Genomic DNA, 57,671 nt, shown 5'->3' on the forward strand with positions numbered 1-57,671 from the left:
AACACCAAGCCATCCAATTTAAGTTGGCAGATATGGCTACCCGTATTGATGCGGCAAGATTATTGTGTTTAAAAGCTGCATGGGAAAAAGACCATGGAATGAATTACGATTTAAGTAGTTCTATGGCTAAGGTATATGCCAGCGAAACAGCTATGTGGGTTACTGTTGAAGCCGTACAAATACATGGCGGTTATGGATATGTAAAAGAATACCATGTTGAACGGTTAATGCGTGATGCCAAAATTACTCAAATCTATGAAGGAACCAGTGAGGTACAACGTATTGTGATAAGCCGGAATATTTTAAAATAAAACTTTTAAAGCCGGCAGTTGTTGTTGTTTATTTTTTATAACTGCCATGCCATTCAAAAAGTTAGTATTTATTTTGTTTTTATGCAGCCATTTTTCTTACAGATTAATGGCTGCTTCTGTTGATACAATTTCCGTTAATACTTTATTGCAAATACTGGCACAGCAACAAGTATTCACCAATAATGAATTTACTAAAGGTACATTTCCAAGTTTTAGAACTTATCATTTTAATGCTGCTAAACCTGATGATAATATATTTTTTACTGCACTTATAGTTTTTACGTTAAGAGAACTTTATCCAAATTTTAATGCTGATGATAAAGTTTTGGTCGATTCAATCATTCAAAATGCTTTGCCTGCTTTTAAAAAATTTAAAAATGCAACTGGTAGAAATACTTATAATTTCTGGTCCACAAATCCAACTATTGTTTTTCCAAATGGCGGTTGGCTTAATTTAATGAATACTTCCATGGCATTACCGGATGATATGGATGATACAGCTATTAGTTTAATGGCTTTGAATACCGATAGTGCAGATGTACAAAAGGTACATTTATTAATGCAACAGTATGTTAACTTAAGAAACGGTAAGAAAAATCGTTCAGCACCAAAAATATTGCGTAGTTATCCCACCTATTCAACTTGGTTTGGTGATAAAATGCCAATTGATTTTGATATATGTGTACTAAGTAACATTCTATACCTGACGTATAAGTATAATTTGCCTGTTTCAAAAGCTGATACTGCTGCAATTAATTTAATTAAAGCTTGTATTGCCCATCACTATTTGCAAACCAAATCTGCAATGATTGCCCCACATTATCAACGATTACCCATCATATTATACCACTTATCTCGTTTAATGTCATTACCAAATTTTCATGGGTTAGATAATGAACGAAAGGTGTTAATTAATATGACGCATCAATTGTTGAATCAGTCTTCCACCCAATATTTCGATAAAATAATTTTATCGACAGCTTTATTAAAATGGCATGAATATCCTTTGAATAATACAATAATTCATACTCAAAGCTTTTCTGATTTCTTTTTCAATAATGATTTTGTTTTTTTCAAAGCTACCATGGGTTCAATTTTGCCCAGTGTATTTAAGAATTTATTTACTTCATTGCAAATTGGTGTGTTTAATTATTATTCGTCAAGCTATAATATTGTATTGTTAATGGAATACTTGCTTTTGCATCAGCAGAATACAATTTCCGCTCCTTAATTTTGTACTATGGCAGTTGATATCAATACCTATCATTTAATTCAACAAGCATTACAACCAACTCATACAACCTTAGTTGCAGTTAGTAAAACCAAACCTATTGAAGATATTTTGACGCTGTACCGGTTGGGGCAAAGAGATTTTGGTGAAAATTATGTGCAAGAATTAATGGAAAAACAACCCCAATTACCCACTGATATACGTTGGCATTTTATAGGGCATTTGCAAAAAAATAAAGTGAAATATATTGCCCCGTTTGTACACTTAATACATAGTGTGGACAGTTTAACATTGTTGGCAGAAATTAATAAACATGCCCAAAAAAATAATCGGAAAATAGATTGTTTATTGGAAGTGTTTATTGCCAATGAAACAACCAAGTTTGGATTAAATGATGAAGAATTATTTGAAATTATGTCGGTTATTAATGATAATGCTGACTATCAATACATACAAATTCGCGGTTTAATGGGTATGGCTAGTTTTACCAATGATGAAAAACAGATACAAAAGGAGTTTCAATATTTACACCAACTGTATGAAACCTGCCAAATTCAATTTCCTTACTTCACTCAATTTAATATTCTATCAATGGGTATGAGTAGTGATTATCGTTTAGCCATTGCTAATGGTAGCAATATGGTACGCATAGGCAGTTTATTGTTTGGGGCTCGTTCATAAATAATGCTATTTATAAAACAACGGTTCAAAGTTTTTTCTTTGAACCGTTGTTCATTACTTATAAAGTTTTAATGGGATGCATTTTGGCGTATTGAAATACTATTTGGCAAAATGCTTTTACACCAACAGTTAGCATACTATCATCTATATAAAAATCAGGTGTATGATGAGGGGGGGCTTTGGCCGGATCCATTCCTTTGGGCATACCGCCTAAAAAGAAAAAGAATGCAGGTGCTTTATCGCCATAAAATGAAAAATCTTCCGCACCTGTAGTCCAATCCATTGTAGATACATTATCTTTTCCTGCAGCCAACTCTAGAGCAGGTAAAGTTTCTTTAACCAATTCGGGATTGTTGTAAGTAACTTCAGTTTTCGTATCTATGCTAACCGTAGCATTAGCACCGGAAGCTTCTGCAATTTTTTCGGCAGTGCGCTTCATTCTTTCATGCACATCTTGTTGCATCTTACTATCTAAAGTTCTGATAGTTCCTTCCATAGTAAGCGTTTCAGGAATAATATTACTGCGAACACCGCTGTTTATTTTTCCAACGGTAATTACAACGGGGGCCTTGGTTAATTCTTCCTGACGGCTAACAATAGTTTGAAAGCCTTGAATGATTTGTGCAGCAATTACAATAGGGTCAATACCACTCCACGGTTGAGAGCCATGTGATGATTTACCGTTTACTTTAACCGTAAACCAGTCGCTTGATGCCATGGTTGCACCGGATTTGTATTTTATTTTTCCAATTTCTGTTTGTGAATTAATGTGCAAACCAAAAATGGCATCTACTTTTGGATTGTTCATTACACCGTCTTTTATCATTAAAGGAGCGCCACCTTCCTCATTATCAGGGGTACCTTCTTCAGCAGGTTGAAAAATAAATTTAACGGTACCGGGTAGTACATTTTTCATTTTTGATAATACGGTAGCAGTACCCATTAAAATAGCAATATGTGAGTCGTGCCCACAAGCATGCATTACCCCTACTTTTTTCCCTTCATATTCGCCGGTAACTTTACTGGCAAAAGGTAATTGTACACGTTCAACTACCGGCAGTGCATCAATATCGGCTCTTAACGCAACAACGGGACCGGGCTTACTTCCTTTTAATATTGCTACAACACCTGTTTTTGCCACGGGATATTGAACTTCTAAACCTAATTTTTTTAAATAGGCTGCTATATAAGCCCCGGTATTGTACTCACGGTTTGACAATTCGGGAAATTGATGAAAATGTCTTCTCCAGGCAATTACCGAATCGTTTACCGCATTGCTGTAGGTATTAATAATGTTGGTTTCATTTTGTGCAAATAGCCATGATGGCAGTAGCAGCAATAATAAAAATTTAGTCCATCTCATAGTTTGCAGTTTTGGTTTATTGGTAAAAAAAATAATCATTTACTTCCTTGTAAATAAATATGGATCATATTCAACAAAATCGCTCGCTTTAATAGAAATACCGGTTACCATATTGTTTTTTGTTAAAAATGATGTTGTAAAAATGCCAAATGCCGGATTTGAATAGGTTAACAACCATTCATCATTATCTAAATATTGTAAGGTTGCAGTTAAATTGTTATGGCTATTGAATTGTACGTGTAAAGTGCCTTGTGTATTGGGTTGGGCAGTTATGGTAATGGTACCGTATAATTTATTTTCAAAGGTGCCTGTGTACATTTTTATAGGTAACGGTGGTGCATTGTCTTTGAATCTTTCTTTCCAGGCAGTAATTTTCTTAATTTCATATTCTTGTTCATCTTTAAAACCGGGTAAAGCTATATTGCTTAGGTTTTCATAGGGCACATTTAAATAGGCATTTAATATTTGATACCGTAATAATTCATAAAACTCTTGGTTATCCTGATTGGTTAATATAGTAATGCCTAAATTTAATTCAGGTACAAAGCAAGTATTGGTAACAAATCCAAATGCGCCACCCGTATGCCAGAACACTTGTTTACCATGATAATCGGTTTCAAAAATACCCAGGCCGTAGCCACTAAAATGGGAATCACCTCTTTTGCTACTTGAAATAATAGTAGCCATTTCTCTTGTAGTACGCAATACTTCCCAAGGTACAATTTGTTTACCCTGGTATTTGCCACTGTCTAATTGCATGGTGAGCCATTTTGCTAAATCGGCAACACAACTTACCAAACTTCCCGCAGGTGCTAAATTATCCACCTGATCAAAGGGAATGGCAGTTAATTTTCCTGTAAATGCCGTAGTATAAGGTGTAGCAACATTAGGCATACTAGACATATTGTACCCTAATGTATGGGTATGTGTCATTCCTAAGGGTTGAATGAGGCTATCATACACATAAACTTCCCAAGGTTTTCCGGTAACTTTTGGAATAATTTCGCCGGCTGTTAAAAAACAACTATTGCAATACCCGTAATCTTGTCTAAATGTGCCGCTCGGTTTAAGATAGCGCATTTTGTACATAATTTGTTGGCGAGAATTTTTACTGTCCCAAAATGAAAAATCACCCTGAAAAGTTTTAGTACCCAAATGATGCGATAGCATATCGCGAATAGTGACCATTTTTGTTACGGCAGTGTCATACAATTGAAAATCGGGGAAATATTTAATGATTTTATCGTTTAATGAAAGTTTATGATCATATGCCAATTGTGATAATGCGGTTGCAGTAAATAATTTTGAGTTACTGGCAATCATAAATAAGGTATTTTCATTTACGGGTTCATTGGTAGTTGTATTTGCTACTCCATAACCCTTCATTACCACAGTTTTCCCATCTTTTATTATGGCAATGGATAATCCCGGAATATTCCAGTTATGCATTCCGTTTATAATATAATTGTTTAAGCTATCTTTTATGAATGTGGGTTGTGCCTGAAGAATGGATAAACTAAAAACTAATACACATCCTGACAAAATCAATTTCAATTGGTGCATAAATCACTTTTATTGTTGAAAGTTACTACAATGTGCTTATAAAGCAGTGATTGAAAAACAAATAAATTTTTCTTAAAAGCTTAGTGTTTTAAAAAAGAATTGGTGTTACAGTATAGCCAGCCCGGCGTAACAAATTAATAAGTCCTTCTGCACCTCCTAAATGGCCCGCACCAACTGCAACAAAGCAAGCAGTGTTTTTCATTCTATTCATTAATATTTGCAGCCAGTTTTTATTGCGTTGTATAACCAAATCATTTTCATATTGCAATAAATTATCTTCACTTTTTAAACTTTGTTGCAGGCTGTCGATATTCATTCGTTGGTACATTTCAACCATTTTTTTTAATTCGTTTTGTGATTGATTGAAATGCAGCAAAGTTGTTTGAAGCATTTTTGCTTGTTGCTCGTAAGGAATTTTATCTAATATTTTGAATTGATAATCGGCTGTTTCTAAACCCGATATGGGTTTTTTAAATTTTTCTGCAATATTTTGAAGCATGGTTTCAAGTGAAATTGGATTACAACCCATTAATGAAGGATATAAGAAAGAGGTAACTAAAATGGGTTTGTAGTATTGAAAGAAATTCAGGTTCATTTTGGTTTTTTCTAGGAATATAGTATTCATGGAGTCATAGGCAGTTGGTGCAATAAATTGCTGCAGTGATTGATGGTTTTGCATGGTCATTTGTTGCAGCATATTATTAAATAGGGAAGGATCATTGAGTTTAATTTCAAAATAAACGGTATCTACTTGTTGTATTAAGGAATTAATGGTATCGGGAATTTGAAATTGATTAGGGCACAATAAATGAAATGTACCAAAAATATAAGTGTTGTTTTTTATTTTATTACCTGAAACTCGCCATAATAAAGATGATGTTTGTTGAGCTTCAATAAAATTAAAGTTTAAAAAAAGTAATGAAACAATTATATTGATTTTATACAATAATCGCATTTTTCAAAAAAATATTATTCATAATAAAAAGCCGCTTCATGAAGATAAGAAGCGGCTTTTACATTTTAGCTATTTAATGTGAATGATTATTGGTTTTCATTCTTTTGTGATTCATCATGGTTTGCTGATCGATGTTTCTTATCTACATTTCTATAAGCCCAGCCGAATATAAGTGGGAATACCCATAATGAGAAAATCATGGCACATAAAATACCGCCAATAACAACCCTCGCCAGTGGTCTTGAACTTTCAGAACCAATACCATGCGAAATGGCTGCAGGCAACAAACCTATGGCAGCCATTAAGGCCGTCATCATTACCGGACGAATACGTGAGTTTACGCCCAATTTAATAGAGGTATATAAAGTATTAGATGCCCCCTTAATGGTTTCAAGATTATGTTTGAATACGGTTATAAGCAATACACCATCTTGGATACATATACCGAACAAAGCTATGAAGCCAATACCGGCTGAAATACTGAAGTTAGTGCCTGTTATAAATAAGGCAGCTATACCACCAACTATGGCAAAGGGTACATTTAAGAATACAAGTGCTGCATCTTTTAGGTTACCAAACATAGTAAACAGTAACAAGAAAATTAAAGCTAAGCTTATTGGCACTACTTGTGCTAGACGATTTTCTGCTCTCTTCTGATTTTCAAAATCGCCTTGCCATGCCATTGTATAGCCGCGTTTTAAGTGTACAACGGCATCCACTTTACGTTGAGCTTCTGCAATGGTACTACCCATATCTCTTCCGCGAATTGAAAATTTTAATGCCGAGTAACGTTGGTTATCATCACGGAAAATTAAACACGGACCTGTTTTTTGAGTAATGGTGGCAATTTCCTTTATTGGAACTTTAGAACCACTTTGTGTAGGAACCAACAAATTACCAATGTCTTCGGGTGTTTTTCTAAAATCTTCGGGAAGGCGAATTCTAATATCAAAAGTTTTAATGCCTTCATATAGTGTGGATGCTGCAACGCCGCCAATAGCCATGGCAACAACTGCATTTGCATCGGCAGTAGCTACACCATACATAGCCATTTTGTCCTGATTTAAATTTACATCTAATTCAGGTTGACCAATATTGTGTATAACCCCTAAATCAGTTATACCGCGTACGTCTTTTAAAATGTTGTACACTTCTTGAATTTTGCCTTCCATGTAATTCAATGAATCGCCATATACTTTAACACTAATGGAACCTTTCACGCCCGAAACAGCTTCTTCCACGTTATCCATGATAGGCTGGGAAAAGTTTAGATCAACACCCGGAATATTTTCGAGTGCTTTATTCATTTTCTCTATTAATTCTTCTTTACTAATACGAGGTTTCCAGGAATCTTCGGGGTATAACATTACCGAAAATTCATTATTGTAAAAACCCGCTACATCGGTACCATCATCCGGGCGTCCTGTTTGCGAAACGGCATACTTTACTTGTGGAAATCCCATTAAAATTTTGCGTACCTGTGCTGCTATTTCTACTGACTTGTTAAGCGATATACTGTAAGGTGTTTGTACCCTTAACCAAATTGAGCCTTCGTCTAATTCAGGTAAAAATTCGGACCCCAAATATTTAAAAGAATAAAGTCCGGCTGCCATAATGATTAAGGCTATAGGTACCACTATTTTTCTTCTTTTATAAGCCCCTGAAAATCCTTTCAGCATAAAGCCAGTTAAAGTTGCTACAAAAGGATTGTGTTTTTCGTGTACATTCTTTTTTAATAGAATGCTGATTAATACAGGTACTAAGGTTAGAGTGGTAATTAATGCACCCAGTAAAGCAAAGCCAAGGGTGTAAGCCAATGGTGAAAACATTTTACCTTCTACTTTTTGGAAAGCGAAAATGGGTAATAGGCCTGTTATGATAATTACTTTGGCAAAGAAAATAGCTTTTCCGAGTTGAGCACCATTTTTTCTAATTAAGCCCAGTTTAGCAATTTTATTAAATCGCTCCATGCCCAAGTCACGTGCTTTGTGATCGAGCACAACAAACATTCCTTCCACCATCACCACCGCGCCATCTATTATAATACCAAAGTCAACAGCACCTAATGATAATAAGTTTGCACTCATACCCATTAAGCGAAGACAAATGAATGCAAATAAAAGGGCCATGGGAATAATAATGGAAACAATTAGTGTGGTGCGCCAATTAAACATGAATAGCGAAACCAGTAGGGTCACTAACAAAATACCTTCTACTAAATTATGTAAAACAGTATGCGTTGCATAGTTAATTAAATCTGTTCTATCATAGTAGGGAACAATTTGTGTGTCGGCCGGCAAAATATAGCTGTTCAGCTTATCAATTTTGCTTTTAATAGCATTTAAAACTTTAGTTGGGTTTTCGCCTTTTCGCATTAGTATAATTGCTTCTACCACATCGGGCTCATCGGTTACTACACGTTGTCCATCTTTATTCACTAATCCGTTTGAACGAGCTACCCATCCAAGTCTTGGCAAATTTGAAATTTCAACATTGGCTACATCTTTTACCAATACAGGTACACCATTAATGTTCTGAACAATAATATTTTTAATTTCATTAATATCGTTCAATAAACCAATACCTCTTACTACGAATGCTTGGTTGTTTTGAATAATTACATCACCTCCAATATTGATGTTTGTTTTTTGAACTGCCGTAAATACATCAAGCGGTGTAATACCTAAGTTGGTTAATTTTTCAGGATTTACTTGTATTTCGTAGGTTTTAGTTTTACCTCCGAAACTTACAATGTCACCAACACCGGGAACGGAGCGCAATTGACGATCAATTACCCAGTCTTGCATGGTTTTTAATTCCCTAACATCTCTTACATTACTTTTTAAAGTGTAGCGATAAATTTCACCTGTTGGACCGGTAGGGGGCTGCACACTTGGAGTAACACCGTTAGGAAGATTAGCATTACCTAAAAGGTTCATTACTTGCTGACGGGCCTGAGGGTCTTTTACATTGTCTTCAAAAATTAACTTTACGTAAGAAAGACCAAAGATGGTTGTGGAACGAAGGCTAACTTTATCTTGTACCGGGTTCATAGCCAATTCAATGGGAATGGTTACAAACTTTTCAACTTCTTCAGCACTTCTTCCCGGCCATTGGGTTATAATACTTATTTCGGTATTGGTTACATCGGGAAAGGCTTCAATTGGCATATTTTTAAAAGTAATTATGCCCACAATGATCATTGCCACCGATGCAAGTATTATGAAAAATTTATTTTTAAGCGAAAAACCGATAACGCTTTTTAATACTTTTATCATTGCTATGGTTTGTAATAATTTTAAACTAATTGTTTAGTGTGTCATAAATTAAAATGGCTTGCGATGCAATAATTTGATCGCCAACATTAATGCCTGAAGCAATATAAGTTTTGTCGCCAATGGTATTTATTACTTCTACCGGTGTTATAACGGCTTTGCCATTTCCTTCATACTTTAAAACATAATAGCGGCTGTTATCGAAAACCAAAGCCTTAGATGATATGCAAATTGATTGCTTGTTTTCTTTATTAGTAACCAAAATGCTGGCAAACATTTGTGGTTTTAATGCATAATCATTATTCGGTAGTACCACTCTAACTTTCATTACTTTGTTAGTAGGGTCTAATACATTCATCATTTTATCTATTCTTCCCTTAAATACTCTGTTAGGGTATGAAATAGTTGTAACATCAACCGGGTCGCCCAAATGAATTTTGCTAATATTCGATTCGTACACATTAGCATAAATCCACACATCTTTTAAGTCGGAAATGGTAAATAAATTGTTGCCATTATCGGTACGAATAGCGGTATTGTTGGTAATATTTTTTTGAACAATAAAGCCGCTGATGGGTGCTTTTATAATGTAGTTACCTTGTGTATTGTTACTGTTGATTTTTAAAATACGTTCAATCATTTCTAATTGTGCAACAGCTTGTTGGTAATTGGCTTCTGCGTTATTTACATCAAGTGAAGATGCAAGGCCACTTTTAAATAAATCACGTTGGGCATCTAAATTCTTTTTGGCTACCGCTAAGTTGGTTTGGGCATTTACTAAACTATTACTATAGCCGGCCATTTCGCTACTTTTAATAACAGCCAGCACCTGACCCTTCTCAACATAATCACCTAATTGTACTTTTATGTCTTCAACATTTCCACTAACTAACGGATATATATTGACTTGTTTGTCCTGATTAAAATCAACCATACCTGTTAAAGTTATTGCATCAACTAAAGGACAGGTTTTTACGGTATCAATTCTTAACGTTTTTAATAATGAATCTGGAATAACATATTGTTGTCTTTCCTCTTTTTTTTCAGCGGCTTCATTACATGCAGTTAAGCTAAAAAAACTTATAGCAATTAAAAATGCTGCCGGAATACATTTTTTAAGCATAATATTTTTCATATTTAATTTGATTCAGGGTTTAAAAAAGTGATGTGCCGGTAAAATAATTTAAATCTTCAAAAGCACTTATGCGGTTAAATTTTATGGCATTTATTTGCAAAGTGTTTTGTTTGTAAGCATCATAAAAATCCAAAAAATCCAGTAGGCTTATGTTTCTTTTTTTGTAGTTGTTTAAAACTTCATCTTTTAATCTGTCAAAATCCTTTCCAAATGAGGGATCTATTTTTTGGTATAATGCAGTGTTATCATATGCCTTTTGTAAGGCTCGGTATATTTGCTCTTCAATACTTGCCTCAGTGCTTTTTTGAGTTGTAGCATTATAATCAATCATTGATTTTGCAGACTTTATATTGCCTTGATTTCGATTAAAAATGGGTACATCAATACCGAATCCGATACTATTAAAGTTATTGATGTAGTTGCCTTGTTGGTCGTAACCCAACTGCAAGGTTAAATCGGGAACGGCTAAGGCTTTCTGTAAATCGTAATTTTGCTTACTCATATCGGTATAAGCCTTGGCAATTTTTAAATCCGTACGTGCTTGATAAGCAGAATCAATTAATGTAGCTAACGGATATTTATTCGGTGTAATTTTTGCCAGTTCCGCTTCATTAATTTCCGGTAGAATAAAATTGTCTTTTATTTGCAACACCAGGCGTAGTTCACTCTCCGTATCATTTATTTGATTGATTAAATCATTATACTCGCTTTGTAAACTGTAAAGCTGTGCTTTTATACGCACAACTTCTTTTTCAGCAATATAGCCTTTTGATTGTTGCTCTTCGAAAGCGGTAACTACTTGTTGTAAAGCATTAATTTCTTGTTGATATACTTTTGATGATTGAGTAAGGTAATAAATGTTATAAAAGTCGGTACGTAAAGTATAACGCAAAGTGCGCATTAAATCGTAAAACTGGTATTCGGCTAATTTAGCATTGGTTTCAGCCAGCTTAATTTGTTTGTTCCGTTTACCTGCCAGTATTATCATTTGTGATAGTGTGGCTTGTATTTCACCTTCTGAACCAAACGGCAATATTTTTTTTGATACGGGCTGTATCATCATTTGAGAAATATTGATGTTTGGGTTCGGATACAACTTGGCTTGTATTATTAATGCTTTTTGTGCATCTATATTATAGCGTTGTGCCAGTAATAATAAATTGTTTCTAAGAAAAATGTTTTCTGCGCTGTCAATGGTTAAATGAATGGTATCACTAACCGGTGGTCGCCATTGTGCCATTGCTATTCCAAAACTGAATATTGAAATAGCTAATAAAACTCCTTGTTTAAGTTTTAGCATAAAAAAATGTGATATTCAATGAATAAATTATATGGGTTAAAATACAACTCAAATTGAATATTTTAACCAAAAATCCTAATTAAATCCGAAAAAAATAAGGTTATGCAACCTTGGGAGGGGGAGGAATAATTTCTTTAATAACCATTAAAGAATAAAATTCGTTTTTGTTATTGTAGGGAGTATTTTGAATAATATAGTGATTGGGTACAAGTTTAAATGGGACTTGCTGACATATTTTAACATCGAAGTGTTTAATGTTTTGCGATTCTTTGGCATTGTGTTTACTGTATTCCGGGAAGGCATCTTTATTACCCAAAATAATTTCATCAAAGTATTCTACAACAGAGTTTAAATAGTTAAAATCGCTAATGGTATTTCTGTGTTTATGTGGATGGAAATCAATGGTGTCCATGCTGAAATTCAAGACCTGTAAAGCAACCAAAAGAAGAAGAAGTTTTGTTGCAAAATCTTTAATTCTATTTTTCATTAATCCAATCACAAGTACAAATGTAAAATTTATATGGCCAGGGTATTGGAATAATCTGAATTTCATGCTGTTTTAACTTAGTGATAACAAAAATAAAAAACTGTTGCAAATTTTGGTATGCAACAGTTTTTATTTTAAAATGAAATTTTATTGGTTATTTTTTTTCAGATGAATCGCCCAATGGTTTGTCTTTGGCCATATCAACCAAAATTGGTGCAGCCACAAATATAGACGAGTAGGTACCGGTAATTACACCAATTAACATGGCAAATGAGAATCCACGAGTTACTTCACCACCAAATATGAATAATATTAACAATGTTAAGAATACTGTTAGAGAAGTCATAATGGTACGACTCAATGTATCATTAATTGATTTGTTAATGATGGCACCTTTTGATGCACCTTTCATTAAGTGGCTATTTTCCCTAATTCTATCAAATACAATTACAGTATCATTCATTGAAAAACCAATTACGGTTAGAATGGCCGCAATAAAATGCTGATCAATTTCTAATGGGAAAGGTACAATCTTCCTAAAGAAAGAGAATACAGCTAAGGTTACACATACGTCGTGCATTAACGAGAATATAGTACCCAATGAATAACGCCAATCTCTGAATCGAATGAATATGTACAAGCAAATGATAATTACAGCAATAATTGTTGCCTTTTTAGCACCGGCTTTCAGTTCATCTGAAATGGAAGGCTGCACTGTTTGTGAACTTTGTTTGAACTTCTTATCAAAATCATAATAAGTAGTTCCTTCGGGCAAGTAATTCTTTAAACCCTCATAAATAGTGTGTTCAACAACAGAATCGGTATTTGGCTTTGTATCCTTAATTAAATAAGCAGTGGTAATGTTTAACTGATTATTGGTGCCCACTGTTTTAATAATGGGCAATTCACCGCCCAATACAGGTCTTAGAGCATCAGCTAATTGTTGCTGATTTACTGCTTTTTCGAATTTTATAGTATAACTTCTACCACCTTCAAATTCAACACCTTCATCAAAACCATTGAAATAGGACCCTATACCTAAAGCAAATACAATTGCTGAAATAACATAGGTAATTTTTCTATATTCAATAAACTTGAATGCAGAGTGTTTAAATATTTTTCTTGAAATACCGGTGAAATAATTAAAGTGCCTTTTTCTGGTCATGTAAATATCTGTAATCATTCTTGACACCAGAATACCACAGAATAATGACAATAAGATACCTATAATTTGGGTAGTTGCAAAGCCCAATACAGGACCCAAACCAAAGTAAGCAAGTATAATTGCGGTTAACAAAGTAGTAACGTGCGCATCCAATACCGGTGCTAATGAACGTTTATAACCATCATTAATTGCATTTTGGTAGCTTTTACCTTTTGTAAGCTCTTCTTTAATTCTTTCAAAAATAATTACGTTCGTATCTACCGCCATACCAACGGTTAGTACTAAACCTGCAATACCGGCTGCTGTTAAAGTGAAGCCTAATGCGCTTAAAATACCTATTGTGAATAATAGGTTTAAAATTAAAGCAATGTTGGCTACCCATCCACCGGTGTTGTAATAAATTAGCATTAAAGCAAATATTACTAAGAAGGAGATGAAGAAAGCTAATGCCCCACCTTTAATTGCAGCAGAACCTAAGGTAGGACCAACAATTTGTTCCTGTACAATTTTAGCAGGAGCAGTTAATTTACCACTGGTTAAAATTTCAGCTAAGTCTTGTGCTTCTTTAACTGTATAGTTTCCTGAAATTTGTGAGTTTCCGGTAGTTATGGCATCATTTACATTGGGGGCGGAATAAACAAAGTTATCCAACACAATGGCAATGGGTTTATCAATATTTCTGGCAGTCATTTTCGCCCAAATATTTGTACCCACATTATCCATTGACATACTAATTACCACACGACCTCTTTCATCATTATCTTGACGTGCATTGGTAACATGTTCGCCTTCTAATTCTGCTTGGCCATTATCTAATGTTTTAATGGCATATAAATTCAAGAAGTTTTTAGCCTTGGGGTCATTGCCGGCATTATCAGGTTTACCGTACATAAATACAAGGTTGGGCGGGAATTTGCTTTTCACAATATCCATGCGCATGTATTTATTAAAGGTGCTGGTATCCTTTACTTGAATCATGGCAATAACACCGGGATATACCACTTTTCCGGCAGCATTACGATAGGGTTGAGGGCCGGGCAATAATAATCTTCTTAATGGATTTTCATTGTTTTTAAATGTAGTAGAATCATTAACTGCACTGTTTTTATTTTCACTGCCTGTTAATTGTGATAGGGTAGCTGTTTTGGTAGTATCAGTATTTTGAACCGCTGTGCTGGTAGCCGTTGGTTTTTGTGTTTTGGAAGTATCGGTAGCTTTTATACCATTCAAATAATCTTGCAATGCTTTATCTGCATTGATTAAACCATTCACTAGTTCGGGGCTTTCAGCGGTATATACTTCAAAAAACTGAAGGTTTGCGGTTGATTGCAAGTAATTTCTTACTCTTTCAGGATCAGTTATACCGGCCAATTCAACATTGATAATTCCTTTAGCGGGATCGGGATTGATATTGGGTGATGATACACCAAATTTATCTATACGTGTTCTTAAAACCCGTAATGTATTGTTGAAAGCGGAAGTAGCTTGTTCTCTCAAGTAATTAATTACATCATCGTTTGATGTGTTGTATTTTAATTTTCCATTGCTTCTGGCAACGAAATAAGGAGCCAATTGAACATTGGGATTAATTTTTTTGAACTCATCAACAAACAGGGTAATTAAATCGGCCCCGCTATTGGCTTTTTTGTTAACGGCAGCCTCTAAAGCCTGATTGAATTGCGGGTCTTTGGTGTAATCGGCTAACGACTTAATTAATGCATCTAATTGCACTTCCAAAGTAACACTCATTCCACCTTGTAAGTCTAATCCGAGTAGTAACTCTTTATCTTTTGCACTACGATAAGTTGTTAAACCAAAGGGACCAATTTTAAAATCTTGAGTACTATCGATTAATCTTTTGTACTCTGCTTCTTTCAATTGCTTTAAAGTGTCGGCATATAAATCGCGTAAAGTAGGATTGTTGGCATACTTTACCATAGGAGATGGGAAGGCCTGTATGTATTTTTCGGCCTTGGCTTCCATAGCACTTTCATGACTTTTTACAATCCATGTAAAAGACAGCTGATAAATACAAATTAGAATAAGAGCAATCGTAAAAAATCGCACTAAACCTTTCAGTTGCATACTAGTAAGGGTTTATTAAATTTTAGAGTGGGCAAAGATAGGGGAATGAAAATGATATTTAATTAGAAATTAACAATAGTAAACGGGTGTTAAAAAAATTATTGAACATCTACCAGGTTAATATCAAAAAAAAGTGGTGCATTGGGTGGTATAGGACCGGCTCCTGTGCAGCCATATGCCAATGACGAGGGAATGACAATTTTAATTTCGCCTCCTTTTTTTATGAAGGGTAACGCAATTTGCCAGCCGGGTATTAACGAACTTAACAACCAGCCTGTTTGCGCTGCATTGGTTTGTGCGTCAAAAGTGGTTCCATTCAATAATTTTCCGGAATAGGTAATGAAAATTCTTGAATTAAGGGTTGGAGTGGCTCCGGTTCCGGGATTAATAATTTGATACATGATGCCACTGGTATCTGTTTGGTAGTTTATGCCATTGGCAGTACAGTAGGCAGCCATGGCATTTTTTTCGGATGCTACTGAAGCAGGTTGACAAGATTGAGTGCCTGAGTTGGATTTGGAACATGCAGCAAAAACAAAAGCTGTAATACAACAGTAGAAAAGTGTTTTAATCATTGTGGAAATTTATGGGTTATTCTCTTTAGTATTTAAATTGTTGGTTGAGTTTTGATTATTAGATGAATTGCTTTTATTAATTCTTTTTTGTTTCGCCAGTAATTCTAAATAGTACTGCTGGTTCATTTCCCACCTGTAATTACGGTATAAAAATGCCATGAAAAGGGCTAAAATTAAAATAATGAATAATAAAAAAAATGGATTTAATTTGCTGTGAGCTTCCATGTCTGCTCGTTCGTACCAACCTGCTGCTATTAATAAAATTATTGCCACACCGATACTCATACCTAAGGAAAAGCCTTTTAATAGCGAACGAGCACCATGCTTTTGCTTTTCGCCATTTTCGGCCCAGTATTTTATAAATTTTTCTTCTTTATCGGTTAACATGGCGCAAAATTAGTAGTTGCTATTCAAAAAACAGCTTGCTGATTTTTTTAAACAATATCTACTCTTCATAGTACTTTATTAAATCAAAGTTTTGGGTCTGTTTCATAAAAAAGTACCTTTTTTAACGAAACCACTTATTTTCGTAATATTCAATTACAAAAATTAACTGCATGCGCCTATTAAAAAAGCATGGGATATTGGTTTTTTGGTTTTTTCTATTAGCCGATTGCTATTTAATATTAACAGAAAAAGAAGGCTTACGATACCTTACCAAACCCGTATTAATACCTGTGTTATTATTTTATATTTTTCTGAATGCAAAACCTCATTTATTTAAACACACCAAAAAGTTTGTATTTATTGCTTTTTTATGTGCTTGGTTGGGCGATGTGTTTTTAATGGGAAAAGGCAATTTTTGGTTTATAGTTGGTATGTTGGCTTTTATTGCCGCTCATTTAATTTGGGCTGCTATTTTTATACGCATGCACAAACCCGAAATAAAACACAGCCAGGAAGTTGTTATTGGATTGGCTATTTTAATATGCTGGAATTATGCTATCCTGCATTTTATAGGGCCAAATTTGGGTAACATGAAAATACCTATATTGGTGTATATGGTAATTATAAGTTTAATGGCTCTGTCAACAGTTAACTTATTAGGCAGTAGAAGTAAACAAAATTTGGCAATCAATTTTTTTATTCCCGGTGCTGTTTTATTCATGATTTCAGATTCTGTTTTAGCACTTAGAATGTTTTTGTACACAGATGTGTCATTTTTAAGCGTGGTAGTAATGGTAAGTTATGGTTATGCCATTAGTTTATTGGCCGATGGATTTGCCCATTACCTAAGAGGATAAAAAAAAATTCCTCATAAAATGAGGAAGGGATTATTAAAGTCGTCGTCTTTTTTAAAGAATAATGCGGTTATCCATGTCTTAACTGTTTCAATCCATCTCATATACACTCAAATTTTTGACGCTTTAAAAAATCGAAAAAAAATCCCGAAACAACTAAAATTAATCATTTCGGGATTGAATATGTGTTTATGACAGAATGTTTGGAAGGGATTAGTAACCCATACCGCCCATATCAGGTGCAGGGTGTGCTGCAGGTGTTTCCGGTTTAGGTTTGTCTGCAATTACGCATTCGGTAGTTAAGAACATTCCGGCAATAGAAGCAGCATTTTCTAAAGCAACACGGCTTACTTTGGTTGGGTCAATTACACCAGCCTTAAATAAGTTTTCGTATTGCTCAGTTCTTGCATTAAATCCGAAGTCGTCTTTACCTTCTTTAATTTTTTGAACTACAATTGAACCGTCAACACCGGTATTGGTAGTTAAAATGCGAATAGGCTCTTCCAATGCACGACGGATAATGGCCATACCGGTTTGCTCATCGGCAATTTGACCTTTGATTTTGCTGTCCAATACTTCAATTGAACGAATATAGGCAACACCACCACCGGGTACAATACCTTCTTCAACTGCAGCACGGGTAGCATGTAAAGCATCATCAACGCGGTCTTTCTTTTCTTTCATTTCAACTTCAGTAGCAGCACCTACATACAATACGGCTACACCGCCTGATAATTTAGCTAAACGCTCTTGTAATTTTTCTTTATCGTAATCAGAAGTTGTATTTTCTATTTGAGCCTTAATTTGATTAATTCTTGCGGTAATATCTGTTTTTTTGCCTTTACCACCTACAATGGTAGTATTGTCTTTGTCGATAGTTACAGAAGCCGCTTGACCTAAGTAGCTTAAATCTGCATTTTCTAATTTAAAGCCTTGTTCTTCGCTTACAACTGTACCGGCAGTTAAAATGGCAATATCTTGTAACATTTCTTTTCTTCTATCGCCAAATCCGGGAGCTTTTACAGCAGCTACTTTAATAGTACCGCGTAATTTGTTAACTACTAATGTGGCCAATGCTTCGCCTTCTAAGTCTTCAGCTATAATTAACAATGGGCGACCACTTTGCGCAACTTTTTCTAAGATGTGCAAAATGTCTTTCATGGCAGAAATCTTCTTATCATAAATTAAAATGTAAGGATTTTGTAATTCTGCCTCCATTTTTTCGCTGTTGGTAACGAAGTAAGGAGAAATATAACCTCTGTCGAATTGCATACCTTCTACTACTTCAACAGTGGTATCAGTACCTTTGGCTTCTTCAACGGTAATAACCCCTTCTTTACCAACTTTTAAGAAAGCTTCAGCAATTAACTTACCAATGGTTTCATCGTTATTGGCTGAAATAGTAGCAACCTGTTGAATTTTTTTAGAATCATTTCCAACAGCTTGGCTTTGTGCCTTTAAGTTTTCAACTACTAAGCTAACAGCCTTATCAATACCACGTTTTAAATCCATTGGGTTAGCACCTGAAGCTACCATTTTTAAACCTTCGCTAATAATAGCTTGTGCTAAAACGGTAGCAGTAGTTGTACCATCACCTGCTATATCGGCAGTTTTTGAGGCTACTTCTTTTACCATTTGTGCACCCATGTTTTCAATGGGATCTTCTAATTCAATTTCTTTTGCAACGGATACACCATCTTTAGTAACCTGTGGTGCACCAAATTTCTTTTCAATAACAACATTTCTGCCTTTGGGGCCTAATGTAACTTTAACAGCGTTGGCTAATACATCAACGCCTTTTTTCATTTTATTTCTTGCTTCAATATCAAAGAAAATTTGTTTGGCCATCTTTTAATTTTTTTAAAAGTTTGGGAATTTTTTTATAATGTTAGAGCGATTATTAACGGCAATGATTGTTTTTACGATAATTAAACAATTGCCAAAATGTCGCTTTCGCGCATTATTAATAAATCTTCTCCTTCAATTTGAATTTCAGTTCCGGCATATTTACCATATAAAACGGTGTCGCCAACTTTTACGGTTAAAGGTTCATCTTTTTTTCCGGCACCAACAGCTACTACAGAACCTTTTTGGGGTTTTTCTTTTGCTGTGTCCGGAATAATAATACCACCTGCAGTTTTTTCTTCAGCAGCAGCAGGCTTAACAATTACCCTGTCGTGAAGCGGAGTAACGTTTAATTTTTTAGCCATACGTTATTGTTTTTTAAGTTTTTAAAGAAAACTGATTTAGAATGTCCCACCTCTAGCCATTTTTATGCCACGCAACAGAAGCAAGTCAAATTTGCAGGTTTTTGCTTCAATTACTCAATATACTTGTGAATGCTGGCAGCAGAATGAATAAATGAATGACAAATAAAATTGTTTGTGTGTCAAAATTGCACTTATACAAAAAATTAAAGAAAAGCAATCGCAACAAATCCATATAATCAGCACATACGTATGTATTTTAAAATTTGTTGTTATGCGCAGTAAAACAGTTGTAAAAAGTATTTTGATTACTACACTGGCTCTATTTATAATATTGGTTGTGCATATAATTTGGGTTACAAGGCCAACAAAAACTAATGTTTTAAATGTGGCCATGGCTCGAATAGATTTTCAAGTGCCCTTAAATGATGCTCAAGGAAAAGCTATAACAGCATGGCTTTATGCACAAAAAGGAGTTACCCATGTATTGTGTAATACTGCTTCGAAAATTGCAGTTTTTACTTTTTATCCGGCTCAAGTAAATGCTACGCAATTAGCCAAGCAATTATCCGAGTACATGCAAATTCCGGCTACTCGGTACCTACCTGCTAAAGAAGAAATTGAAAATGGTTGCCCGGTTGTATCCATTTCAACCCAACAAAAAATAGAACAGTTATCACGTTGGTTCTTTCATTCTGTCAACAATTAAAATCAAATAATATGAAAAAAGCAAAAATCACTTTATTGGTGGCCTTTTTAGGTATCGTTTTGGCATTAGGCATTTCCTGTAAAAAATCAAATAGTGCCCCAAATATGCCACAAACATTGTATGACTCATTAGGCGGAACAGCTATGGTGCCCGATCCGGCCATGCAAGGGGCCATGATTGAGAAAGGTCGTTTAGGCATACGGTCGGTAGTGGATAGTGCCATTTTTGTAATTGCTGCCGATACAAGCATCAATAGTTATTTTAAAGTTTTATTGCAGGAGGTTTCTTCCGGAAACTTAAGCGGATTCAATGCTTTAAGTAAGAATTTAACCGACTTCTTTTGCGTAGCAACAGGAGCCAAAAATTTTTCCTATACCGGAAAAGATATGGTTTCAGCGCATAACCCGGCTACTAATCCAAGAATGAATGGAAAGGCAATGAATGACGATTTTGATTCGTTTGTTGCTGATGTTGTTATTGCTGCCAAAAAAAATGGACTACCTGATTATTTAATTGCCCGATTAGGAACTATTATTAACTCTGTTCGTTCGCAAGTGGTGCAAGCATAACAAATCCCTGCTTTTCAATAACACTTAAGCATTATAATGAATAGCTATGTTGAAAGTAAACATAGCTATTTTTATTTTAAACTGTATTTATTTAAATACACATTATTATGGTAATAAGTTGCACTTGCATTTGGAAACTACATATAAACCATTACTTTTGCTGCCACTAAAACAGTTCTTTTAGCAATGATTAGCAGACGAAATATACGTGTTAAAGTAATGCAATTACTGTATGTAATTGAAAGTTCTAAAGAGTCAGAAAATATTAAAAATCCCGTTCAACAATTAGAAAATAATTTTAAAAAAACAAGTGATTTGTTTGTTTACATTATTTATTTTTTAAGCGAAGTTGCTAAATACGCTGAACAGGATGCCCGCATAAAAGCCAATAAACATATCACTACCGTTGAAGATTTGAACGTAAGTACAAAAATTGCCGGCAATACTGTATTATGGCAAATATTGGAATTGCCTGCAATACAACATGCTGTTAAAAGTTTAAATCCGGCTACGTTTATTGATACTGAACTGGTACGTAAGCTTTATTTGCAAATAGTAAATAAACCGGAATATAAAACTTATATCGCTGAACAAAGTCGTGATATACGTAACGAGAAATCCATTTTACTGTTCATGTTGAATGAATGCATTTTGCCCAATGAAGATTTTGAAACCCATGTGGAAGATGTATTTCCCAATTGGCAAGATGATGGTGAAATGATTATGCAGTTTGTTGCAGAAATGATTCAAAAGCCGGCAGCCAGCCATTTTCCGGAATTATTGGGTGAAGAAAAATGGAAGTTTGCCAAAGAGTTATTGTTAACTGCTATTGATAAAAAAGAAGTAACCTTAAACATTATAAAGCCCAAACTCAATAACTGGGATATGGAACGCATTGCTTTATTAGATATGATTATAATGCGTTTAGGAGTTTGTGAATTTTTGTTTTTTGAAACTATACCGGTGAAAGTTACCATTAACGAGTATATTGATATTGCCAAAGAATACAGTACACCTCAAAGCGGACAGTTTGTGAACGGTATTTTAGATGCTATTCATAAAGATTTGGCCAATGAGGGTAAAATTGAAAAAGTAGCCTATAAACCCGGTAACTAAAAAGTGGCACACATGAATTTTAGCAAAATTCTGATAATAGGTTGTTGTTACTTTATTATATTCGCCTGCCATTCCGGTAAGGCTGATAATAACCCTGCTATGGCAGCTGCGTTTGATACCAGCCACTATACCATGGTTAAATGGATTGACAGTATTGTGAATTTTGGAACAATTACAAAAGGTGAGCAGGTAACAGTACATTTTCGTTGTAAAAATATTGGCACAGAGCCACTAATATTGGTAAACGTTAGGCCTGTTTGTGGTTGTACTGTTGCAGATTATACTAAGCATCCAATTATGCCCGGATCGGAAGGTTTAATTGAAGCTGCATTTAACAGTGAACATGTAGCGCCCGGCAATGTTTTTAAAACCATCATTGTCAATACAAACACGAAAAATGGAACTGAACATTATTTGTTTTTCCGAGGAGATGTAACAACCGATTCAACCAATTCAACAAAATAAAAAACGTATTTTTTAAAACAATCAATAAAACAAAAAACACATGTTAAATTTCAACGTTATTTTAATGGCTGGTAACCCTCAACAAGGTGGTGGTTCTGTACAATTATTTTTAATGTTAGCCATTATTGCAGTATTTTATTTTTTCATGATTCGCCCACAAGCCAAAAAAGCTAAAGAACAAAAAAAGTTTATAGATAATTTGCAGAAAGGTGACAAAATTGTAACGTTAGCCGGCATTCATGCTACTGTTTACAAAATAAATGAAGATGGTACATTGCAAATTGAAGTAAACCCCGGTAGTTATTTAAAAATTGAAAAATCAGCTATTAGCATGGAATGGACTGCTGCTTTAAACAAAGCAACTGCTGCCGCTGAAAAAAAATAAGAAAATATTTTAAAATCATATACCCGGCTTTTATATTACAAAAGCCGGGTTTTTTATGTATTGTAAATGAGATGAATTAATTTTAAACATGCTTAAAATTGGTCTTACAGGTGGTATAGGCAGCGGTAAAACTACTGTGGCAAAAGTTTTTCAGGTATTCCAAGTTCCGGTTTTAGATGCTGATGCTGTAGCGAAACAACTAATGGAAGAAGATGCTTCGCTCATACAGTCAATTACTAATCAGTTTGGTGCTAATGCTTATGTAAATGGGAAATTAAACCGCAGCTTTATTGCCAACATAGTTTTTAAGGATGCAAAAGCCTTGCAGCAATTAAATGCAATTGTGCATCCCGCAACTATAGCCTATGCGCAAAAATGGATTACAGAACAACAAGCACCTTATGTAGTAAAGGAAGCTGCATTGTTTTTTGAATCGGGCACCGATAAAGAAATGGATTATATGGTGGGTGTTACTGCACCCTTAGAACTTAGAATTAGCAGGGTAATGCACCGCGATAATATTTCCAGAGAAGCAGTATTGAATAGAATGAGTAAACAAATGCCAGAAAATGAAAAAATGGCGAAATGCCATTTTGTTATTCAAAATAATGAAGAAGAATTATTAATACCACAAGTATTTCAATTACACAGCCATTTTTTATCACTTTCAAAATAAAGAATGAACTGTGTAATTGAAATGAGTAATAACGTACAATTAAAATATATACTTAGCTGCTCTTGAAATTAAAGGAATTACGATGGTAGCAAAAGCACCTGTTATAGCAGTATAACCAACAATTTGTAAACGAGCTGCAAAATTGTAAGTTTCAATAGTATAATGAAAAGTTAAGTGGCTGGCAGCAATTACCAACACAATTGTTAATATACCCATTAAAATTACATAGATAATTCCACCTGCCATTTTAAAATTGGCATAAAAGAAATGATAGATTAAGCAAGCAATCATCATAAATAACATAGAAGAGAATATGATGGAAGAAACATTCATTAATTCAGAATCGGTAAAGTTGGTTAATGAACGTAATAAGAAATCGAATAATAAGTTAAGGATGGTTAATAAATATCCGGTTAAAACGCCAACTGATAAATGCTTAGAAAGGGTAGTTTGTTGAAAAGCGTATTCCATACATGTGTTTTTATAATGTTATAAAACGAATTATTTTGTAAAATTAAAGAATGTGATGCTGGTTTTAAAATTAAAATGTTATAAGATTAAACATATCGGCTTTATTTGGTAATGCGGTAGCACCATCTTTTTAATTTGCCCTCAAAATCGAAAGGGGTGGTGGCATTGGTAATATTTTTTATGATGCTTGCCCTAATATTTTCTTCATCCATTACAAATTTTGTATAGTTGGTGCTGAAGTAAATGGTGCCACCCGGCGTTAAAGCATGTAAAGCATCATTTAGTAAAGCAACATGGTCGCGTTGAATGTCTAAAATATCCTTCATGCGTTTGCTGTTACTAAATGTAGGCGGATCCATGATGATTAAATCGAAGCTATTGGGTTGTAAAGTTTTTAAATATTGCTTTACATCGGCATGAATAAAATGATAGGCTGCATTATTTTTCAATCTATTAATTGTAAAATTATCCTGCGCCCATTGTAAATAAGTCTTAGAAAGATCAACTGTAGTTACTGAACTAGCTTGACCAGCGGCTGCATACACTGAAAACGAACCGGTATATGCAAATAAATTTAATACACGTTTATTTAAAGCCTCGCTGCGCACCATTTGACGGGTAATACGGTGGTCTAAAAATAAACCCGTGTCTAAATAATCGGTTAAGTTTACCAAAAATTTTAGCCCATTTTCCATAACGGTAAAATATTGTTGAGCATCACCGGTTTTTTCGTATTGGTCGTTGCGATTGGCCTTTCGTTTACGTTGTTTAACGTAAATGTTTTCATTGGGTACATCTAAATGCGTGCTTATTAATTGCAAACAAGCTTCCAACCATTGTGTATGCTCTTCTTCTGACATTTTGTGTTTGCGGTGGTATTCGGCAACATATACATGGTTTTCATATAAATCAATACAAAAGGGAAATTCGGGTAAATCGTGGTCGTACACCCGCCAACAAGTAATTTGCTGTTTTTGGGCAATTTTCTTTTTTCGTTTAAATACTTTATTCAGCCGGTTTTCAAACATTTCGGCCTTTTGGGGCGATAAAACGAAATTAGATTCAGATGATGAGGGCGTACTTTCCATACTGTTCAAAATTAATGGCATAGCCGCATTCAGCCATAAAATATTATTGTATAACCGGTTGAATAGCGCTTTGAACGTACAAGTGTGCGACGCAAGCGGTGCTTAATAGTAGTAACGAAGCCGGTAACAAAATTATTAGCAAGGGTGTAACTTACCGCTAATATATATGTGCTACCTTTGCAGCTTCTATGAAGGCAAAAACATTAAAACAAAACAAAATAAACATTATTACATTAGGTTGCAGCAAAAACCTGGTTGATAGTGAAGTGTTGAGCGGACAATTAGCAGCCAATGCTATACCGGTGGTGCATGAAAATAATAAAATTGACCATAACATTGTGGTAGTAAATACTTGTGGTTTTATTGATAAAGCTAAAGAGGAAAGTATTGACACCATTTTGAATCAGATTGAATTGAAACGCAGAGGGAAACTTGATAAGGTTTATGTAACAGGTTGCTTGAGTGAGCGTTACAGAAATGATTTGGAAAAAGAAATTCCGGAAGTGGATGCCTGGTTTGGCACAATGGAGCTGCCGCTTATTTTAAAGGAATTGGGTGCAGACTATAAATCGGAATTATTGGGCGAAAGGCTTTTAAGTACCCCCAAACATTATGCTTATTTAAAAATTAGTGAAGGTTGTAATCGTACATGCGCTTTTTGTGCAATACCCTTAATGCGTGGTGCCCATGTTAGTAAACCTATTGAAGCTATTGTTGCCGAAGCCGAAGCATTGGTGAAAAAAGGGGTGAAGGAAATTATGCTGATTGCACAAGAGCTAACGTATTATGGTTTGGATTTATACAAAAAACGGTCATTACACACGTTATTGGAAAAATTGGCTGATGTGCAAGGGCTGGAATGGATTCGGTTGCATTATGCTTACCCCAATAAATTTCCTTTAGAAGTTTTAAAAGTAATGCGTGAACGAGATAATATATGCAAATATTTAGATATGCCTTTGCAGCATGCCAGTAACAATATGCTAAAGGCTATGCGCAGGAATAGCACCCGTGAAGAAATGAGTGCTTTAATTAAAACCATTCGGCAAGAGGTTCCGGGTATATGTTTGCGTACTACTTTAATTGCCGGCTTTCCCGGCGAAACGGAAGCTGATGTGGAAGAATTAAAAAGTTTTTTAGAAGAACACAGGTTTGATAGGGTGGGTATTTTTACTTACAGCCATGAAGAAAATACAAGTGCCTATGGTTTAGAAGATAATATTCCTGCAGAGGTAAAACAGCAACGTGCTCAGGAAATTATGGAAGTGCAGCAGGAGATTAGTTTGGAAAAAAATATGGAAAAGGTAGGGAAGGTGTTTAAAGTTATTATTGATAAGAAGGAAGCCGGCCGATTTATTGGTCGCACGGAGTTTGATAGTGTAGAAGTTGACAATGAAGTAATTATTTCAACCAATAAAAAACTTTCTATTGGGCAATTTGTTAATGTTCGCATTACCAAGGCGTATGATTATGATATTGAGGGCGAATTGGTTGATGAATAAATAGATTAAACTTTAGTGTTTGTATTTTTAAATGGATTAAGTTTTGTTGCATGGAAGACAATTGCTATTATTTGCCAATAACTGAAACAGGATTTTTTTCAGCTATTGCTATGGATTATGTTACAGAAAAACCTGCCTTAAGGCCTTTTTACGAACATAGTGTATCATTAGATGGCATAAAAGCTGCAATTGCCGCTCGACAAAAAACTAAAAATCATAGAACAGTTTTACAGGCTGCTTTATTAAAGCAATACAGCCCAATTACCCTAACTGAGGTTCAACAAAAAAATTTAAACGCATTGTTGTTGGATAATACGTTTACCATTACAACAGCACATCAGCCCAATATTTTTACAGGACCATTATACTTTATTTATAAAATAATTCATGCCATACAGCAGGCTCAATTTTTACAACAACAGTTGCCTGAATACAATTTTGTGCCGTTTTATTACATGGGTAGTGAAGATGCCGATTTAGAGGAATTGGGTACTATAACGTTACAAGGTAAAAAGCTAACCTGGTTAACCAACCAAACGGGTGCTGTAGGCAGAATGAAAGTTGATAAACTTTTTTTATCATTAATTGAAGAAATAAAAGGACAGATTAATGTTTTACCCTATGGTGAACAGTTATCGCAGCTTTTCGCCAATGCATACACGTTAGGTAAAACCATTCAGCAAGCAACTTTTGAATTGGTAAATAATTTATTTGCCGACTTTGGATTGCTAATTTTAATACCCGATAATGCTGCTTTAAAAAAAGTGTTTGAACCGGTGGTTGAAAAAGAATTACTGGAACAGTTTTCGCATAACGCAATAGCAAGCACAATTAAAGCATTACAGGAACATTATCCCATACAAACGCAAGGTAGATCTATTAATTTGTTTTACTTAACCGATACTTATCGTGAAAGAATTGAATGGGATGCTGCCTCAGAAAAATTTGTAGTGAAAAATACGCAGTTGCAATTTACTAAAACAGAAATGTTGAACGAGCTGCGTCAGTACCCTGAACGTTTTAGTGGCAATGTAATTTTACGTGGTTTATTTCAAGAAACTATATTGCCCAATATTATGTTTATTGGTGGCGGGGGCGAATTGGCCTATTGGTTAGAATTAAAAAATGTATTTGCCGCTGCTGCTATCCCTTATCCTGTTTTGTTATTGAGAAACTCATTTGTAATAGCCGATTCCAATAGTTTAAAACAATGGCAACAAATGCAGTTTACTATTGCCGATTTGTTTAAGCCTATTCTGACATTACAACAAAACTATGTATTGAAGCACAGCAACTACAATGTATTGTTAGACTCGGAAATAAAAGCCCTGAATGAAGTGTATGAACAAATGCGGCAACATGCTGTAAAAGCAGATGCTACATTAGAAAAGCATGTTTTAGCATTGCAACATAAGGCCTTAGAAAAAATAAATGTGTTGCAGAAAAAAATAATAAAGGCTGAAAAACGAAAACATGAAATTGAAATGCACAGATTAGAAAGAATTAAAAACGCTTTATTTCCCAACAATCATTTGCAAGAACGCGTTGAAAATTTTTCTGTGCTTTATGCGCATTATGGCCCCAACTTGTTGCATTCAATTTTGAAAGCCAGTAAACAATTTGGGCAAAAAATGGGGGTTATTGGATTGCCTTAATTATCAAACTGATTGGGCCAATTGCTTTTTACTTTCCCAATTTTTTCTTTTACATCATTTTCCAGTTGCATTTTATATTGTGCCACTTGAATACCAATTTCACTATTAAAGGCACCTAATATTTGTGCTGCTAAAATTCCGGCATTTTTGGCTGCATTTAAAGCAACGGTAGCAACCGGTACACCGTTAGGCATTTGTAATATTGATAAAATTGAATCCCATCCATCAATTGAGTTGGAAGATTTAATGGGAACACCTATTACCGGTAAAGTTGTAACAGATGCTAACATGCCCGGCAAGTGAGCAGCACCACCTGCACCTGCAATAATTATTTTCAAACCCCGTTCTTTGGCTTTTTGTGCATATTCAATCATGCGCAATGGAGTTCTGTGAGCAGATACAATGGTTAGCTCAAACGGAATTTGCATTTGTGTAAGTATATCTGCAGCAGCCTGCATTACCGGAAGATCGCTATCGCTTCCCATTACTATGCCTACTTGTATGTTTGTGGTTGTCATAATTTATGCTTCAGTTTGTAATTGACGTTTATAAAGTTGTATGGTATTTTCAAAACCCAAATAAAGTGCATCGCAAATCAGTGCATGACCAATACTTACCTCATCTAAATGTGGAATATGTTTTTTAAAATAAGCCAGATTATGTAAATCTAAATCGTGGCCTGCGTTAATACCTAATTTAAGTTTATTTGCCAGTTCGGCTGCGGCAATATAGGGTTTAATAGCTTTTAAAGGATGCCCTGCTGCAAATAGTCGAGCATATCCTTCTGTATAAAGTTCAATTCTATCGGTAAAAGTATTGGCAGCAGCCTCTATCATTTTTACATCCGGATCAACAAATATGGACACCCGAATTCCGGCTTTTTTAAAAGTGCCAATAATGTCTATTAAGAATGCTTTGTGTTTTATGGTATCCCATCCATGATCGCTGGTAAGTTGTTGTGAAGCATCGGGAACCAAGGTTACCTGATGTGGCTTAACTTCTAAAACTAAATCAACAAATTTTTTTTCAGATGGATTGCCTTCAATATTGAATTCGGTGGTAATTATGGGTTTTATTTCTCGTACATCTTTATAAGTAATATGCCTTTCGTCGGGGCGTGGATGCACGGTAATACCTTCTGCACCAAAAAGCTGTGCATCGATGGCCGCTTTCAAAACATTGGGATTGTTACCCCCTCGGGCATTACGCAATGTGGCAATTTTATTAATGTTTACACTTAAGCGGGTATGCATGATGATTGATTATATAATTATGCAAAGTAATTGTAAAAATGGCAAAAGTATTCATTCATTTTCTATTCCTGTTTTTCTATTCAACCCGTTAGGGCAAACAGGTATCTTTCCGTAAAACAGCACTACCTTCGCAACAACAATTTTAAAGCCTAAGTGTTTCAGTATTATGTCGTATAACAGTTTGGAATCTTGTTTAATTGATTTAGAAAAGCATGGCCATTTAGTAAGGATAAAAGAAGAAGTAGATCCTTATTTAGAAATGGCTGCCATTCATTTAAGGGTACATGCGGCAGGTGGCCCGGCTTTATTGTTTGAAAATGTAAAGGGAAGCAAATTCAGAGCTGCATCAAATATATTTGGAACAGTAGAAAGAAGTAAATTTATTTTCAGGGACACTTTTAACTTGGTTCAACAATTAATTGAGCTAAAAAATAATCCAATCAAGGCTATTCAATCGCCCATTAAAAATATGCGTACAGGATGGGCCGCTATGAAAGCTTTCCCTTTAAAGCATCCAAGCCATAAACCGGTTTTAGCAAATGAAATTGCTATTAGTGATTTACCGCTAATTCAACATTGGCCCAAGGATGGAGGTGCATTTGTTACTTTGCCCCAAGTTTATACAGAGGATATTGATGCACCGGGTATTATGCATGCCAACTTAGGTATGTATAGAATACAATTAACCGGCAATGATTACAACTTAAACAAGGAAATAGGATTGCATTATCAATTGCATCGTGGAATAGGCGTGCATCAAACAAAGGCCAACGCAAAGGGATTACCGTTGAAAGTAAGTTGTTTTGTAGGGGGACCACCTGCTAACACTTTAGCTGCTGTAATGCCCTTGCCGGAAGGTATGAGTGAAATGACCTTTGCCGGTGTTTTAGGAAACCGTCGTTTTAGATATACTTATGTGGATGGGTTTGCGGTAAGTACAGACGCAGATTTTGTGATTACCGGTGAGGTATTGCCCGGTGAATTAAAACCTGAAGGCCCATTTGGTGATCATTTAGGTTATTATAGTTTAAAACACCCATTTCCGGTAATGCATGTGCACAAAGTTTATGCACGGAAAAATGCCATTTGGCCTTTTACGGTAGTGGGAAGACCACCTCAGGAAGATACTAGTTTCGGGGCTTTAATTCATGAGTTAACGGGTAATGCCATTGCCAAAGAAATACCCGGTGTTAAAGAAGTGCATGCTGTTGATGCCGCCGGTGTACATCCTTTATTATTAGCAGTGGGAAGTGAGCGTTATACACCTTATAATCCAACACAGCAACCTGCAGAAATATTAACCATTGCGAATCATATATTAGGAACGGGGCAATTAAGTTTAGCTAAATATTTATTCATTACTGCTGAATATGATGCACCGGTAAATGCTCACAACGTACCCGCATTTATGCAGTATATATTGGAAAGGATAGACTTTAGCCGGGATGTGCATTTTTATACAAACACCAGTATTGATACACTTGATTATAGCGGTACCGGATTAAATACGGGTAGTAAAGTAGTTTTGGCTGCTTATGGAAAACCTATTCGTAGTTTATGTACAGAGGTGCCTTTGGGAATGAATGAATGTTCCCCTTTGTATAATGCACAATTGGCATTTCCGGGTGTTGTAGTGGTTTCAGCACCGGTTTATACCAACGAGGCAGATACTGTACAACTAATAGAACGCATGAACACAGGATTGTCGGAAGATGCATTGCAAAATGTAGCTATAATTGTGCTGTGCGATGATAGTGGGTTTACTGCTAATAATCTTCAAAATTTTTTGTGGGTTACATTTACGCGTTCAAATCCTTCGCACGATATACATGGTATTCATGCTTTTGTAAAGCATAAGCATTGGGGTTGTAAAGGCCCATTGGTTATTGATGCTCGTATTAAACCACACCATGCACCGGCAGTTGAAGTTTTACCGGAAACCAATAAAAAGATTGATAAATTATTTGCGAAAGGTGGAAGTTTGTATGGTATTGAATAGGAATTGTTACAGCAGAATACCTTGTAAAAACAAATATGCTACACTAAAGTAAATAATCAGTCCTGTAACGTCAACCAATGTGGCAACGAAGGGTGCGGAAGATACTGCCGGGTCGGCACCTAATTTTTTTAATAAAATGGGTAGCATAGACCCGGATAATGTTCCCCATAATACCACGCCAATTAAACTTACACCTACGGTAAGGCCAATTAATAACCAATGTTCGCCATATAAATTTTGAATAATGCCATGTTGCATTAATACATGCCAACTGGCAATACGAATAAAACCAATTAATCCTAAAATGCTTCCTAAAACCACACCACTGCTTATTTCGCGCCGCATTACGCGCCACCAATCACTTAAGGATACTTCGCCAACAGCCATTGCCTGAATGATTAAGGTTGATGCTTGTGATCCGCTATTGCCACCACTTGACATGATTAGTGGTACGAAAATAGAAAGTACGACAGCTTTTTCAATTTCATCGGCAAAAAAAGCCATTGCAGTAGCAGTAAGCATTTCGCTTAAGAATAAAACAATTAACCAACCAACTCTTTTCTTAATTAGTTTAAAAAAAGAAATATCAAGATATGGTTCATCCAGTGCCTCAGTTCCACCAATTTTCTGAATATCTTCACTAAACTCTTCATTGGTAACCCATAAAATGTCATCAATCGTTACAATGCCTAATAAAATATTATTATCGTCCACAACCGGCAATGCCACCCTGTTGTTCATTTTAAATACCTGATTGGCATGTTCTTGATCATCATGAACGTTTAAGGTAATTACCCTTCCATCCATAATTTCCGAAACAAGGGTACTAGGCGATGCTAATAAAATATCTTTTATGCGTAAATCATCTAACAGTTCACCTTTTTGGTTAATTACATAAATCACATCAATGGTTTCACTGTTCTTTGCATATTTCCTTATAGTGGCAAATACTTCTTCAATGGTATTGTATTCATAAACATAAACGTAATCGGGTGTCATTAAACGGCCAACCGAATCTTCAGGATATCCCAACAAGGATAGGGTAATTTTTCTTTCTTCCGGGTTTAAAAGTTTAATTAAATCGCGAATAGTAGCATTGGGTAATTCCGATAAAAAAGAAGTTCTGTCATCGGGTGGTAATTCATTTAATAATTCAGCTGTTTTGGCTACTGATAATGATTTGACGATTTTTTTTTGTTGCGCTAAATCTAATATTTTGAATACATGAATGGCCCTATGCATAGACATTAATGTAATAATGTATGCCTCATGCTCAGGATACTGGTTAATCAATTCAACTACATCGGTAATGTGCAAATTATTTAAAAAATAGGCTAATGCTTCTTTATTGTCTTGTTGAAGATGATGTAAAAACTCTTCTTCTATTACTGAAGGTGTAATTGAATTTGCAGCCATAGTGCAATTTAATATTTTCGGTTAGCACAAAAAAATAGGAAATGGTTAATTCCCTTTAACTTCGTTTCGTTTGACATAAATATTATTATGATTTTACCTTGTTTAACAATTGCGCCATCTCCAAAGGGTGGTAGAGGTGTTTTTACAACCATTAACCTAAAGGCGGGCACCGTAATAGAAATTTCGCCGGTTTTGGTACTTAGCAAAAATGAAAGGGCTATAGTAGAACAAACATTGCTATATAATTATATATTTGAATGGGGTAAAACAGGTAAGAAAGCCGCCATTGGTTTAGGGTATTTATCTATGTACAATCATGATTATAATGCCAATGCTGATTACACCATGGATTTTGAACATGCCATTATGACGATTACGACTGTAAAAAAAATTAAGAAGGGTGAGGAAATTTTTATTAACTATAATGCCAACCCATCCGATAATACACCAATTTGGTTTGATGCAAAATAAAAATGGGGTTGTAAGAATACAACCCCGTAATTCACCAAAACCCAACTATAAAAAAAGTTTACCAATATTGATAGCCAATTAAACGGGCTAATTCAATTTTAGCTAAGCATAACTGATATTGATATTGTAATCTGGTTAATTCAGCTCGTTGAACATTAGTACTGGCATTGGTTAATTCTAAGTTAGTGCCTGTACCATTTAGGAAGCGAGCCGCAGCCAATCTTTCAGCATATTTTGCTTCATCAATTTGCCCTTGTGTATTTTGAATTCTTTCCATGTTGCTTTTAATATCGGTTAAGGCTTGCTGTATATCTTTTTTGTAATTATTATTCAATGTTTCTTGTGCTAATTCATTTTGCTTAACAATGTTTTGTGCCAGTTTTACTTGTTGTTTGGTTTTACCACCATTGTAAATAGGAACGGTAATACCAATGCCAGCCAAATAATTAAAACGAGGATTTTCTACATCGGGTATATAACCATTTTTATAGCCGGCTGAAGCTTGTAAGCCCACTATTGGTTTGTTCGATAATTTGGCAATATTTACATCGCTTAAAGCTTCTTTAATTTTATCTTTCATAATCACAAAATCCATGTTGGTTGCCTGAGCAATGGCAATTAAATCATCAATATTATTCGTGGCGGTTAAATCAAAATCAAACTGAGTGCCATTGGCTAAACTTATGCCGGTAGTGTAATTCAATAAGTTCAATTGTTTTTGTATTGCGTTCTGTAGATCAACTTTTCTGTTTTGTTCATTATCAATTGCAGCTTGAATATTTAAAACATCTACTTTTAGTGCATCGCCATTTTGCAATTTGGCATCAACAATTTTTTTATTATCGTTAAGGAATTTTAAAACGCTATCTTGAATGGCAATGGCTTTTTTCAGATAAACAATATTGTAATAAATATTTGCAACTTGATTGGCCAGTTGTGCCTTAACGTAAGACAGATTATGTGTTGCAGTTTGTAATTCATCTTTTGATTTTTCTATGTTTGCTTTTAAACGTCCAAAATCTATTAGTGCATATTGTGCATTAATACTGGCATTTACACTATTTACGGGTGCAAATTGAAATTCAGTACCGCCTAATGGAATTGTAATCTTTGGTTGAATGTAAGCATAGCTTGCATTACCTGTAACCTCAGGCATATTATTCAACTTTGTTAATTCTAATTTTTGTTGTGCGGTGCTGATGGTATTATTTACCTCTTTTACTTTTGGGTAGTATGTAAACGATTGATTGATTAAATTTTTTAGCTCATTATTGATCTGTACTTGTGCAGTACCATAAACTGCATACATACTAAACAATACAAGCAAAATATTTTTTTTCATTTTAAATTTATTTTAATTATCGCTTTTTTTAATATTAATGTGCTTCACTGGCCGCCTTCATCATAGCAGCTTTTTCTGCATCACTTTGTTTTTTCACTCTTAAAAATGCCACCAGTGGAATGACCAAAATAAAAAATATGGCCACTAATCGAAATGTATCTAAATAGGCTAAATAATAAGATTGTCGTTCTACTGATGCATTAATAAAGCCGTAAGCCTGATGGGTTGCATCTTGCAAACTGGCACCGGTTTTACTCATTAATCCACCGGCTATGGTGTGCACACGCTGATTTAACAGTGGCGACCCTTCCGGCATATTACTCACTAAATCAGTTCTGTGCTGTGCATATTGGTGCGAAATATAGTTATTTGCCATGGCTATGCCGAATGCCCCGCCTAATTGTCGTATCATATTGTTTAAAGAAATACCGGCAGCATAATCTTTTGGTTGTAATCCGGCAACTGCCTGATTTATTAATGGTAATTGTACCATTGATATACCAACAGCTCTAAGTAAAAGCGGTAAGAAGAAATCCCATTTGCCTACATTAGGACTAACTTGAGAGGTGAGTATACTATAGGCCGCAAAGAGTAAAAAACCCGCTACTACAAACGGAATTGGTGAAACACCCTTACTCATAATTTTACCAACAATGGGTAACATTATTACCGCCATAAGGGTAGGTGGCAACAAAGAAATACCTGTTTCGTAAGCAGTAAATCCTAAAATGCGTTGTGCTAAAATTGGATAAACAAATACGGAAGTAAATAAACCCAATCCTGCAACGAAAGTAAAAATGGTTGTAAATGCTAAGTTGCGGTTTCCTAATACGCGTAAATTTACTGCGGGTTCATCAATACTTAATTCATAAATAATGAAACCAATAATACCAAGAACTGCAATTACAGAGCAAATTCTAATGGCATCGCTGCTAAACCAATCATCAGCTTCACCACGTTCCAATACAAATTGTAAACAACCTATACCTGCTGCCAGCAATAGTATGCCGTTATAATCAATGTGAATGGATTTTTTCTTCTTCCCTTCGCCTTCTTTTTTCTCAATAAAGTAAAAAGTAAGCATAGTGGCAACAATACCAATGGGAATATTAATCATAAATATTAATGGCCAAGAAGCATGGTCAATAATATATCCACCCAGAGTTGGCCCCAATGTTGGCCCCAATACTATGCCCATACCGAATAAACCGGAAGCAATAGGTCGGTCTTTAGGTTCAAATGCATCAAATAAAATTGCTTGTGAAGTTGATAATAAGGCACCACCTCCAATACCTTGCACAAAACGCCAAGCAATTATTTCAACCAACGAAGTAGATTGGGCGCACATGTATGATGCTACCGTAAAAATGATCATTGAAACCAAATAATAATTTTTACGGCCGAAATATTCTGCCAAAAAACCGGTTAATGGAATGATGATAACATTGGCAATAGCGTATGAAGTAATTACCCAACTAATGTCTTCAATACTAACGCCCAAACTTCCACTCATATCATTTAATGCCACGTTTACTATTGAGGTGTCAATCAACTCCATTACTGCGGCAGTAACGGTGGTTAATACAATAATAAATCGGGCAAATCCTTTTGGTGTCGCCATGTTTTTTTAATTAATCTTTGTTATTTGCAACTACGTAAACACTTAGTCCTGCACGCATTAAATCTTTAATTTGATCGAGATTGTCAAAATTGATTTTCACAGGAACACGTTGAGTAACTTTTACAAAGTTTCCACTTGCATTATCAGGAGGAAGTAATGCAAATTTAGCACCGGTAGCGTCGCTTAAATTGGCTACTGTTCCAATGAATTTTTTATTGGGATAGGCATCAATTTCAATTACTACTTTCTTACCGGTATGTAAATGTTGTAATTGATTTTCTTTAAAATTAGCTACCACCCAATAATTGCTGTCATCAACAATTGAAAATAAAGGTGTGCCTTCCTGAACAAATTGACCTTCACTGACATTCCTTTTTCCAATTTTACCTGATTGGGGCGCAAAAATTTTGGTATAAGTAAGTTTTAATTTTTGCTGATCAATTTTGGCTTGTTGTACTGCAATGGAAGCTTCCGCTTTTTCTACTGCGGCTTTTAAAACAGCAATTCTGCTGTCGGCTGCATTATAATCTCTGTGTGAGTTTTGATACTGTTGTAAAGCAGTTTCATAATTGTATTGAGAATCATCTAATTGCTTTTTGGTAATTGCTTCGGCAGCGAATAAGTTTTTGTCTCTATTTAAATCTTGTTCTGCTTTCTTTAACCGAATTTCACTTAAATCAATGTTGCCTTTGTTTACCTTTAATGATACCAATGCATTGTTTAGTGAAGCTTTTGCATTGACAATATCAATTTTGGTTTGCGCCAATGCTGCTTCCATTTCTTTTAATTGCAATTGTAAATCGGCATCATCAATTTCTGCAACCAATGCTCCCGCTTTCACACTATCATAATCTCTTATGTATAGTTTTTTAATGTAACCTGAAACGCGGGGTAATACCGGTGTAATTTGTCCTTCTACCTGCGCATCATCGGTAGTTTCGTGTGTAAGTGCAAATTTTATTTTATCGAATATAAAATACCCGGCTATCAACAATACAATAATTAATATGATTAGTCTGATAGGTGATTTTTTCTTGGGTTCTTTTGCTTGCTGTTCCATGTATTTAAATTGGTTTATTTTGTTTCAGAATTTAATAAGGAAGAATGAACAATTTGTTGGATGTGTGTAACAAGTCTTTTTCGAAAATGTTCATCAATGTAAGGATCAAAATCTTTTTCTGTATTTTTTACAAGAAATAAGTAACAAACCGATTTTGATTTTAGTACCTGATTAATGGTACCAACAATAGTGGCAAATAGCAATGGTGCATCTACTTTTTTGAATATTTTTTTGCGTATTCCTTTTTCAATGGTTTTTGAAAAGAAATTAATTTTCTTGTTGATTGATTCGATTAAAATTTGATGTAGTTCATGCCTGTTCGATACCAGCATTTCCTGTTCCATAACTTTATGAAAGTCGGGATTTGAAAAGAATCGGTCTACATAATATTCAATAATTAAATCAATTTTTTCAATTTCGTTCAGTGTTTTATCGTTTTCTAATTCATCAAATTTTACTTGTAACTTATTAATCCGTTCTTCTACAATAGCCTCAAATAATTTTTCTTTTGAGCCGAAGTAATAATTAATCATGGCCAAGTTTACTTCTGCTTTTTGTGCTATATCGCGAATGGATGTGCCTTCATAGCCTTTTTCGGAAAACAAGGATAGGGCAGTTTCCATAATCACTTCACGCTTATCTAACTTATCTGCACACATAGAAAATAATTTACGCTGCAAAGTTAAACAAGTGTTTGATTTAAACAAACGTTTGATTCATTTTTATAAAAATTTAATGTGGAATTAAAATTAAAGCCTCAATTTTAGGTTTCATATGGCTATAAACTCGGTGTTAAGAAAGCAAGATTTCGGACCAAATTTTCAATGGGGCATTGCTATTGCAGCAGCGCAAAATGAGGGTGCAGCTAATTTGTACGGCCGTGGGCCTTCTATTTGGGATGATTTTGCACAACGTTCGGGCAAAATAAAAGGCCATGCTAAGCCAACAGAATGTTGTGATTTTTATCATCGTTATAAAACCGATTTGTTACTTGTTAAACAAATGGGATTTACAGTTTTTCGATTCTCAATTTCCTGGAGTCGTATTTTACCGAATGGTACCGGGGCTGTTAATAAAAGTGGCATTGCTTTTTATCATCAGTTAATTGACGCTTGTTTAGCTTTAGACATTACACCATGCATTACTTTGTATCATTGGGATTTGCCTTTGGCATTGCAAAAAGAGGGTGGGTGGACTTCTCATTCCATGTTAAAATGGTTTAGTAAATACGTTACACTTTGCATGCAAGAATATGGACATAAAGTAAAGCAATGGATTATACTGAACGAGCCTGTAGGTTTTACATCTTTAGGGTATATGTTGGGCAAACATGCTCCCGGAAAATCTGGCATTCAGCAATTTTTTGCTGCTGTTCATAATGCTGCATTGTGTCAGGCTGAAGGGGGACGAATTGTTCGCGCTTTAGTAAAAGATGCAAAAATTGGTACAACTTTTTCCTGCAGTAAAGTCAATCCCGCTTCCGAAAAAAAAGAAGATCAATTAGCCGCAGAGCGTATTGATATTTTATTGAACAGATTGTTGATTGAACCCGCTTTAGGGCTAGGTTATCCATCATCAGATAATTTTATTTTAATGGATCGTTTGCATTTGTTTACAAAAGCTTGGAAATATACCGAACGAATGCAATTTGATTTTGATTTTATTGGCTTACAAAATTATTTCCCTGTTACCGTGGCATATCAATCGCTAATTCCTTATGTACAGGCAGTAGAAGTTAAAGCCATAAAAAGAAAAGTACCTTGTACGGATTTGGGATGGGAAATAAATGGGAATGCTTTTTATGAAATTTTACATCAATTTGCTGCATACAAAACAATTCAATCAATTATAGTAACCGAAAATGGTGCATGCTTTGAAGACAAGTTGGTGAATGGCAGCATAATGGATGATAAGCGTATTGATTATTTCAAAAGTTATCTTTCTGCTTTATTAAATGCTAAAAAAGATGGCTTACCTATTGATGGTTATTTTGTATGGACTTTAACCGATAATTTTGAATGGGCTGAAGGATTTAAAGCGCCTTTTGGTTTGGTGCATGTTGATTTTAAAACCCAACAGCGTACCATGAAAGCATCAGGCATTTGGTGGCAACATTTTTTGCATAATGAAAATATATAATTTAATTATGATAATTAGAAAGTTTGTATCGTTTTTTTTACTTGTAAGTTTTTTCTTGATAGTTGGTTATGGTAATGCACAAAATGTATGGACGGTAAAATTATTACGTCCCGATGGGCATGCAATTGTATTTAATTTTGAATTAACTCAGTTGAATAAAAAACCGGTTTTGTATTTGATAAATGGCGCAGACAAATTTTTAGTAGATAATGTTGTATTTAAAAATGATTCAGTATTTATTCAAATGCCGGTATTTGAATCGCAATTCAAAGCTAGAATTGTTAGCCCCACAGAATGGCAAGGTTTATGGAAAAAAGGTACTTCCGGTGCACCGGTAATACTACCATTTGAAGCAAAAGTACAATCTCAAAAATTTGCTGTTACGCAAACTCCAGTTGCTAATTTATCCGGGCGTTGGCAAGTTACTTTTATTCGTCCCAATGGTACACCACGTCCTGCTATTGCAGAATTTGTGCAACACAATAATACCATAACGGGCACTTTTTTAACCCCCAGTGGCGATTATCGATATTTGAGTGGAATTGTAAATGGCGACACTTTAAAGCTATCTACCTTTGATGGTGGACATGCCTATTTATTTGAAGCAGTTGTACAACAAGATTCTTTATTAAAAAATGGATTTTTTTATTCTGATGCAACCGGTTTAGAAAAATTTTCAGCCTTTAAAAATCAGAATGCACAATTACCCGATTCAATTGCTGCTACCTACATGAAACCCGGTGAAACTACTTTGCATTTTACGTTTCCCAACCTTAATCATCAACCCATTTCGTTTCCTAATGCAAACCTTAAAAATAAAGTAGTTATTCTGCAAATAATGGGTTCATGGTGCCCTAACTGCATGGATGAAACACAGTTTTTAAGCAAATTTTATCAGCAATACAAAAATAAAGGGGTTGAAGTAATGGCATTGGCCTATGAACTAAGTACGGATTTTAATCGTTCTAAAGCCAGTTTGGAAAAGTTTAAGCAACGTTTTAATGTACAGTATCCCATTCTAATTACCGGTGTTGCAGTAAACGATAGTTCAAAAACGGAAAAAACACTTCCGCAATTACAAGCTATAAAGGTGTTTCCTACACTAATCTTTATTGGTAAAGATGGAAAGGTTGCTAAAATTGATGCCGGTTTTTACGGCCCTGGTGCAGGGGAGCATTATAAAAAATTTCAAGAAGAATTTTATCAAACCGTTCAATATTTGCTACAACAAAAAAACAATAACGAATAAACATTATTTACTAAATTACGCTTAAGGAGTGGTGAAATTAATTTCTATCACACTGCATTTTATATTTTTTCCTAGCCAAAACTTTGCCATATGAAAGCTATAAGACAGTTTGTAATGTTTATTTTAGTAATAGTAGCCATTGTTGCCTTTTATATTGGAGTACAATTGATAAACGATTCAAGCGGGCGAACATTAGGTTTAATGTATGATGATTTGCAAGGAACACCCTTTAGTTCATACGCCGCCCCCGGATGGTTGTATTTAATTTTTATTGGAGTAGGAAGTATTGTTACATTAATCTTAACGGTAAAACATATAAAACATTACCCGGCTATTGTTATAATTATGGGAATTATTTTAGCCATTTTTATCATTGCCCAAATTGCATTAATCAATAGCATTAATTTTTTAATTGTCGTATTAGCCTTGTTTGCTTTTGCGCTTATTGTATTAGGTAATTTCATGCGCAGAAGGTTAAAGCATCCGCATCATGCACCTGTTTCACAAAGTGCAAATCATAAAAATAAGAAGCATCACTTGCATAAAAAATAAAAGCATGGAATGTAACGTATTCCATGCTTAAAAATTATTCATTTCTATTTCAAATAACTGCGTATAAACCAGGCATATTTTTCATGTAGTTCCATCAATGCCGTTAAAAACTCGGCATTTCCTAAATCTTTGTATTCGTTAGTAAATGTATTTACATCGTTTCGTAAATTTCTAATTAAGGTTTCATGATCGCTTAACAAATTTTCTAATTGTTGTTTTTGATTGTTACTGTATTCCTCTTCCAATAAGTTGGTCAATGATAAAAAATCTTTTAATCGGCCTTCAGCATAATGCCCCAACATTCTAACGCGTTCTGCAATTTCATCAATTTTTTCATCAATGGCATTGTACATGTCTTCATAAAACTTGTGCATTTCCATAAAATTGCTGCCTTCAATGTTCCAATGGCAGTTACGAACTTTTGTGTACAAAACATATTCGTCTGCTAAAATTTGATTCATTCTTTTGGCAGCCAATTGAGCATGCTGTTCATTAATTCCAATATTTGCTTTCATAAAATGACATTTTTAATTCATTACAAATTTAATTTATTCAATTTGAAAAGCTTGTTATTAAACTGCTATAATTTTTAAATATTAGCTCATATTCATGCTTTAGTGTGATGAAAAAGAAAGCGAAAAAATTTTTTTATTGATTATAAATATAGCCTTACATTTGCGCAATAATTTTTAAAATGAAATTGACACATTCACATATCCATCATCATTCAATGCCCTCGCGGTAAGCGATTGATGTTGCTATGTGTATCAACATAACATTAAAAGCTTACCTCGGTAGGCTTTTTTTATTTTATAACCATAACAAAAAAAGTAAAATGCAAACTGAAAAGTTGAAATTGGCAATACAAAAGAGTGGTCGCCTGCATGATGATTCCATTAAACTTTTAAAAGAATGTGGTATTGATATTTCAAATGGTATAAACCAGTTAAAAACAGAGGCCAGTAATTTCCCATTAGAAGTGTTTTTTTTACGTGATGATGATATTCCGCAATATGTTGAAGATGCCGTAGCAGATATTGGTTTTGTGGGTGAAAATGTGGTGTATGAAAAAAATAAAAAATTAAAAGTAGTTGAACAGTTGGGCTTTGGAAAGTGTCGTCTTTCTATTGCAGTAAAAAAGGGAGAATCATATAATGGCCCTGAATACTTACAAGGTAAAAAAATTGCAACAAGTTATCCGGTAATACTGCAACAATATTTGCAACAAAAAAACATAAAAGCTGAAATACATGAAATTAGCGGTAGTGTTGAAATTGCACCCGGTATTGGTTTAGCCGATGCTATATGCGATTTGGTGAGTAGCGGTTCTACTTTGTTTATGAATGGTTTAACTGAGGCAGAAGTAATATTGAAATCGCAAGCTGTTTTAATTCAACACCAACAATTGTCTGCAGAAAAACAACAATTACTGGAAAAGTTGGTTTTTCGTATTCAGGCGGTAAAAAAGGCGAAGAATAATAAATATGTGTTATTAAATGCGCCTAACGATAAACTTTCAGAAATAATAGCGCTGTTACCGGGTATGAAAAGTCCTACAGTTCTACCTTTAGCACAACCGGGGTGGAGCAGTGTTCATAGCGTTCTAAGTGAAAATCAATTCTGGGAAATAATTGAGCAACTAAAAAATGCCGGTGCGCAGGGAATTTTAGTAGTACCTATTGAAAAAATGATTGTTTAAAAACTATTATCATGCAAATTTTTAATAATCCATCTATCAACGATTGGCAGCAAATACTGCAAAGACCGGCCATTAATAACGATACCTTACAAAACACTGTTTTGCACATATTAAAAAGTGTACAAACTGAGGGTGATGAAGCAGTAAAGGCTTTTACAAAAAGCATTGACCACATTGAACTCAAGCAGTTACAAGTTGCACCGGAAGTAATTAAAAAGGCCGGCGAGAAAGTAGATGCAGCTTTAAAAAATGCCATTGATATCGCCATTCAAAATATTCGTCTTTTTCATCAAAAACAAGTGCAGGCTATTGAAAAAGTTGAAACAATGCCGGGAGTAGTATGTTGGCGAAAATCTGTACCAATAGAAAAAGTGGGTTTATATATTCCGGGCGGAACAGCACCATTATTTTCTACTTTAATTATGTTGGCAATACCTGCTAAAATTGCCGGATGTAAAGAACTGATTGTTTGTACTCCGCCACGTAAAGATGGAACCGTTAGTGAAGTTATTTTATACACTGCATCTGTTTTGGGCATTGAAAAAGTATTTGCTATTGGGGGAGTACAGGCTATTGCAGCAATGGCCTATGGTACAGCTTCCGTACCTCAGGTATATAAAATTTTCGGACCTGGAAATCAATATGTAACAGCTGCCAAACAATTCATTCAACAACAAGGGGTAGCCATTGATATGCCGGCAGGACCAAGCGAAGTTTGTGTATTGGCCGATGAAAGTGCAAATCCCGATTTTATCGCTGCAGACTTACTTTCACAAGCTGAACATGGCCCCGACAGCCAGGTTGTTTTAGTAACCAACCAAATGATAATAGCGGAAAAAGTAATAAAGGCTATTGAACAACAACTAAACAATTTACCACGGAAGGTAATTGCAGAAAAAGCCTTGCAAAACAGTAAGTTTATTATTATGGATGATTTAGAAGATGCTATTGCTTTAGTGAATACTTATGCCGCAGAACACTTAATTATTCAATGTGAACATGCTGAAGCAATTGCAGAAAAAATTACCAATGCCGGTTCTGTATTCTTAGGCAATTATTCACCTGAAAGTGTGGGTGATTATGCCAGCGGTACAAATCATACATTACCTACTAATGGCTTTGCTAAAGCATATAGTGGCGTTAGTGTGGATTCATTTGTGAAAAAAATTACTTTTCAACAACTTTCACAACAAGGCTTGCAACAAGTTGGCCCCGCTGTTATGCAAATGGCAATTGCCGAAGGATTAGAAGCACATAAAAATGCAGTTCAGATAAGATTAAATCAAACAATTTAAACAACTTAATATGTCATTTTCTCTTCAATCATTAATACGAAAAAATATTGCTGCATTAAAACCTTATTCGTCTGCAAGAGATGAGTTTAGTGGAGAAGCCTCCGTTTTTTTAGATGCGAATGAAAATAGTTTGGGTTCACCAACCATTAAATGGTATAACCGTTATCCTGATCCTCATCAAAAAAAATTAAAAGCTGCCATTAGTGCTGTAAAAAACGTTCCGGCAGATCAAATTTTCTTAGGAAACGGCAGTGATGAATGTATTGATATATTATTCCGCACTTTTTGTGAACCCGGAGTTGATAATGTTATTGTTTGCCCACCAACTTATGGCATGTATGAAGTTTCAGCAGCTATTAATGATGTTGCCGTAAGAAAGGCCCCCTTGACACCCAATTTTCAACTTGATATTGTAGCAATTGAAAAATTAGTAGACAGCAATACAAAAATAATTTGGCTTTGCTCACCTAATAATCCTTCGGGCAATTCTTTAAATAGAACCGATATAGAAACAGTTTTAAATAATTTTAATGGCATTGTAGTAATTGATGAGGCATACATAAATTTTTCTCGTCAAAAATCATTTATTCAAGAATTAGCTGAATATCCCAACTTGGTAATACTTCAAACATTCAGTAAAGCTTGGGGACTTGCCGGTTTGCGTTTGGGAATGGCATTTGCACAGCAGCCCATTATTGCAATAATGGATAAGGTAAAACCACCTTATAACATTAATCAACTTACACAAGAAATAGTAACAGATGCATTACAAGAGGTAGGCATGGTTAATGATATGATTAAAGAAATTGTGGCCATGCGTGAGGCTTTAGCTAAAGTTTTTATGCAAATACCTGTGGTTGAAAAAGTGTATCCATCTGATGCGAACTTTTTATTAGTGAAAGTAAAAAATGCACAATCGGTTTATAATTATTTATTAACAAAAGGCATTGTGGTACGTGATAGGAGTAATGTTATACTTTGTAATGAATGTTTACGTATTACCATTGGCACGGAACAGGAAAATACATTGTTGGTTGATGCCCTGGCCGCAATTGAGTAATGTCAATTATTGAAGTGTTACATACAATCTTTAATTATCTTTAACCGGTCAAACAAATTTTTTTTACAGTTGTTGCATTACTGCATATACATTCCTGTACCACAAATAATACTTGTATGAAAAAGAAATTGATTGTTTTTATTTCGGTATTGTGCCTTTATCAAATGGCCAATGCCAATACAATTCATTCTACTGATTCTGTTATTGTTCGTTCCGGTTCAATACAGCCCGATGCGGATAATGCCGGTTTAATTTTGCCTAAAGGTTTTGGTGCTTTAATTGTTACCAGTGCTTATGGTAAACCAAGGCATATTGCGGTTACACCTGAAGGATATTTATACGTTAAATTAGCGCAACCATTTAATGGGAATGGCATTTATTTATTAAAAGATAAAAATGGTGACGGTAAAATAGATGATGCTATTGGTTTTGGTAATTATGGCGGTACCGGCATTGCTTTAAAAGATGGATACTTATATGCTTCATCCGATGAAAATGTATATCGTTATAAGTTGAATAATCAACATGAAGTAACCAACCCGAACGATCCTGATGAAATTATTCATGGATTATTGAATAGGCGGGAACATGAATCAAAATCAATTACATTAGACAACAACGGGAATATATATGTAAACATAGGTGCTTATTCCAATGCATGCCAGGTACAAGATAGGGTACCGGGAAGTCCGGGTATGAAACCATGTCCAATATTAGATTCTGCCGGAGGTATTTGGCAATTTAAAGCCAATCAAATGCATCAAACTTATGGTGATGGAGTTCGTTATGCTACCGGTTTGAGAAATGTTGTAGGTTTAGATTGGAACACACAAACCAATTCATTATTTGTAATGCAACATGGACGCGATCAGTTACACGATAATTGGCCTAAATTATTTACTGTTCAGCAAAGTGCAGAATTGCCAGCTGAATGTATGTATGAAATTCATAAAGGTGATAATGCCGGTTGGCCATATATTTATTACGATCAAATTCAACACAAGAAAATATTGGCACCGGAATATGGTGGTGATGGAAAGAAAACTGCCGGTGAAGATGCTATCAATCCCATTATGGCATTTCCGGGTCATTTGGCTCCTGATGGTTTATTATTTTACACCGGAAATATGTTTCCGGAAAAATATAAACATGGTGCATTTATTGCCTTTCATGGAAGTTGGAATCGTGCTCCCTTACCTCAAGAAGGTTACTACGTAGTATTTGTTCCTTTTAAAGATGGAAAACCTACCGGCGAATGGGAAGTTTTTGCCAATGGTTTTGCCGGAAAACCACCCATTACATCAGCCAGAAATGCACACCGTCCCTGTGGTTTGGCACAAGGCCCGGATGGCTCATTATATGTAACTGATGATAACAAAGGGGCTATTTACAGAATTATTTATACAGGAAAATAATTGTCCTTCCATAAAAACTTATTTAACTCGAATATACTCAGTATGATAAAGTATCTTTTTTTTGTTATGGCTATTGCAATTGTAGCAGTAGCCATAACTGCTTTCACTCCCGCTCAAATTAATGATGTAAAAGCATCCGTTAAAAGAGGAGAAAAAGTTTATACAAAAGTTTGTTTGCCTTGCCACATGGCCGACGGTGGTGGTGTACCCAATATGAATCCACCCTTAATTCAAACTTCATACGTTTTAGGTGATAAAACAAAATTAATTGGTATTGTTTTGCACGGAATGAATGAACGGGTACCAATTGACGGTGATTATTATTCAAATAATATGGCACCACACAATGATTTAACCGATCAGCAAATTGCGGATGTATTAACCTATGTTAGAAACAGTTTTGGCAACAAAGCCAGTGCCGTTACCCCAACTGAAGTAAAGCAAGCTCGTTTAAAAAAACAATAAATTAAAGACTTATCCTTATACATGAAAAAAGTTTTATTCATCGATAGAGACGGAACCATCATTAATGAAGTACCACCTACTTATCAAATAGACAGTTTTGAGAAATTACAATTCTATCCGCAGGTTTTTAGATACTTGGGATTAATTGCTGCAGAATTAGATTATGAATTAGTAATGGTTACCAATCAAGATGGATTAGGTACAAGTTCATTTCCTGAAGAAACTTTTTGGCCGGTACAAAATTTTATCATGGATTGCTTAAAGCAAGAAGGAATTGTTTTTAATGAAGTGTGTATAGATAAAAGTTTTCCTGAACAACATTTGCCAACACGTAAGCCCGGTACCGGCATGCTTCAAAAATACATGAATAATGAAGTATATGACATGGCTAATTCTTTCGTAATTGGCGATAGAATTACCGATGTACAACTTGCAAAAAATTTAGGCTGCAAAGCAATTTGGCTTAACAGTGATGAATCACTTGGAAGTGCAGAAATATCCGATGAAATGAATGTTTTAATCCCAACAATAGCTTTAAAAACTTTAGAATGGCGTGATATTTATAGTTTTTTAAAACTTTCTAACCGTAGCGTAAAACATATTCGTAAAACCAATGAAACGAATATTGAAATTGAGTTAAATGTTGATGGTAGTGGCGTTGCTCATATTCACACCGGTTTAGGTTTTTTTGACCATATGTTGGAACAAATTGCCCGGCATGGTAAAATGGACATAAGTATTTCCACAAAAGGTGATTTACATATTGATGAACACCACACCATTGAAGACACAGGCATAGCATTGGGTGAAGCATTTGCCCTAGCATTGCATGATAAAAGGGGTATGGAACGTTATGGTTTTGCCTTGCCCATGGATGAAGCAGAAGCAAAGGTGCTGATTGATTTTGGCGGAAGAAGTTGGCTGGTTTGGGATGCTGAATTTAAAAGAGAAAAAATTGGTGATATGCCCACAGAAATGTTCTTTCATTTCTTCAAATCCTTTTCCGATGCTGCTAAATGCAACTTAAACATAGCTTGTAAAGGCACTAACGAACACCACAAAATTGAAGCTATTTTCAAGGCATTTGCAAAAGCAATGAAAATGGCTGTTAAGCGTGATCCCTTCAATAATTATTTGCCGAGTACCAAAGGTGTTTTATAAAAAAATGTAAACGAAAATTATTTAATGCAAATGCTGTTTATTTTGCTTTTTTAATAATAACCGGCTTACTATTAATTTTTAACCAGAAATAGCCTAAGGTCATAGCAATTATTGTAGCAATTAATACTGAAATTTTAGCAATGTCTTGTTCATTTTCACTTTTAAAGGCAAGTGTAGCAATAAAAATACTCATGGTAAAACCTATACCTGCCAACATGCCGGCTCCAATCATATGATGCCAGTTTACTTTTGCAGGCAGTACTGCCCAACCTCTTTTCACCATTAAATAAGCCATACCGCAAATACCCAACGGTTTACCAATTACTAACCCTGCAATAATGCCCCAGCTAAGTGATGTATCTAAAGCTTCGGCAAAATTTTGTGGTAAAACAATGGCTGTATTGGCCAAAGCAAAAATGGGAATAATGATGAAGTAAACCGGTAAATGCAGTTTAACTTCAAAATTTACAATGTCTTTTAATGGAATAAAAAAAGCAAAAATTACTCCGGCTACGGTGGCATGTATGCCGGAATTAAACATAAAATACCAAAGTAGTACACTTAAAATAATCTGCATCCATCCAAATTTTTTATGCATTTTTTGCAGCCACCATAATAATACAATTACAATGGCACAACCTAATAAATAGACGAAATGCAGTTTTTCGCCATAAAATAATGCAATTACAATAATGGCACCTAAATCATCAATAATAGCTAAAGCCGTTAAAAAAATTTTTAGATTAACCGATACTTTATTTCCCAGCAGTGAAGCAATGCCTAAAGAAAATGCAATGTCTGTCGCAGTGGGAATAGCCCATCCACTCATAAATGGTGAATCGCGATTGAATTGAATAAACAATATTGCCGGTACAAGCATGCCACCAACAGCACCTAGTGAAGGAAGTAACGCCTTTTTAATAGTGTTTAATTCTCCTTGAACCACTTCTCGTTTAATTTCCATTCCGGCTAAAAAGAAAAAAAATGCCATCAAAAAATCATTGATGATAACGAGAGGCGAATTGGGTAAATGCAATCCAATTACATTGAAACTATGTGCTTCATTTCCATTAAAATGATAATGCCATAAATGCGTGTATGCTTCACCTATGGCAGGAATATTACTGATAATAAGGGATAATGCTGTACATGCTAATAGTATTATACCGATAGAACGGCTATCGTGCATAAATGCCAACAAAGGATAAAACCATTTTTGTGTTTTATTATTCTTAAGCGTACTCATATACAAACTATTATTGCAGCATGAACAAATAGTATCCCTGCAGAAATGGCAATGACCGTTACAGGTTTATAAACTGCAATATAGTTTAAAAAAAATTATTAGTTTTTGTGCATGGCGTAAAGAATGCCACCTAACAAGTGTCCTAAAAATAATGGATCACTATATGATGCGTCTGTATGACCTAATGCTGTGTAAAAAACTCTACCACCTTCAAATGAATGATACCAACTCATGGGATGATAATCACCGTTTTCACCACCATGGTATGATTTTTCATCAATAGTTAGTAATACATGAACACTGTCCCAATGTGTATTTTTAAAATTGTACCATTCATCCCAACGCGTCCAAGTTTCAGGTAAATTTTTGGTAGCAATAAAATGTTTATCAACTACATGCAGATTGGCATTCTGTTGTTCCGGATGGCTTTTAAAATAAGCACCAATCATTCGGTTATACCATGGCCAATCATATTCTGTATCCGTAGCAGCATGTATGCCCACAAATCCCCCTCCGTTGTGTATATATTTCTCAAATGCTGCTTTTTGTGCATCATTTAAAATTGTTCCGGTGGTACTTAAAAAAATAACTGCTTTGTACTGCTTTAAATTTGCATCGGTAAAAATATTGCTGTTAGTAGAAGTATCCACCATAAAATGGTTTTCTTTCCCAAGCTTTTCAATTGCTTTTATACCGGCAGCAATTGATTCGTGGTGGTAACCGGCAGTTTTGCTGAATACTAAAACCTTATCTTCTTTTTTGTTAAATGAAACTAATAATACCACTAACAAAATTGAAGCAGCTGTTGATAATATTTTCATAAGGCGATTTGTTAGTTATAATTTGAAATAAAAAGCAATAATCGTTTTATGCTTGTTGTAATGAAATAAGTTATTTTATTTGGATGGCGATACAGAATCAAAAACCACCACTTTCTCCCATAAATGGCCGCAGGTTTCAATAAAACGTAAATGAATAGGGTGGGTTTGGTATATTTCTTCGTCGGTTAAATTTTCAAAAATAGCCAGCCATGAAAAATGGTAACTTCTTTCAATAACATTTCTATTGGTTGATGCCGGCACACCAATATGAAAACTTTTTATTTGAGGAACCTTGCTTAAAGCTTGTAAACCTTCATGCAATGCTGCATGTGCCTGTTGATTATTGGGCTCTTTTAGCCAAAAATAAACGTGATGAATAAAGTAATTTTCCGGAATCATGCTTTAAAGTTTATAAAATAGATGTACAAAAAATAAAGCATTAAGTTAATAGTTTAAGTTAGAATTGTATATAATGTGTGACCACAATTTTTTGGTTTGGCCATTTTTTTAGCATATATCAATTATTGATATTCACCAAATACGTTCCGCAGCACATCAGCAATTTCACCTATGGTACAATAATTTTCCACAGCCTCAATAACCACAGGCATCAAATTGGTATTTTCTTTTGCAGCAGTAGCTATTTTTTGTAAGCAAAATGCTACTTGTTGATTGTCACGCTTATTTTTGAATTGTTGTAATTTTTGAATTTGTACATTTCTAATATTATCATTGATTTTGAATGGCGGAATAGGATGGTGGTTTTGAGAAATAAAACGATTTTCGCCAACAATAATTTTAGTTCCATCTTCAATTTGTTGTTCATAACGGTAGGCACTTTGTGCAATTTCTTGTTGAATGAACCCCGATTCAATAGCTGCAACACTTCCACCCATAGTATCAATTTGTTGTATTAGTTTCCAGGCATTTTGTTCAACTTCATTGGTAAGACTTTCTATAAAATAGCTACCCGCCAAAGGGTCGGCAGTAGCGGCAATTCCACTTTCATAAGCAATAATTTGTTGTGTTCTCAGTGCAATACTTGCTGCTTCTTCCGAAGGTAAACTCAATGCTTCATCATAACCATTGGTATGCAAACTTTGCGTGCCACCAAGAACCGCAGCAATAGCTTGTATGGTTACCCTGCTTATGTTATTCAATGGTTGTTGTGCCGTTAATGTACTTCCGCCTGTTTGAGTATGAAAACGCAGCATCATTGCCTTTTCATCGGTAGCACCCATTTGCTGCATTATTCTAGCCCACATTCGTCTTGCCGCCCTGAATTTGGCTATTTCCTCAAATAAATTATTGTGTGCATTGAAAAAAAACGATAAACGTTTTCCAAAAACATTAATGTCAAGCCCTCTTTGTAATGCGGCTTGCACATATGCTTTTGCGTTACTAAGTGTAAATGCTATTTCCTGAACAGCCGTACAACCGGCTTCACGCATGTGGTATCCCGAAATTGAAATTGTATTCCATTTAGGTACTTCATTTGCGCACCATTCAAAAATATCGGTAATAATGCGCATAGAAGGTTTAGGTGGGTAGATGTAGGTGCCACGTGCAGCATATTCTTTTAAAATATCGTTTTGAATTGTGCCGGATATTTGTTTTAAATCTGCCCCTTGTTTTTTGGCTATGGCAACATAAAATGCTAAAACAATGAATGCCGTTGCGTTAATGGTCATTGAAGTGGAAATTGATTGAAGATTAATACCTTCAAATAGTTCTTCCATGTCTTCTATGCTATTAATAGATACGCCCACTTTGCCCACTTCACCTTCAGCTAAAGGATGGTCGCAATTATAACCAATTTGTGTTGGCAAATCAAAGGCAACACTTAAGCCATTTACGCCTTGTTCTAATAAATAATGGTAACGTTGATTGCTTTCCTTCGCAGTTGAAAACCCGGCATATTGCCGCATTGTCCATAATTTACCTCTATACATATCCGACTGAATGCCGCGTGTAAAAGGAAATTTCCCCGGCAGTTCATTGGCTAAGTTTTGTTGAATGGATTCAATATCTTCTATAGTGTAAACAGGCTTAATTTCAATACCTGCATCTGTTTTTATTGTATTCATACAATAAAGTTTAATTCAACACATTTTTGGCTTCGTTGCTAATTACTTCACAAGCCACCTCATGCAAATTGCCTTTTTTGTCTGTTAAACTATATTCTAATAATAATTTATTTAAATCAGAACCATTAGCAGAAGCAGGAAGGTTTTGTGCTAGCTGATTGATGGTATAAATACTTTGATCTTTCAAGTTTTTAATGGCTTTCCAAGCATCGGTGCTCACATAAATTTGTTGTGTAATGTTGTGTTCAAACTCCTGCTTAATGGTTTGTATTAACAGTATTTGCATTTCTTTAGCTGAAATATCGGATGTGTTCAAACGACTGATTAAATTCGGTAATGCAATTCTATTGGCTAATAAAACCAACCTTTCATAAGCTTGTAATTGCATTAACCGGCTATTGGCATCATTATTCATGTTATTCATGGGTTTTTCCTCGCTTTGTTTTTTAGATGGCCAAAAGTTAATTACCAAAAACAAAATAATAATTGCGCCAACAATGCTAATAACCAGTGTATTGTTCATATATCAATATTTTTTTTCAAAAATACTTGAAAGTAAAGGTATTGCTTACCATTGTAAACAAGTTAAAATAAAAAGCCCCCGTTTTAAACGAGGGCTTTGATTAAAGAAAGTTTATTTATTCTGCATAGCTTTAATGGCTGCCGTAAGCTTTGGAACTACTTCAAAAGCATCGCCAACAATGCCATAATCGGCTGCTTTGAAAAAAGGCGCTTCCGGATCTTTATTAATTACCACAATTGTTTTACTTCTGTTTACCCCTGCTAAATGTTGTATGGCGCCGGAAATACCAATAGCTATATATAAATTGGGTGCAATTTGTACACCGGTTTGACCTACATGCTCGTGGTGTGGACGCCAATGCGCATCTGCTACCGGACGGCTACATGCAGTTGCAGCATGCAATGTGTGAGCTAAATCTTCTACAATACCCCAATTTTCCGGGCCTTTTAATCCACGGCCACCACTTACAACAATATCTGCCTCGGTTAATGGAACTTCTCCACTTACTTTGTTTGTTGCTACCACTTTTACTGAAGGTGCCGGCACATCAACCGTTAATTGTTCTATGGTAGCTGAACCTTCAGCAGTTTGCATGCCAAAGCTATTCGGATTAATCGTAATTACTTTAATAGCCGATGTAATTTTTACATAAGCAAACGCTTTACCGCTAAACACAGTTTTCTTTACCACAAAATCATTGTCGGTGGTAGGTAAAGCGCAAGCACCGGTAACTAATCCTGCTTTAAGTTGAATGGCAACACTTGGCGCTACTGCTTTTCCTGTTTGATTATGGCTAAATACCAATACCGATGCATTCAGTTGTTGAACGGCACCGGAAATAACTTTTGCATATACCAATGCATCTACATGATTTAAATTGTCATTTTGTATTTGGTAAACTTTACTAACACCGTAATTACCCAACTGAGCTAAGTTATCACTCACGGTTCCTAATACCAAAGCATTTGCGGTTGTGTTTAACTGCTTAGCCAAGGCACTACCGTAAGCAGCAGCTTCAAATGAAGCTTTTTTTATATGGCCTTCAGATTGATCGATGAATATTAAAACAGACATAAAATATTTTTTTTATTTTTCGAAATTGAATTTTTCTTTCCGACAATGGTTAAATTACTTTCGCTTCTTCATGTAATAATCTCACTAATTCTTCTACATTGTCGGCAGGCACCAATTTAACACCGGCTTTGGCTGGTGGCAACTCAAAAGCAACAATATGTGTAAGTGCTTCTGTCGCCACTGCATTCAAAACTTTTAATGGTTTAGTACGTGCAGCCATAATGCCACGCATATTTGGAATACGTTGCTCGGCCATTCCTTTTTGGCAACTGATTACTGCAGGTAAATTAACAACATCAACTTCCTCTCCACCTTCAATTTCACGGGTAACTTTAGCTTCAGAACCATTTAATTCGAATTGTGTGGCTAATGATATATAAGGTATGTTCAATTCTGCCGCAATCATTCCGCCAATAGCTGAACCGTTATAATCAATGGTTTCTTTTCCTGTAAATATTAAATCATAATTTCCTTCTTTTGCTACTGTAGCTATTTGTGTAGCAATGGTATAAGCATCATCGGTTTCCAAGTCAATGCGCATGGCTTCATCACCGCCTAAAGCTAAAGCTTTGCGAATAATGGCATCACAATCAGCTCCACCTACGGTAATTAAATGTAAAACAGCGGATGGATCTTTTTCTTTTAATTCAATCGCTCTAACTAAAGCATACCATTCATCGTAAGGATTAATAATCCATTGTACACCTGCATCTTCAAACTGCGTATTGTTATTCTTAAAAGCAATTTTTGCAGTAGTATCAGGCGTTTTGCTAATACAAACCAGAATTTTCATATGTGCGTTTTTAAATGAAACAATTTTAATCCAAATCTGTTAAAGAACCGGAACATAAAATTAGTTGTTTATGCAACTATTGGCAAATATAGTAAGCTTTTCTTTCAAAGTTTATGCAGTTGCAAAAAACTTCTATTAATTTTCAAATTTGTTTACACCAATTTTGCATTTATAGAAAGTAAATTGATAGGTATGAATAGGATAGAACAATTGCTTCAGTTTCTAAAAGAAAACCCAAAAGATAATTTCGTTCGCCATTCTTTGGCATTGGAATACATAAAATTAGGCGATGATTTAAAAGCCCGTATTTTATTCGAAGAAATATTAAACGACTCACCCGAATATATTGGCAGCTATTACCATTTAGCCAAATTGTTAGAACGACAAAATCAAATTGATTTAGCTACCGAATGGTATGAAAAAGGGATGGCAGCAGCTAAAAAAGCAAACGATATGCGCAGTTATAATGAATTACAAGCTGCTTATGAAGACTTAATTTATTAAGTTATTTTAAACGAAGATTACATAGCATTTTTCTACCTTTATGTTTTAAACGATTGCTATGTTAAACACTATTCAAGAAAATGTTTTTCGTGCAGAAAAATATGTTACGCCAACCGGCAATAAATTGAATTGTAAAGGTTGGGTGCAAGAGGCTGCTTTACGGATGTTGTTGAATAATTTAAATCCCGAAGTTGCTGAAAAGCCTGAAGAATTAATTGTATATGGTGGAAGAGGAAAAGCAGCGCGCAATATTGAGTCATTAGATTTAATCATTAAAGCACTTAAAGATTTAAACAATAATGAAACATTGTTGGTGCAAAGCGGCAAACCGGTTGCTATATTAACAACCCATGAAGATGCGCCACGTGTATTAATTTCCAATTCACAATTGGTGCCTAAATGGGCTACATGGGAACATTTTGATGCCTTGGAGAAAAAAGGGTTAATGATGTATGGCCAAATGACTGCAGGCAGTTGGATTTACATTGGTTCCCAAGGAATTGTGCAAGGTACTTTTGAAACCTTTGCTGCTGTAGCCAAAAAACATTTTAATGGAACTTTAGCCGGAACATTAACGGTAACAGCCGGTTTAGGTGGAATGGGTGGTGCTCAACCATTAGCAGTTACCATGAACGAAGGGGTATGCCTTGTTGCAGAAGTGGAAGAATGGCGAATTGATAAACGCCTTCATACCAGGTATTTAGATGAAAAATGTACAGTAATTGATGAAGCAATTGATAGAGCACTGACCGCTAAACAACAAAAAAAATCATTAAGCATTGGGGTATTGTGTAATGCTGTTCATTTATTGCAGCGTTTGTTGGAAAGAAATATTCAAGTGGATGTTTTAACGGATCAAACTTCTGCACACGATCCTTTAATTGGCTACATTCCACATACATTAACCAACGAACAAGCCAATGTGCTCAGGCAGGAAAATCCCGAAAACTATAAAGCATTAAGTTATGAAAGTATGAAGCAACATGTAGCTTATATGTTGGCTTTACAAGAAAAGGGTGCCATTACATTTGATTACGGGAATAATTTAAGAGCCAGAGCTAAAGAAGCCGGTTTGCAAAATGCTTTTAATTTTCCGGGTTTCGTACCGGCTTATATCAGGCCCTTATTTTGTGAAGGGAAGGGGCCTTTTCGTTGGGCTGCTTTAAGTGGCGATCCAGCTGATATTGCTGCTACCGATAAATGTATTTTGGAATTATTTCCTGAAAATAAAAGTTTGCACAAATGGATTAGCATGGCTCAACAGCGCATTGCTTTTCAAGGACTTCCTGCCAGAATTTGTTGGTTAGGGCAGGGGGAAAGAGAAAAAGCAGGTCTTGCTTTTAATGAATTAGTAAGAAAAGGAATTGTACAAGCACCAATTGTTATTGGCCGCGATCATTTAGATACCGGTTCTGTTGCATCCCCTAATCGTGAAACCGAAGCTATGTTAGATGGGAGTGATGCTGTAGCCGATTGGCCTATTTTAAATGCATTGGTAAACACTGCAGGTGGAGCCAGTTGGGTAAGTTTACACCATGGTGGTGGAGTTGGAATGGGATATAGCATTCACGCAGGTATGGTAATTGTTGCGGATGGCACTGAAGCAGCTGCAAAACGATTGGCCAGAGTGCTGCGAAATGACCCTGGTATGGGTGTAATTAGGCATGCCGATGCCGGGTATGATATTGCTTTAGATACTTTACGTAAAAACGGATTAAGCCTTTCCGATAGATTGAAATAATGCAATTGGCGTTTAATCCAAGTTTTACTTGAATCATTATAAAAAATAAGAGGCTGCCTTTTTTGAGACAGCCTCTTTAATAAAATATGTGCATCATCACTAAGCTACTGCTATATTTTTTGCTACTGGTGTTTTAACTGCTTTTAATGGCAATGAAATTTTTAAAACCCCATCAGTATAAGCGGCTTCAATATTATCGGTTTGAATATTTTCCGGTAATGAAAAAACTTTTTTGAATGATTGAGCGGCAAATTGTTTTTGTAGAATTTTATTGTTTGTTTCCTTTTGCGCTGTTGGTTGGTTATATTCCACGGTTAATAAGCCATTTTCAGATTGAATGGTAAAGTTGGTTTTATTTCTTCCGGGAACCATTAATTCAATTTCGAAAGCCTTTTCTGTTTCATAAATATTGACAGGAATAGCAATGTTGTTATTTTTTTCATAGGCATGTTGAAATAATGCATTATGAAAAGGT

The 57,671-nt window shown here is 35.1% G+C and carries 55 protein-coding genes (2 of these 55 cut by a window edge); 25 read left to right on the plus strand and 30 right to left on the minus strand.

All coding sequences use genetic code 11. The features are described 5' to 3' along the window. The 3 genes in view from LX80_RS01470 to LX80_RS01480 are tightly spaced (at most 46 nt apart) and all read left to right on the plus strand, a layout consistent with a single transcriptional unit that may run on beyond the window. A protein-coding gene (locus tag LX80_RS01470; protein WP_111293256.1) for an acyl-CoA dehydrogenase crosses the window boundary here: on the plus strand, positions 1-311 show its 3' portion. The gene continues 844 nt to the left of window position 1, outside the view; 311 of the gene's 1,155 nt are visible here — the last part of the coding sequence; the start codon falls outside the window, past its left edge; it ends in the stop codon at positions 309-311. A 46-nt stretch (positions 312-357) separates the two neighbouring features. Continuing rightward, entirely contained in the window at positions 358-1,542 is a 1,185-nt protein-coding gene (locus LX80_RS01475) for a hypothetical protein (protein ID WP_146250352.1), read from the plus strand. 9 nt (positions 1,543-1,551) lie between these two features. After that, the gene (locus tag LX80_RS01480; RefSeq protein ID WP_111293258.1) at positions 1,552-2,223 is read left to right on the plus strand and encodes a YggS family pyridoxal phosphate-dependent enzyme; all 672 of its coding nucleotides are present in this window, start codon (positions 1,552-1,554) and stop codon (positions 2,221-2,223) included. Positions 2,224-2,281: 58 nt separating this feature from the next. Here LX80_RS01480 and LX80_RS01485 read toward each other — a convergent pair whose 3' ends face one another. The 10 genes from LX80_RS01485 to LX80_RS01530 form a co-directional block, all read right to left on the minus strand. Next, positions 2,282-3,586, minus strand: coding sequence for an amidohydrolase (locus tag LX80_RS01485; RefSeq protein WP_111293537.1), 1,305 nt, complete (start codon positions 3,584-3,586; stop codon positions 2,282-2,284). A gap of 39 nt (positions 3,587-3,625) precedes the next feature. Further along, positions 3,626-5,149: a serine hydrolase gene (locus tag LX80_RS01490; RefSeq protein WP_111293259.1), complete on the minus strand. Its 1,524-nt coding sequence runs from the start codon at positions 5,147-5,149 to the stop codon at positions 3,626-3,628. Positions 5,150-5,237: 88 nt separating this feature from the next. Then, positions 5,238-6,104 (minus strand): TraB/GumN family protein, encoded by an 867-nt coding sequence (locus tag LX80_RS01495; protein ID WP_111293260.1) that lies wholly within the window; start codon positions 6,102-6,104, stop codon positions 5,238-5,240. 86 nt (positions 6,105-6,190) lie between these two features. After that, entirely contained in the window at positions 6,191-9,382 is a 3,192-nt protein-coding gene (locus LX80_RS01500) for an efflux RND transporter permease subunit (RefSeq protein WP_111293261.1), read from the minus strand. 25 nt (positions 9,383-9,407) lie between these two features. Continuing rightward, the gene (locus LX80_RS01505) at positions 9,408-10,514 is read right to left on the minus strand and encodes an efflux RND transporter periplasmic adaptor subunit (RefSeq protein WP_111293262.1); all 1,107 of its coding nucleotides are present in this window, start codon (positions 10,512-10,514) and stop codon (positions 9,408-9,410) included. Positions 10,515-10,533: 19 nt separating this feature from the next. Continuing rightward, on the minus strand, positions 10,534-11,814 hold the full coding sequence (locus LX80_RS01510) for a TolC family protein (RefSeq protein ID WP_111293263.1): 1,281 nt from the start codon (positions 11,812-11,814) through the stop codon (positions 10,534-10,536). Between the two features lie 100 nt (positions 11,815-11,914). Next, positions 11,915-12,226, minus strand: a complete 312-nt coding sequence (locus tag LX80_RS01515; RefSeq protein ID WP_146250353.1) for a hypothetical protein — start codon at positions 12,224-12,226, stop codon at positions 11,915-11,917. Between the two features lie 229 nt (positions 12,227-12,455). Next, complete coding sequence (gene secDF, locus LX80_RS01520) at positions 12,456-15,551, minus strand: protein translocase subunit SecDF (protein WP_111293265.1); 3,096 nt, start codon at positions 15,549-15,551, stop codon at positions 12,456-12,458. A gap of 98 nt (positions 15,552-15,649) precedes the next feature. After that, positions 15,650-16,126: an FKBP-type peptidyl-prolyl cis-trans isomerase gene (locus LX80_RS01525; RefSeq protein ID WP_111293266.1), complete on the minus strand. Its 477-nt coding sequence runs from the start codon at positions 16,124-16,126 to the stop codon at positions 15,650-15,652. Between the two features lie 9 nt (positions 16,127-16,135). Further along, positions 16,136-16,513, minus strand: a complete 378-nt coding sequence (locus LX80_RS01530; RefSeq protein ID WP_111293267.1) for a hypothetical protein — start codon at positions 16,511-16,513, stop codon at positions 16,136-16,138. A gap of 170 nt (positions 16,514-16,683) precedes the next feature. Between LX80_RS01530 and LX80_RS01535 the strand changes: the two genes are divergently transcribed. Continuing rightward, positions 16,684-17,370, plus strand: coding sequence for a lysoplasmalogenase (locus LX80_RS01535; RefSeq protein ID WP_111293268.1), 687 nt, complete (start codon positions 16,684-16,686; stop codon positions 17,368-17,370). A 210-nt stretch (positions 17,371-17,580) separates the two neighbouring features. Here LX80_RS01535 and groL read toward each other — a convergent pair whose 3' ends face one another. After that, a complete protein-coding gene (gene groL / locus LX80_RS01540) occupies positions 17,581-19,215 on the minus strand; it encodes a chaperonin GroEL (RefSeq protein ID WP_111293269.1) in 1,635 nt (544 codons plus the stop codon). 80 nt (positions 19,216-19,295) lie between these two features. Beyond that, complete coding sequence (locus tag LX80_RS01545; RefSeq protein ID WP_111293270.1) at positions 19,296-19,577, minus strand: co-chaperone GroES; 282 nt, start codon at positions 19,575-19,577, stop codon at positions 19,296-19,298. A 271-nt stretch (positions 19,578-19,848) separates the two neighbouring features. Here LX80_RS01545 and LX80_RS01550 point away from each other — a divergent pair, with 271 nt between their 5' ends. From LX80_RS01550 to coaE, 6 genes are all read left to right on the plus strand, one after another. Next, entirely contained in the window at positions 19,849-20,283 is a 435-nt protein-coding gene (locus LX80_RS01550) for a hypothetical protein (RefSeq protein WP_111293271.1), read from the plus strand. Between the two features lie 11 nt (positions 20,284-20,294). Next, complete coding sequence (locus LX80_RS01555) at positions 20,295-20,852, plus strand: globin family protein (RefSeq protein ID WP_111293272.1); 558 nt, start codon at positions 20,295-20,297, stop codon at positions 20,850-20,852. Between the two features lie 186 nt (positions 20,853-21,038). Continuing rightward, the gene (nusB, locus tag LX80_RS01560) at positions 21,039-21,968 is read left to right on the plus strand and encodes a transcription antitermination factor NusB (protein WP_111293273.1); all 930 of its coding nucleotides are present in this window, start codon (positions 21,039-21,041) and stop codon (positions 21,966-21,968) included. 12 nt (positions 21,969-21,980) lie between these two features. Continuing rightward, positions 21,981-22,433 carry a DUF1573 domain-containing protein gene (locus tag LX80_RS01565; RefSeq protein ID WP_146250354.1) on the plus strand — a complete coding sequence of 151 codons (453 nt, stop codon included), beginning with the start codon at positions 21,981-21,983 and terminating at the stop codon, positions 22,431-22,433. 40 nt (positions 22,434-22,473) lie between these two features. Then, a complete protein-coding gene (yajC, locus tag LX80_RS01570) occupies positions 22,474-22,818 on the plus strand; it encodes a preprotein translocase subunit YajC (protein WP_245897919.1) in 345 nt (114 codons plus the stop codon). Positions 22,819-22,906: 88 nt separating this feature from the next. Further along, entirely contained in the window at positions 22,907-23,494 is a 588-nt protein-coding gene (coaE, locus tag LX80_RS01575) for a dephospho-CoA kinase (protein WP_111293275.1), read from the plus strand. A 39-nt stretch (positions 23,495-23,533) separates the two neighbouring features. Here the strand turns inward: coaE and LX80_RS01580 are convergent, their stop codons facing one another. Both LX80_RS01580 and LX80_RS01585 read right to left on the minus strand, forming a co-directional pair. After that, complete coding sequence (locus LX80_RS01580; RefSeq protein WP_111293276.1) at positions 23,534-23,965, minus strand: hypothetical protein; 432 nt, start codon at positions 23,963-23,965, stop codon at positions 23,534-23,536. A gap of 101 nt (positions 23,966-24,066) precedes the next feature. Then, positions 24,067-25,053: a class I SAM-dependent methyltransferase gene (locus LX80_RS01585; RefSeq protein WP_245897921.1), complete on the minus strand. Its 987-nt coding sequence runs from the start codon at positions 25,051-25,053 to the stop codon at positions 24,067-24,069. A gap of 188 nt (positions 25,054-25,241) precedes the next feature. Between LX80_RS01585 and rimO the strand changes: the two genes are divergently transcribed. Then, on the plus strand, positions 25,242-26,555 hold the full coding sequence (gene rimO, locus LX80_RS01590) for a 30S ribosomal protein S12 methylthiotransferase RimO (protein ID WP_111293277.1): 1,314 nt from the start codon (positions 25,242-25,244) through the stop codon (positions 26,553-26,555). A gap of 50 nt (positions 26,556-26,605) precedes the next feature. Further along, on the plus strand, positions 26,606-28,210 hold the full coding sequence (gene bshC / locus LX80_RS01595; RefSeq protein ID WP_111293278.1) for a bacillithiol biosynthesis cysteine-adding enzyme BshC: 1,605 nt from the start codon (positions 26,606-26,608) through the stop codon (positions 28,208-28,210). Here bshC and purE read toward each other — a convergent pair. Both purE and LX80_RS01605 read right to left on the minus strand, forming a co-directional pair. Next, entirely contained in the window at positions 28,207-28,728 is a 522-nt protein-coding gene (purE, locus tag LX80_RS01600; protein WP_111293279.1) for a 5-(carboxyamino)imidazole ribonucleotide mutase, read from the minus strand. The two genes, bshC and purE, sit on opposite strands and share 4 nt — an antisense overlap. 3 nt (positions 28,729-28,731) lie before the next feature. Then, entirely contained in the window at positions 28,732-29,463 is a 732-nt protein-coding gene (locus tag LX80_RS01605) for a pyridoxine 5'-phosphate synthase (RefSeq protein WP_111293280.1), read from the minus strand. 166 nt (positions 29,464-29,629) lie between these two features. On the opposite strand from LX80_RS01605, the gene LX80_RS01610 reads away from it, so the two are divergent. Beyond that, complete coding sequence (locus LX80_RS01610; protein WP_111293281.1) at positions 29,630-31,462, plus strand: UbiD family decarboxylase; 1,833 nt, start codon at positions 29,630-29,632, stop codon at positions 31,460-31,462. A 6-nt stretch (positions 31,463-31,468) separates the two neighbouring features. Here the strand turns inward: LX80_RS01610 and mgtE are convergent, their stop codons facing one another. Continuing rightward, positions 31,469-32,878 (minus strand): magnesium transporter, encoded by a 1,410-nt coding sequence (gene mgtE, locus LX80_RS01615; RefSeq protein ID WP_111293282.1) that lies wholly within the window; start codon positions 32,876-32,878, stop codon positions 31,469-31,471. Between the two features lie 87 nt (positions 32,879-32,965). Between mgtE and LX80_RS01620 the strand changes: the two genes are divergently transcribed. Further along, the gene (locus LX80_RS01620) at positions 32,966-33,349 is read left to right on the plus strand and encodes an SET domain-containing protein (RefSeq protein ID WP_111293283.1); all 384 of its coding nucleotides are present in this window, start codon (positions 32,966-32,968) and stop codon (positions 33,347-33,349) included. A gap of 58 nt (positions 33,350-33,407) precedes the next feature. Here LX80_RS01620 and LX80_RS01625 read toward each other — a convergent pair whose 3' ends face one another. Genes LX80_RS01625 through LX80_RS01640 form a run of 4 tightly spaced genes read right to left on the minus strand, consistent with a single transcriptional unit; the run spans position 33,408 to position 38,031 of the window. Beyond that, positions 33,408-34,691, minus strand: coding sequence for a TolC family protein (locus tag LX80_RS01625; RefSeq protein ID WP_111293284.1), 1,284 nt, complete (start codon positions 34,689-34,691; stop codon positions 33,408-33,410). A gap of 34 nt (positions 34,692-34,725) precedes the next feature. After that, positions 34,726-36,312, minus strand: coding sequence for a DHA2 family efflux MFS transporter permease subunit (locus LX80_RS01630; RefSeq protein ID WP_111293285.1), 1,587 nt, complete (start codon positions 36,310-36,312; stop codon positions 34,726-34,728). 10 nt (positions 36,313-36,322) lie between these two features. Then, the gene (locus LX80_RS01635; protein WP_111293286.1) at positions 36,323-37,372 is read right to left on the minus strand and encodes an HlyD family secretion protein; all 1,050 of its coding nucleotides are present in this window, start codon (positions 37,370-37,372) and stop codon (positions 36,323-36,325) included. A gap of 14 nt (positions 37,373-37,386) precedes the next feature. Further along, positions 37,387-38,031 (minus strand): TetR/AcrR family transcriptional regulator, encoded by a 645-nt coding sequence (locus LX80_RS01640; RefSeq protein WP_111293287.1) that lies wholly within the window; start codon positions 38,029-38,031, stop codon positions 37,387-37,389. 115 nt (positions 38,032-38,146) lie between these two features. On the opposite strand from LX80_RS01640, the gene LX80_RS01645 reads away from it, so the two are divergent. From LX80_RS01645 to LX80_RS01655, 3 genes are all read left to right on the plus strand, one after another. After that, entirely contained in the window at positions 38,147-39,511 is a 1,365-nt protein-coding gene (locus LX80_RS01645) for a glycoside hydrolase family 1 protein (protein ID WP_211307671.1), read from the plus strand. A 7-nt stretch (positions 39,512-39,518) separates the two neighbouring features. Next, the gene (locus LX80_RS01650; RefSeq protein WP_111293541.1) at positions 39,519-40,760 is read left to right on the plus strand and encodes a peroxiredoxin family protein; all 1,242 of its coding nucleotides are present in this window, start codon (positions 39,519-39,521) and stop codon (positions 40,758-40,760) included. A gap of 90 nt (positions 40,761-40,850) precedes the next feature. Then, positions 40,851-41,312: a hypothetical protein gene (locus LX80_RS01655; RefSeq protein WP_111293288.1), complete on the plus strand. Its 462-nt coding sequence runs from the start codon at positions 40,851-40,853 to the stop codon at positions 41,310-41,312. 44 nt (positions 41,313-41,356) lie between these two features. Here the strand turns inward: LX80_RS01655 and LX80_RS01660 are convergent, their stop codons facing one another. Then, complete coding sequence (locus tag LX80_RS01660; protein ID WP_111293289.1) at positions 41,357-41,827, minus strand: Dps family protein; 471 nt, start codon at positions 41,825-41,827, stop codon at positions 41,357-41,359. Positions 41,828-42,147: 320 nt separating this feature from the next. On the opposite strand from LX80_RS01660, the gene hisG reads away from it, so the two are divergent. The 6 genes from hisG (at position 42,148) to hisB (ending at position 48,407) form a co-directional block, all read left to right on the plus strand. After that, complete coding sequence (hisG, locus tag LX80_RS01665) at positions 42,148-43,011, plus strand: ATP phosphoribosyltransferase (RefSeq protein ID WP_111293542.1); 864 nt, start codon at positions 42,148-42,150, stop codon at positions 43,009-43,011. Positions 43,012-43,022: 11 nt separating this feature from the next. Continuing rightward, a complete protein-coding gene (gene hisD / locus LX80_RS01670) occupies positions 43,023-44,306 on the plus strand; it encodes a histidinol dehydrogenase (protein ID WP_111293290.1) in 1,284 nt (427 codons plus the stop codon). Between the two features lie 10 nt (positions 44,307-44,316). Further along, positions 44,317-45,366, plus strand: a complete 1,050-nt coding sequence (hisC, locus tag LX80_RS01675; RefSeq protein ID WP_111293291.1) for a histidinol-phosphate transaminase — start codon at positions 44,317-44,319, stop codon at positions 45,364-45,366. Positions 45,367-45,482: 116 nt separating this feature from the next. After that, positions 45,483-46,781: a PQQ-dependent sugar dehydrogenase gene (locus LX80_RS01680; protein ID WP_111293292.1), complete on the plus strand. Its 1,299-nt coding sequence runs from the start codon at positions 45,483-45,485 to the stop codon at positions 46,779-46,781. A 42-nt stretch (positions 46,782-46,823) separates the two neighbouring features. After that, a complete protein-coding gene (locus LX80_RS01685; RefSeq protein WP_111293293.1) occupies positions 46,824-47,246 on the plus strand; it encodes a c-type cytochrome in 423 nt (140 codons plus the stop codon). Between the two features lie 21 nt (positions 47,247-47,267). Next, positions 47,268-48,407, plus strand: coding sequence for a bifunctional histidinol-phosphatase/imidazoleglycerol-phosphate dehydratase HisB (gene hisB / locus LX80_RS01690; RefSeq protein WP_111293294.1), 1,140 nt, complete (start codon positions 47,268-47,270; stop codon positions 48,405-48,407). A 37-nt stretch (positions 48,408-48,444) separates the two neighbouring features. On the opposite strand, the gene nhaA is transcribed toward hisB, so the two are convergent. The 7 genes from nhaA to LX80_RS01725 form a co-directional block, all read right to left on the minus strand. After that, entirely contained in the window at positions 48,445-49,653 is a 1,209-nt protein-coding gene (gene nhaA, locus LX80_RS01695) for a Na+/H+ antiporter NhaA (protein WP_211307672.1), read from the minus strand. 98 nt (positions 49,654-49,751) lie between these two features. Next, positions 49,752-50,474: a ThuA domain-containing protein gene (locus tag LX80_RS01700; RefSeq protein WP_111293295.1), complete on the minus strand. Its 723-nt coding sequence runs from the start codon at positions 50,472-50,474 to the stop codon at positions 49,752-49,754. A gap of 75 nt (positions 50,475-50,549) precedes the next feature. Next, the gene (locus tag LX80_RS01705; RefSeq protein WP_111293296.1) at positions 50,550-50,873 is read right to left on the minus strand and encodes a Dabb family protein; all 324 of its coding nucleotides are present in this window, start codon (positions 50,871-50,873) and stop codon (positions 50,550-50,552) included. A 122-nt stretch (positions 50,874-50,995) separates the two neighbouring features. Beyond that, a complete protein-coding gene (locus LX80_RS01710) occupies positions 50,996-52,561 on the minus strand; it encodes an acyl-CoA mutase large subunit family protein (RefSeq protein ID WP_111293297.1) in 1,566 nt (521 codons plus the stop codon). Positions 52,562-52,571: 10 nt separating this feature from the next. Continuing rightward, entirely contained in the window at positions 52,572-53,084 is a 513-nt protein-coding gene (locus LX80_RS01715; protein WP_111293298.1) for a DUF7935 family protein, read from the minus strand. Between the two features lie 111 nt (positions 53,085-53,195). Continuing rightward, the gene (locus LX80_RS01720) at positions 53,196-54,158 is read right to left on the minus strand and encodes an electron transfer flavoprotein subunit alpha/FixB family protein (RefSeq protein ID WP_111293299.1); all 963 of its coding nucleotides are present in this window, start codon (positions 54,156-54,158) and stop codon (positions 53,196-53,198) included. A 49-nt stretch (positions 54,159-54,207) separates the two neighbouring features. Further along, positions 54,208-54,951 (minus strand): electron transfer flavoprotein subunit beta/FixA family protein, encoded by a 744-nt coding sequence (locus LX80_RS01725; protein WP_111293300.1) that lies wholly within the window; start codon positions 54,949-54,951, stop codon positions 54,208-54,210. 192 nt (positions 54,952-55,143) lie between these two features. On the opposite strand from LX80_RS01725, the gene LX80_RS01730 reads away from it, so the two are divergent. Continuing rightward, positions 55,144-55,455, plus strand: a complete 312-nt coding sequence (locus LX80_RS01730) for a hypothetical protein (RefSeq protein WP_111293301.1) — start codon at positions 55,144-55,146, stop codon at positions 55,453-55,455. A 58-nt stretch (positions 55,456-55,513) separates the two neighbouring features. Then, positions 55,514-57,196 (plus strand): urocanate hydratase, encoded by a 1,683-nt coding sequence (gene hutU / locus LX80_RS01735; protein WP_111293302.1) that lies wholly within the window; start codon positions 55,514-55,516, stop codon positions 57,194-57,196. Between the two features lie 99 nt (positions 57,197-57,295). On the opposite strand, the gene LX80_RS01740 is transcribed toward hutU, so the two are convergent. Continuing rightward, a protein-coding gene (locus LX80_RS01740; protein ID WP_111293303.1) for an Hsp20/alpha crystallin family protein crosses the window boundary here: on the minus strand, positions 57,296-57,671 show its 3' portion. Its footprint extends 23 nt past the window's final position; the window shows 376 of its 399 coding nt (coding positions 24-399); the start codon falls outside the window, past its right edge; the stop codon is at positions 57,296-57,298.

The organism is Hydrotalea sandarakina (assembly GCF_003254115.1).
Lineage (GTDB): Bacteria > Bacteroidota > Bacteroidia > Chitinophagales > Chitinophagaceae > Hydrotalea > Hydrotalea sandarakina.

Bases quoted from the DNA above. Each gene is read 5' to 3' on its own strand.
- LX80_RS01475 (WP_146250352.1), top strand. From the start codon at position 358: ATGCCATTCAAAAAGTTAGTATTTATTTTGTTTTTATGCAGCCATTTT.
- LX80_RS01480 (WP_111293258.1), top strand. From the start codon at position 1,552: ATGGCAGTTGATATCAATACCTATCATTTAATTCAACAAGCATTACAA.
- LX80_RS01485 (WP_111293537.1), bottom strand. From the start codon at position 3,586: ATGAGATGGACTAAATTTTTATTATTGCTGCTACTGCCATCATGGCTA.
- LX80_RS01490 (WP_111293259.1), bottom strand. From the start codon at position 5,149: ATGCACCAATTGAAATTGATTTTGTCAGGATGTGTATTAGTTTTTAGT.
- LX80_RS01495 (WP_111293260.1), bottom strand. From the start codon at position 6,104: ATGCGATTATTGTATAAAATCAATATAATTGTTTCATTACTTTTTTTA.
- LX80_RS01500 (WP_111293261.1), bottom strand. From the start codon at position 9,382: ATGATAAAAGTATTAAAAAGCGTTATCGGTTTTTCGCTTAAAAATAAA.
- LX80_RS01505 (WP_111293262.1), bottom strand. From the start codon at position 10,514: ATGAAAAATATTATGCTTAAAAAATGTATTCCGGCAGCATTTTTAATT.
- LX80_RS01510 (WP_111293263.1), bottom strand. From the start codon at position 11,814: ATGCTAAAACTTAAACAAGGAGTTTTATTAGCTATTTCAATATTCAGT.
- LX80_RS01515 (WP_146250353.1), bottom strand. From the start codon at position 12,226: ATGGACACCATTGATTTCCATCCACATAAACACAGAAATACCATTAGC.
- secDF (WP_111293265.1), bottom strand. From the start codon at position 15,551: ATGCAACTGAAAGGTTTAGTGCGATTTTTTACGATTGCTCTTATTCTA.
- LX80_RS01525 (WP_111293266.1), bottom strand. From the start codon at position 16,126: ATGATTAAAACACTTTTCTACTGTTGTATTACAGCTTTTGTTTTTGCT.
- LX80_RS01530 (WP_111293267.1), bottom strand. From the start codon at position 16,513: ATGTTAACCGATAAAGAAGAAAAATTTATAAAATACTGGGCCGAAAAT.
- LX80_RS01535 (WP_111293268.1), top strand. From the start codon at position 16,684: ATGCGCCTATTAAAAAAGCATGGGATATTGGTTTTTTGGTTTTTTCTA.
- groL (WP_111293269.1), bottom strand. From the start codon at position 19,215: ATGGCCAAACAAATTTTCTTTGATATTGAAGCAAGAAATAAAATGAAA.
- LX80_RS01545 (WP_111293270.1), bottom strand. From the start codon at position 19,577: ATGGCTAAAAAATTAAACGTTACTCCGCTTCACGACAGGGTAATTGTT.
- LX80_RS01550 (WP_111293271.1), top strand. From the start codon at position 19,849: ATGCGCAGTAAAACAGTTGTAAAAAGTATTTTGATTACTACACTGGCT.
- LX80_RS01555 (WP_111293272.1), top strand. From the start codon at position 20,295: ATGAAAAAAGCAAAAATCACTTTATTGGTGGCCTTTTTAGGTATCGTT.
- nusB (WP_111293273.1), top strand. From the start codon at position 21,039: ATGATTAGCAGACGAAATATACGTGTTAAAGTAATGCAATTACTGTAT.
- LX80_RS01565 (WP_146250354.1), top strand. From the start codon at position 21,981: ATGAATTTTAGCAAAATTCTGATAATAGGTTGTTGTTACTTTATTATA.
- yajC (WP_245897919.1), top strand. From the start codon at position 22,474: ATGTTAAATTTCAACGTTATTTTAATGGCTGGTAACCCTCAACAAGGT.
- coaE (WP_111293275.1), top strand. From the start codon at position 22,907: ATGCTTAAAATTGGTCTTACAGGTGGTATAGGCAGCGGTAAAACTACT.
- LX80_RS01580 (WP_111293276.1), bottom strand. From the start codon at position 23,965: ATGGAATACGCTTTTCAACAAACTACCCTTTCTAAGCATTTATCAGTT.
- LX80_RS01585 (WP_245897921.1), bottom strand. From the start codon at position 25,053: ATGGAAAGTACGCCCTCATCATCTGAATCTAATTTCGTTTTATCGCCC.
- rimO (WP_111293277.1), top strand. From the start codon at position 25,242: ATGAAGGCAAAAACATTAAAACAAAACAAAATAAACATTATTACATTA.
- bshC (WP_111293278.1), top strand. From the start codon at position 26,606: ATGGAAGACAATTGCTATTATTTGCCAATAACTGAAACAGGATTTTTT.
- purE (WP_111293279.1), bottom strand. From the start codon at position 28,728: ATGACAACCACAAACATACAAGTAGGCATAGTAATGGGAAGCGATAGC.
- LX80_RS01605 (WP_111293280.1), bottom strand. From the start codon at position 29,463: ATGCATACCCGCTTAAGTGTAAACATTAATAAAATTGCCACATTGCGT.
- LX80_RS01610 (WP_111293281.1), top strand. From the start codon at position 29,630: ATGTCGTATAACAGTTTGGAATCTTGTTTAATTGATTTAGAAAAGCAT.
- mgtE (WP_111293282.1), bottom strand. From the start codon at position 32,878: ATGGCTGCAAATTCAATTACACCTTCAGTAATAGAAGAAGAGTTTTTA.
- LX80_RS01620 (WP_111293283.1), top strand. From the start codon at position 32,966: ATGATTTTACCTTGTTTAACAATTGCGCCATCTCCAAAGGGTGGTAGA.
- LX80_RS01625 (WP_111293284.1), bottom strand. From the start codon at position 34,691: ATGAAAAAAAATATTTTGCTTGTATTGTTTAGTATGTATGCAGTTTAT.
- LX80_RS01630 (WP_111293285.1), bottom strand. From the start codon at position 36,312: ATGGCGACACCAAAAGGATTTGCCCGATTTATTATTGTATTAACCACC.
- LX80_RS01635 (WP_111293286.1), bottom strand. From the start codon at position 37,372: ATGGAACAGCAAGCAAAAGAACCCAAGAAAAAATCACCTATCAGACTA.
- LX80_RS01640 (WP_111293287.1), bottom strand. From the start codon at position 38,031: ATGTGTGCAGATAAGTTAGATAAGCGTGAAGTGATTATGGAAACTGCC.
- LX80_RS01645 (WP_211307671.1), top strand. From the start codon at position 38,147: ATGGCTATAAACTCGGTGTTAAGAAAGCAAGATTTCGGACCAAATTTT.
- LX80_RS01650 (WP_111293541.1), top strand. From the start codon at position 39,519: ATGATAATTAGAAAGTTTGTATCGTTTTTTTTACTTGTAAGTTTTTTC.
- LX80_RS01655 (WP_111293288.1), top strand. From the start codon at position 40,851: ATGAAAGCTATAAGACAGTTTGTAATGTTTATTTTAGTAATAGTAGCC.
- LX80_RS01660 (WP_111293289.1), bottom strand. From the start codon at position 41,827: ATGAAAGCAAATATTGGAATTAATGAACAGCATGCTCAATTGGCTGCC.
- hisG (WP_111293542.1), top strand. From the start codon at position 42,148: ATGCAAACTGAAAAGTTGAAATTGGCAATACAAAAGAGTGGTCGCCTG.
- hisD (WP_111293290.1), top strand. From the start codon at position 43,023: ATGCAAATTTTTAATAATCCATCTATCAACGATTGGCAGCAAATACTG.
- hisC (WP_111293291.1), top strand. From the start codon at position 44,317: ATGTCATTTTCTCTTCAATCATTAATACGAAAAAATATTGCTGCATTA.
- LX80_RS01680 (WP_111293292.1), top strand. From the start codon at position 45,483: ATGAAAAAGAAATTGATTGTTTTTATTTCGGTATTGTGCCTTTATCAA.
- LX80_RS01685 (WP_111293293.1), top strand. From the start codon at position 46,824: ATGATAAAGTATCTTTTTTTTGTTATGGCTATTGCAATTGTAGCAGTA.
- hisB (WP_111293294.1), top strand. From the start codon at position 47,268: ATGAAAAAAGTTTTATTCATCGATAGAGACGGAACCATCATTAATGAA.
- nhaA (WP_211307672.1), bottom strand. From the start codon at position 49,653: ATGAGTACGCTTAAGAATAATAAAACACAAAAATGGTTTTATCCTTTG.
- LX80_RS01700 (WP_111293295.1), bottom strand. From the start codon at position 50,474: ATGAAAATATTATCAACAGCTGCTTCAATTTTGTTAGTGGTATTATTA.
- LX80_RS01705 (WP_111293296.1), bottom strand. From the start codon at position 50,873: ATGATTCCGGAAAATTACTTTATTCATCACGTTTATTTTTGGCTAAAA.
- LX80_RS01710 (WP_111293297.1), bottom strand. From the start codon at position 52,561: ATGAATACAATAAAAACAGATGCAGGTATTGAAATTAAGCCTGTTTAC.
- LX80_RS01715 (WP_111293298.1), bottom strand. From the start codon at position 53,084: ATGAACAATACACTGGTTATTAGCATTGTTGGCGCAATTATTATTTTG.
- LX80_RS01720 (WP_111293299.1), bottom strand. From the start codon at position 54,158: ATGTCTGTTTTAATATTCATCGATCAATCTGAAGGCCATATAAAAAAA.
- LX80_RS01725 (WP_111293300.1), bottom strand. From the start codon at position 54,951: ATGAAAATTCTGGTTTGTATTAGCAAAACGCCTGATACTACTGCAAAA.
- LX80_RS01730 (WP_111293301.1), top strand. From the start codon at position 55,144: ATGAATAGGATAGAACAATTGCTTCAGTTTCTAAAAGAAAACCCAAAA.
- hutU (WP_111293302.1), top strand. From the start codon at position 55,514: ATGTTAAACACTATTCAAGAAAATGTTTTTCGTGCAGAAAAATATGTT.